The following is a 56,301-nucleotide window of genomic DNA, read 5'->3' as shown; positions in this document are numbered from 1 at the left end:
GTAACGGGTCTGACTGGTTTGACAGGAGTAACGGGTCTGACTGGTTTGACAGGAGTAACGGGTCTGACTGGTTTGACGGGAGTCACGGGCCTCACAGGAGTGACTGGCCCAACTGGCCCGACTGTCACAGCCAATAATTTTCTTGGACTTCACACCGTAATAGATGTTTTACCGGCTAATTCAGTCGTTCCATTTACCATTACGCGGACGAACGGAACGGCCATCACAGGTAATGCAAGTGGTGATATCACTCTGGCTCCAAATCAGACGTATTATGTGGATTACAAAACGAACGAGAGTGGGCCGACAGCTGTATCTGCCGCTTTGTTCCTTGACGGTGCCCTTTTACAGGAAACCCTCTCTGCTGGTACGAGTAATCAAGAGATTGTAACTTTAAACGGAAGCACCATTATTTCAACTACCTTAACAAGTACATTACAATTGAGGATTGGGCAGGCTGCTACTGTTGGTAATTCATCTGTAAGCGTCATTAAGCTGGCTTAACCGGTATTACATCGGCTACTCTAATTTCAGCAGTCGGCTTCAGCGTCTCCTGACAGTTTGGGAGGGAGGAAGCCGGCTTTTTTCTTCTTAATGCGATAAGTGGAATGACAGATACTGAGAAAAAACGCATAGCATAGTCCTGTATCGTGGAATCACCGGACTTTAGTAAAGAGGTGGGTTATGGATAAGCCGAGTATTTCGTTATGTATGATCGTCAGGAACGAGGAAAAATATCTTCCGAAATGCCTCAGCAGCGTTCAGCGTATTGTGGATGAAATTATTATTGTGGATACCGGATCCACGGATGATACGGTTGCGATTGCACAGGCCTTTGGAGCCAAAGTCATTCAGATGCAGTGGCAGGACAGCTTTGCGCACGCCCGCAACCGGAGCTTTGAGGAAGCGACAGGAGACTGGATTCTCTGGCTGGATGCCGATGAAGAGATGGATGTGAACGAAGCCGACAAACTCAAGGAGCTGCTGACCCGGGATGCCATCCATGAGCAGCGGATCGAGGGCATTCAATTTGTGTTCTGCATGCACCTTGAAGGAGGTGCTATGGAGTACAATTATCTGCATCGAATGGTTCGGAACCGTCCGCAATACCGTTTTGAAGGCAGGGTACATGAACAGATTATGCCTAGTATGCTGAAATTCAAGTCGGATTTGCAACTAGGACAGTTTGATATCCATGTTCACCATTACGGATATCTGGCTAAAAATATGCTCTCTCAGGATAAAGTACGCCGAAATATAACGCTGCTTCAACAAGCGATAGCGGAGCATCCGGATTTTCCGTATTATTATTATTACTGGGGTATTGAGTTGTGCAGACTAAATGATCTGCAGGGTGCGCTCCACCACTTTAATATATTTTTGAACATGGCGTATGATGATTCCCAAAAGGGGATATTGGCCAGTGCGCACAAATACAGGCTTATTACCCTGGCGGGCCTTGGGCGTTATCAAGACATGGTTCGGCACAGTATGGAAAGTATTGCCCGATTTCCTGGATTCACGGATTTGTATCATCTAAGGGCGATTGCCTTCAATGCTTTGGGGGAAACCGACAAAGCCATTGACTCATTGCGGCAAGCGCTGAACATCGGTCCGTCCGAGGAGGGATATCCAACCACGGCGGGATTCGGGACATATTTAACGTGCCAAGACCTCGGCTTATTGTATGCAGCTGCCGGAAATTCAAAAGGCGCGGACCTATATTACACGCTGGCGAGTCTACTGTCCGTTAATACGGCAATCACCTTCAAAGAACTGTCGGATGTTGTGAGCGTATAGCGGAATCATCAGGCCACTTGTAGTGAGGCAGTGGCCTTCTTCCGGTGTACTGCGCATGGCGATGAACCAGGACGATCATGGGATGGTTCCTTTTGGTGGCGTAGGATCTGGCGGATTGTGCTCTTCCCGTATATCGTTGACCCCTTTTTGTTCATCCAGAATGTCCGTGTTCTGCGCAGAAGTCTTCGACGTCTTGTCGGTTTCGGAAGGGTTACTCACATCACGTGAAAATTGAAACTCAGGTTTGGGCGCGCGGATCAGGCGGTCCATAATGGAGGGAATCAGCAGAGCCAGCGCACAAGCGAAAATAATACAGATCGTGTAGGCTTCATGCTGCCCGGGTGAGAAGGGTGGAAACACCACATTTCGGTACCATACGATAAAACCGTTCAGCACCAGTCCCGTGAATGCCAGCCAGTGTCCGAAACGCGTGGCCGCGCCTTTGGCCCTGTACATCCGCAGCCTGACAAAAAGGGATAATCCCCCAAACAGCAACAATATGACGACCAGCATAAGCAGCAGGAAGGTCGTAAAATACGATTCTTGCGGACCAAGCAGTACATATGTACCAAGGAACCGGAAGAAGACAAAAGCAACCAGCCAGAACAGAATTCCCATAACCACGAATTTGATCCATTGCATCATGAGGGCCATCTCCTTGATCGGGTGTAGTAGCTGTATTATGTTCCGGCTTATTTTGAACTATGCATACCTTGAAACAAGAATTATTTCATTCCGGCCTGTTAGGGACGTCAATCCCGGAATGCGAACTGATTGGGGTCTTCACCGAATCTTTGATTGAGGTTCAAGGCGTCGATTGCAAGCATATGTTCCTGGGACAGGTGGAAATTGAAGATGTCCGCATTCTCGACCAGGCGCTCCGGGCGGGACGATTTGGGAATCGTAATTACGCCTTTTTGCAAATTCCAGCGCAGGATGATCTGTGGCACCGTCTTGCCGTACACCGAGGCGATATCCGACAGCAGGGGAATGCAGCGGAAATTTCCCTGCATCAAGGGACTCCAGGCTTCCATCTGAATCTGATGCTGCTTGCAGAAGGCCAGTAGAGGCTCCTGGGTCAGGAGCGGGTGAAACTCGACCTGATTCACGGCAGGTTTTACGCTGCTATTGGCCATCAGCTCGGTCAGATGATGAATCTGAAAATTGCTGACACCAATGGCTCTCACCTTGCCTTGCTTTTGCAATTCGATAAAAGCTTCCCATATTTCCCGGTACTGCCCCTGAATGGGCCAATGTATTAAATAAAGGTCGATGTAGTCTGTCCCCAGACGCTGCAGGCTTGCTTCGCAGGCCGTAATCGTTCCGTCGTAGGTGGCATTTTTGTTCCACAGCTTGGTCGTTAGGAACAGCTCCCGTCTTGGCAGCCCATAACGCTTGACTGCTTCCCCCACCTGCATTTCATTTCCGTAAATCGCAGCAGTATCCACACTTCGATACCCGGCCGTCAGCGCATCCCGAATGACGCGGCTAATCTCGTCAGGGTTCTTGACCTTCCACAATCCCAGCCCCAGCCAGGGCATTTTCACTCCATTGTTCAGCATGCAGCGTTCCCGTATATCTCTAATCACAGCGCACCCTCCAGACGGTTGTCATTTCTGTTTGCCTGTCCGTTTTGCTACATCATATTCGCGCGGGGTTATCCATTATGCTTCTGCTTGCACTCCTAAATTTGGTGGCACATCATGGGCAGGTGGGCACATATACATATAAATAAAGATGCAAATAGGGGAGGATTACTTAGATGTCTGTATCCGATAGGGATCTGCGCACGAAAATACTGGAATTAACTGCCGAATACCATCAAGCGAAATGGCGTGAAAAAAAATTCCGTCCCGGCGTGGATTATATTCCCGTCAGCGGTAAGGTGTTTGACGCTACCGAGCTGTCGAACCTGGTCGATGCTTCCTTGGATTTTGTATTGACCACATACCGTTATGCTCAAGTTTTTGAAAAAGAGTTCGCCGCCTTTATGAATACACGTTATGCCATGCTGACCAATTCGGGATCAAGCGCCAATCTGCTGGCCTTCTCCGCATTGACCTCCCCGCGTCTCGGGGAACGGAGAATTGAGCCAGGCAGCGAGGTCATCTCCGTAGCGGCCGGATTTCCGACGACTATTAATCCGATCCTCCAGAACGGGGCGGTCCCGGTATTCCTGGATGTGGATATTCCAACCTACAACATCAATACAGCCCTGCTGGAAGAGGCGATTAGCCCGAAGACCAAGGCCATTTTCATTGCACATACGCTCGGTAATCCGTTTAATCTGGCCGAAGTGAAGCGGGTCGCGGATAAGCATAACCTTTGGTTAATTGAGGACACCTGTGACGCGGTGGGCTCGGTCTATAACGGTCAGCATGTCGGCTCTTACGGGGATCTGGCCACCGTCAGCTTCTACCCGGCGCATCATATTACGATGGGCGAAGGCGGTGCGGTGCTGACTTCCTCGCCAAGGCTGAAGAAGATCGTTGAGTCCTTCCGGGATTGGGGCCGGGATTGCTGGTGCAATGCAGGCGTAGACAATACCTGCGGCAGACGCTTCGATTGGCAGCTTGGCGATCTTCCCGCAGGTTATGATCATAAATATACGTACAGCCATATCGGATATAACCTGAAAGTGACGGATATGCAGGCAGCGGTCGGGGTGGCTCAGCTGCAGAAGCTCCCGGGCTTCATCGACAAGCGCAAAGAGAATTTTGCCTTCCTCACGCAAGCCTTGAAGCCGCTTGAGGAGTTCCTCATTTTGCCAAAAGCCACGCCTGACAGCGATCCGAGCTGGTTCGGTTTTCCCATTACACTGCGCGCAGGGGCGCCGGTTACCAGAAATGAGCTGGTACAGAAGCTGGAAGAGAGCCGCATCGGGACCCGGCTGCTGTTCGCGGGCAATATCCTGCGCCAGCCAGCTTACAAGGATATCCCACATCGTGTGGTTGGTGAGCTGACGAATACAGACAACATTATGAACAACACCTTCTGGATCGGGGTGTATCCGGGGTTAACGGAGGAGATGCTGCAGTATGCGGCAGATACGATTGGCAAGATCTTGAGAGCCGGGGGTAAAACGGTATGAAGATTGTGATTTTGGCAGGCGGTTATGGCACCCGTATCAGTGAGGAGACCCATCTGAAGCCGAAGCCGATGATTGAGATCGGAGATAAACCGCTGCTGTGGCATATTATGCGTATTTTTTCGCACTACGGACAGAACGAATTTATCATTTGTCTTGGTTATAAGGCCAATGTCATTAAGGAATATTTTGCTCATTATGATTTATACGGTTCGGATGTCACGATTGATTACGGCAAACCTGCGTCTGAACAGATTACGGTTCATAATCAGTATCTGGAGCCCTGGAAGGTCACCCTTGTTGATACGGGCCAGGATACGATGACCGGGGGCAGAATCAAGCGTATTCAAAAGTATGTGGACAATTCCACTTTTATGCTGACCTACGGGGACGGGGTGGGCGACGTTAACATCGACAAGCTGCTGGAATTTCACCGGTCCCATGGAAAATTCGCCACCGTATCTGCCACGCAGCCTAGCGGCCGGTTCGGGATGCTTGATTTAGGGGAGAGCTCGGAGGTATTAGGATTCAAAGAGAAGCCGCAAGGGGATGGCGGCTGGATTAATGCGGGCTTTTTTGTGCTTGAGCCTGCCGTGTTTGATTACATTGAAGGCGATGCGACGTTGTGGGAGAATGAGCCGCTGGAAAACCTGGCCAACTCCGGCCAGTTGATGGCTTACCAGCATAACGGCTTCTGGCATCCGATGGACACCCTCCGTGACAAGAATTATCTGGAGGGGCTGTGGAAAAGCGGGCGGGCTCCCTGGAAGAAAGGCTAAGCGTATGCTTCCGAAGTAGTTGACGCTTACAAAACTTTTAGGAGGATAACGCCATGGCAATATCGGGAGAGTTCTGGAAGGGCAAGAAGGTTCTGCTTACAGGTCATACGGGGTTTAAAGGCAGCTGGCTCACTCTGTGGCTGCACCATCTGGGGGCAGAGATCACGGGATATGCGCTGGAGCCGCAGACGGAGCCGAATTTATTCACTGAGGCCGGAGTCGAAGGGATTTGCCGCTCCGTGATCGGCGATGTGCGCAACCGCGGGCATCTGCTGGAGACGATGCTTGCGGCTGAGCCGGATATCGTCATCCATATGGCGGCCCAGCCTCTGGTTCAATATTCATATGAGCATCCAGTCGAGACGTTCGAAGTGAATGTCATGGGAACGGTGAACGTGCTGGATGCCGTTCGGCAGACCTCGGCGCTGAATGGGAAGCTACAGGCTTTCCTTAATGTAACGACAGACAAATGTTATGAAAACCGGGAATGGGTGTGGGGCTACCGCGAGAGCGACCGGCTTGGCGGCTACGATCCGTATTCGAACAGCAAGGCATGCTCCGAGATGGTAACGGCAGCCTACCGCAGCAGTTATTTCAACCCGGATACACACCCGGCTCCGCTGCCGGTGGTAGCCACGGCCAGAGCCGGCAATGTGATCGGGGGCGGGGATTGGTCGGAGAACCGTATCATTCCAGATTGTATCCGTGCCTTAAGCGGAGGCGGCCCCTTAATGGTACGGAATCCCGCAGCCATTCGCCCATGGCAGCATGTGCTTGAACCGTTAAGCGGGTATCTGCAGCTCATTGAAGCGATGGTTACACACGGGAACACCTACGTTGGCGGATGGAACTTCGGCCCGGACGAAGATAGCGAGCGCAATGTGGAGTGGCTGGTCAGAGGGGTTGGCAGGCTGTGGGGCAAGGATGATTTTTATCAGATTCAGAGTGGATCGGCGCCGCATGAAGCGCTCAATTTGAAGCTGGACAGCGCCAAGGCGAAACGAAATCTCCACTGGTCTCCACGCTGGGATATCCATACAGCTCTCCAATACACAGTAGCGTGGTACCAGGCCCATCAACAGCATGAATCGATGCGGCAGACCTGTGTGGATCAGATTGAAGCTTACATGGCTTCGGTTTAATGGAAAAGCATCTGGAAAGGGGGATAGGAAGGAATGAAATTATCCGATTACGTCATCGATTTCATCAGCCGTCATGGGGTCAGGCATATTTTTGAAATGACAGGCGGGGCGATTGTGCATCTGATCGATTCAACGATTGATGCCAAGGGGATCACTACGGTATCGATGCATCATGAGCAAGCCGCCGCCTTCGCGGCCGAAGGTTACGGCCGGGTCAACGGAAAGCTTGGGGTAGCCATGGCCACCAGCGGACCAGGGGCGCTGAATTTGCTGACCGGGATCGGCAGCTGTTATTTCGACTCCGTGCCGTGTTTGTTTATTACCGGGCAAGTGAATACGTATGAATACAAGTTCGAACGCCCTGTCCGACAAATCGGCTTCCAGGAGACGGATATAGTCAGCATTGCCCAGCCGATTACGAAGTTTGCAAAATTGGTGACTGATGATAAGAACATCCGCTACGAGCTGGAAAAGGCGGTGTACATCGCTCAGCATGGCCGGCCCGGTCCGGTGCTGCTGGATCTTCCGATGAATGTGCAGCGGGCCGAGATCGAACCGGATGAGCTGGATAGCTTTTTCGGCAGTGAAGAGCATCGCCAATATGAAGGGGATACGGGCCCTGGTGAAATTCCGGAAATAGCGGAGGTCCTTGACCTGCTTGCCGAGGCGAAGCGTCCCTTGATTCTCGCTGGCGGAGGGGTCCGGGCAGGGAATGCGGCCGCCGAGCTGCAGGAGTTCGCAGACAAGAGCAGTATTCCCATCGTCAGCTCCCTGCTCGGACTGGATGTGCTGCCGACCACGAATCCCTTAAGTGTAGGGTTAATCGGCTCTTACGGGAACCGTTACAGCAATCTGGCTGTGGCGAACTGTGACCTGCTGCTCGTGCTCGGCTCCAGGCTGGATACCCGTCAGACGGGAACGAGGCCGGATACCTTTGCACGTGAGGCCAAAAAGATTCACGTCGATATCGATGCCGACGAGCTGAATGCCAAGGTCAGCGTAGATGTGGCCATCCATGCCGACGTTAAACGATTTCTGCAGCAGATCAACGAGCGGGTACCGCAGGCCCCGAAGCGTAAATATGCGGCCTGGAAGCGGACGCTTGAGGATTACATGCTGCGTTATCCAAGCGGCGTGAAGCCGGCGAAGCCCGGCGTCATCGACCCGAATCTGTACATTCAACTCCTGTCTGCCTGCTGTGAGGAGAATGATTTGATTGTGCTTGACGTGGGCCAGCATCAGATGTGGGCAAGTCAGTCCTTTCAATTAAAGCCGGGGCAACGCTTGTTAAACGCCGGCGGCATGGGAGCCATGGGCTTTGCCGTTCCGGCGGCCATCGGAGCCGCGATGTGCCAGCCAACCAGCAGAGTTGTGGTTATTGCGGGTGATGGCGGCTTTCAAGTGAACATCCAGGAGCTGCAGACGATTGTGCAAAACCAGCTGCCGATCAAAATCTTCATTATGAATAATCATCACCTGGGCATGGTTCGGCAATTCCAGGATATGTATATGGACGGACGTCGCCAATCGACGGTAGAAGGCTACGGCTGCCCTGACTTGGTGGAGGTGTCGGAGGCTTACGGCATCCCGGCCCAGCGAATTTCCAAGTTTGAGGAGGCCCAGCACATCACCAGCGAGGCGCTGAAAACGCAGGGGGCCTACCTTGTGGAGGTCAATCTGGAGACCGATACAGAAGTGCATCCGAAACTGGCCGTGAACCACCCGGTTGAAGATATGTATCCGTTTCTGGAACGAACCGAGCTTGCAGGCCTTATGAAAATCAAACCCCTCCCGGACTCGCCATAATCCCCCGCTGGAGGCGAACCGGGTCGCCTCCATGGGTATAAAGAATGGCCCGATCTCGTACATGATGATCGGGCCATTCTTTATACATATTTAGAGTGATGAGTGGATAAGTAGATTTGGAGGTAATTATTAAAGTCCGTTTCATTTAACTCCCTTGTGCGTGTCCATTCAAATAAACGAATATTTGACAAAAATGAAAAGAAGTCAGGATTTTTTAACAATTCTATAATGAGGGTGTTTTTGGCTGCTACCGATTTTGACTTTGTATCATTCTCGTTTAATATGATTGTACGTACAAAACCTAAAAGTAAGTCTGTCAGTTCTAACCCAATCTCCTGTCCTTTTGGTAATAAACAACTTCCTATAATTTTAAATTGTTCCCCACGGTAGATGGATTGAACATTTAATTGTTCCTTTATTGTCTCGTGCAGCTTGATATCTCTATACTCTGTAGCCTCTTCGATGAAAATATTGGCGTCAATTGAGAGGTTTTTAGCGTATCCTCGAAGTAAACCGTAAATTAATCGTTCAGGAAATTTTGAGTATACAACCTGGGAAATGTCTTTTCTTGAGCTAGTGCTTGTGCTTAAAATTGAGTAATCATAATTTATTACATTAAATTTTAGCATACTGCCATGGCTTGATAGTAGCTGCATTACATCTGCGATATTAGTTTTTATCCGAAAATCACCAGTAAATCCTACCCAATGAAATTTTACTTCGTTATCTCTAAGCTTTTGACACCAAGTTTGAAATTTATCGGAATTATATAGGGGAGAGGGGATTGAGAGGCCACCCATAAGGTTGGGACGATTAGCCCTTTTTCCACTTTCATCAAAAAAGATGTTTAAGTCAAAATATTCATTCTTTTTCTCCTTTAATATTGACAAACGGCAACGCTTTTCTTTATAATTTATTGTAAACACATCTTTCTTTCCGAGTGATAGCGGGAGTGTTTTTTCAAAGGTTGGCCACTCTTTCCGTGGATAGCGTGGCGCTTTATTTTTTATTAATCAACTTCAATACAGTTTTCATTTCATTAGGCGCCAAATGGCGTCTTTTTCATTTCCATATAACTGTGACATCTTACGAGCTTTTTATTTTTTTAAGCTCTCAATAGCATTTATTACTTCTCTAAGAGTTCTTATTTCTTTCATAAAACTGTCATCAACTTCAAGCAGATTAACATTTGCTAGTTGACGGAGGGAATGTAGAGTTTGATCTAATACTTGATTAATTTGGTTCTTGAGATCTTGGGATATTATATCCGTAGTAGAGTTAAGCTCGTAGACACCTCTTTCGGTTGACACAACAGCCGTATTGTCCAGCATCGAACGGAGAGCACCAGCAAATTGACCTTGAGTAAAAGTGTAGCCAGATTTTTCGGCGTATTCTTTAAGCTCAGGAATTTCAAATCTTCCCTTCTTCTGTAGGAGATTCATAGCAAGTTCTTTTATTATTGGAGCGGCAGGAGCGGAAACTTTAATGGTAATCATCCTTTGTTTTTAATTAATTAAAATCAATCTTAATGCACAATTCAACATGATTATGTGCATTGCTGGTGATTTATTAATGGTTTGAATGTATTTTGAAATTATTTTAATCTGTCACTAACCCGTAGAAGCTTGAATCATTCGGAGAACAGTTGAGAACAAATGGAGGTGATTGGTCTTGAGTAAACATCATAAATCTTCGCAGAATAAAAACCATACTCAAATTGTTCGCTCTTTTTTGAGTGATACGGAAGGCACAACACATCTACCAAGAATAGTGATGGTACCTGGAGATAATGGTAAAGATAAGGAAGGCTTGGTTGTATTCTCGCGGAACGCGATTTATAAAAAGCCCTCATTTTTATAATTTTGGAAAAGGTGGCCTTCTAATAAAGAAGACCACCTTTTTTTGCGATCTGTACTTGAACTTAACAAAATATTCCCAAAAATATTACAAAGATCCTGAGGTGAGGACGTGGCTTTTCATTTTGTAGCCATACTAAGTGACTATGTTGAAGGTCAGAGAATAGGATGGCACTATGCCTCTGAGGATAAGCTCGATAAGGAAGTCATTGGCGCTTTTATGAAAAAAGTCGAAGCTTGTGGACACACAGCGCTTGGTATTCATAAACTGTCCACCGATTCCGTTAAGTGGTCTTCAGTGGTTGAAAAGGACTCTTTCTTTGAAGACATCTTTGTGACAGAAGATATGGAAGTCATTATAAGTCAGATCTCTGCCAGTAAAGAGTTAAGTGTACATGATGTGGTAAAATGCATACGCAGAGTATCTATTGAAAACAAGACGTAAATTGTTCCAAGAGCCTATAGTTGATGAATTCCTTGTATCAACGGGGATATCATTGCCAGCTTCTGTTGTTCGAGTAATTGGTTCAGAGGATGGGGTTGTTGCAACCCAGTGTATAGTTGACGTCCTGTTACGATACAAGGATTTTGACGCTAGAGATTTAGTTGCTAAGACTCATCAAGCGGGTGGTCCGTGGGATAGGGTTTACATAGAAGGGGTCAACTACTCATGACTCAAGTCACGAGCTTGTCTCTGCCTACGTCGTAGACAGTGCTTGCGCTTCGCACAAGCCTTTTAGACTTATTCCTAACCAGTAGTGCAAACGCACCTTATGGTGCTCCTACCTTAGCGTGTTGGAACATCAGGACGGCTGACTTCGCCCCTGCAACAAGAGGTATACTCATGTTGCACTGTACCCCATGTACTTGATTCCTTTGCGGTACAGGTATGGTGATTGTTAAAGCCATAGGGATAGATAGGGTTTGTTTCAACGAGTGCCTTGGTTACTTGGTGATGGACATCCAGCAACTAACGGTTTTCTCTTGAACTATCTTTTCACTTGAATTCAGTATAGCATGGATCAAGAGATCCATGGTTAAATTTCATGACGGAAGGGGGAAGCATGGAGATTTCGACTTGCGAGCTACAATAGTAGCCCTTATGCCGAGCGCAATTCCTCACACGGCTAAAGCCGCGTGTCTCCATGCGCATTTGATGAATTGTCTCATCTCCGATGAAGCCATTATCGCCAGCCACCATCTGGTTGTCTGACAGGTAATAACAACAGCATATTTGCATTCAACTTCTACGAATGCCAAAGAAAGTACTGTTTCACTGGCAATTAATTCGCCAATGGAGCAGTATTTTTTTATTGTATGCAAGCCACGGGTTTATTGAATTTGGCAAAAGGGAGAAAGTGAAATTCGAGTCTATGACCTATTTTGCCGAAGATAGACGAATAAACAAGCCCCTCCCCCGAACGGACATATAATGCTGTATAACGAAAGGGGAGGTGTTCGAGTGTCCGGTTACAACTACGGTACAGGCCCAAGCAACTGCGACAATGGAAATTGCCCGGAACAAGTGATTACGGCTCCTACGAAAACTCAGTATGAGCATATTTACAAGAAACAACCGGTTCAGGTCATCCATCCGATTGAGATCGTGCGAAAATACCATTGCTGCCCCGTGTATCATCATTCTTATGTGTATAGCGTAAGAGACGAGTTTGAGAATCCGCTGGCCCCTGATCAACCATTGATTAGCAGCTACCGGAACAAGAATCTCAAGAAAAAATCCGCTGCAGGCCGCAAGGCTGCCGCTAGCCGCAAGGCCAGCGTGAGCAGTGCCAGAGCAAAAATGAAGAGCAAAGCAGTCAGCAAGTCTTCTGGCAGCAAGCTTAGAAGCAAGCCTGGCAGCAAATTTGCAAGCAAGAGCATGAAAAAAAGATAACAACCTTTTAGGACTATGCCTTGAACGCTTCGCGTGTTCAAGGCATTTTTTTGCTGGTTCATTCGAAAATGAGAAGAAAACTCCACTCCTTACGTACAGGAGTACACTAAATAATACACTTGGATGAAGAATGAAAGAACTGGAATCTATCACTCTGCATTAATTATATAACGCCCTATAGGACGTGTCCACAAGGTCGTAATAAATTATTCCCTATTTTGTTACCATAAATGAATAAATAATCATGGCAAGAGGGGTACACAGGGGTGAAAATCAAGGAAGCACGCGAATTAAAAAGGTTTGTACAGGAACAGATTGCTACCCTTGTTGGTACTTCTGTCCGGCATTATCAACGCATCGAAGCAGGGCAAGACATACCTAATGTGATTCTGGCCCTGGAAATCTGCCGTGTTCTGGAGGTTGACCCCCGTGATGTAGAAGAGTGGCAGGATAGCAGCAAACGCCCACGCCGCCGCCGCCCTATTCAAAAGTAAGAACACTCCCGTTAAATGTGGAGTGTTATTTGTTTTTAGCGCTGCATCAAGAGTAGTTGACCTGGGGCCGGAATATGTATATATTTGTAACATACTGGGATCTATTCACTCCATCTTTGATTTACACATCGTGAATCTAAATGGAGGTGTTTTTGTTGGAAGAAGTTTTAGACAAGAAGGAAGCCCTTTTCATGCTGTCTGAAAGCCATTATTTAGACAAAGCATTCGAACTGTTCAAAATCAGCTATCGTGAGGAAGAATGGGATAAAGCGGATGGTATCGCAGATTACATATACGAGACATCCAACAAATTGTATCAACAGCATATCTTTCGCACTGCTGCCCACCAAGCCGTAGACACTCCTCCCAGACGCCCACTTGTGTTTTATTATGCATACAGTTATCTCGCCAAGGCACTGGTTTATCAAAAAAAGGGTTTATATGAGCGGGCCAAAGAGTATATCGCCAAGTATAGTGACATGAGCTGGTTTCGCGGCTTGGATGAAGAAGGTCTGGAAGAGGTTGAAAAATTTCATTTTTGGGCTAAGGCAAACATATTTGCCGTTGATCTGATTTCAGGGAACCACAGAATATTGTCAGATTATGTCCAATTTCTCATAGATAATCCGGAAGAAATTTTACCAGGTATGGTTACGATTATGGAGGCGGCCAATCAAAATGATTGGAATGTGGATTATATCCTCCATCAATTTTCCCAGGACATAGAGAGCTTTGCGACATTGGAGGAAAACAATAACCAACTATACTATTTCACTCTTATGTTTCATTTGGCCATCTATTATTTGAAGCATAACAAATACACAGTTGCATTAAATTACATTCTGGATTCTCTACAAACCTCAAGCAGTATAAAGAGAGACAGCGAATTCAAAGCATTGGCCGCATTGTTCGAAACTTTCCGTGGTTATGCATCAGACGAGCAGCAGAAAGAATACCAAACCATTTTGAAAGGAGTTCTGACAGGTGAAAATGGTAAAGGCTTTAATCTCAGCAGGTATGGTGTTCGCTTTTCTTAGTATATCTATACCTTTGTCTCCGGCAAGTCCCGCCACGTCTACAACAAATCACGGCGTCGGGGGCTGACAGGACCTCGAAAGTATAACTTTGAACGGACGCCCCTGACGGGAGCGTTCGTTTTTTTATGGATAAGTCATCCAACTTTCGGTGCGACCAAGCCTAGGTTGTGAAGTTTAGCAGGTGGAAATCCTGCTTGGAAAGGCAAAGCCAAGCCACCAATAGCGAGTCTTGGACGGCTGGAAGTAATTTCAGACGTTAAGCGTAGACAGTTAGGTAGTAGGCCTGAAAGTGATAGAGCCTCGAAAAGAGTAAAACGGAGAGGTCGACGTTTTCGAAAGTACGGAAGACAACACTCATTCATGCGTTAAGGGTGAGGGTGAATGAGCTCTCTCGGGGTCGAAGAGCCAGGCATGCTATACAATGACTTCACAGCAACTTGGGAGACCCTGCCCATTCTTCAGAGGAAGTATGACAAACAACCGATCACAAGGGAGAATGTCAAATGATGGGCAGGGAGTCGGATCACTGCGTACTACCGATGAAACCGAGTAATGTCGGCAGAGGGAAGACAGTGACATATCACCGATCTTGTTAAGGACAAAATCGGCAAACAGGCTCTGAAATAACGGGGTAAAACGGAGATCTACTGCGGGGGTTGACGCTGAATCAAAGCAGACCGCTCTTTGCTAGCTTTCTTGCAAGAAGGGGATTCGACCCCCTTTGAGTCTAGTAGCCAGAGTGAGATGGGTGTCTATAGGGTGGTGCCTAATGCCTTTCCATACAGCTTTGCACGATTATCCCTTTTGATCAGAATGCGGGAGTTGGAGGTTCGGAGGGCCTAGGAGAAGGAATAAAGAGAAACGAGAAAAGAAAAAAAGAGAAAGAAAAAAAGAGGTAACTTAAGTGGTATGTTCGGCTTGAAACGGGAACATATGTTTGGTATAATGAAAAAAAGAACTTATGTTCGTGGATTATGGATTATGGATTATGGATTATGGATTATGGATTATGGATTTGGGGGCGAGCAGACATGGAAGTCCAAACGGAAACGGAACTTCAATCCTTTAGCAGTCGTTATCACAACGAGCAGGCCTGCATGGAGGCATTGATCGCGATGAAGTGGCCGAACGGCTTCGTCTGCCCGCGTTGCGCTCACACCCGCTGCAGTCGTCTAACTTCCCGACGTGTCCCTTTGTTCGAGTGCACAAGGTGTGCGCATCAAACGTCGGCTTTGGTGGGCACGATTTTTGAACGAACGCATCTCCCCCTGACCAAGTGGTTTCAGGCGCTGGAGTTGTTTCTGCTGCCCGACGGCATCTCGGCGATGCGGCTGAGCCAGGTGATCCAGGTCACCTACAAGACCGCATGGCTCATGCTGCATCGCATCCGCCATGCCGTCGGAGAGTTTGACGCCCGGGAGCTGCTCTGCGGAGATGTGAAGGTGAACAGTGACCTGTATGGGTGTAATCCGTCCCGGCCTCAGTTTCCTCATCCGCATGCTTCGGTGGTCGTAGCCGGGTGCACGGTCACGGAGTCGGGCGAGCCGGAGCAGGTCAAAATCCGCCCGATCCCGCAGAGGAAGGGGGAGGGGCAAAGAGCAAATCGTCACGAACTCGCTGCGTTCATCAACGAACAGGTAGATGTCCGTGCATCGGAGGTACAATCGTTCCTTCAAGCCTATCGGCTGTATAGACCCTTGCGTAAAGTGGTGAGAGAGGCGTGGACATCGCTGAAGAGTACGTATGTAGCCTTGGGTCCGAAACATCTGCAGGCGTACCTCAACGAGTACACCGGCCGCCGCCGACTGCGCTTAATCGAAGGAGAAGAAACGATGTGGCAGAAGTTACTGTACATGGTCGTGACGATTCCGGCGATCCCTTACCGCCAACTGATTGCATGCCAACCGATGCAGCCTCTTGCGGCTGCGTCCTAATTGCAGTACTTGAACCTAATTGCAGTACTTAAACGAGGAAAGGTGAGCCTAAGGTTCGTCGCTTGATCGGTGTGGGCCAGTGTGGGCTAGTATGAACGAGGAAATCGGAAAAATTCGGGTTCAAGCGGCAACGAGGACCAGGGGCTTTTTATTTTTTCGGTGCCTTGCTCCGCTCCTTCCTTCTCCCTCCTTCTCTCTCGGTCGGTTTCACATCACCTAAACGCTCTGCTTTCTCCTAAGAACGTCTCATGACCTCGAACCGATCTGCTTCTCAAGACACAATCAAAAAAATAATAGACCCATTCGATGGTCCTGAATCGCGTAACAACAGGCATTTTTGTGCCTCATATGCTCCGTTATTTTCTTTAACGTGCCTAAAGTATATTTTTGGTTCCCGGTTTTCTGTTTTTCTTGACCTGATCCAACGGGATAATCGTGCAAGGCTCCTGAAAAGAGAGTATCCCATGTCTTGCCACGATCGGATGGCGGCCTGACTGTCCAGCACTAGAAAGGGATTCGAATTCCTCAGAACGCAGTAGTTACAAAGGTTGAAGTGGATTTGGGCTCTGCGAAAGTTGACCAAGTTATTCGAGGTTATACTCCAAAACATGGCTTCATACAAATAAAATTATGGAGATTACATGGAAATGAGAGGGAGTATGATGACGGAAAAGGAAGATACCGTTTGTTTTGTAACTTGCGTGAATGATGAGGAACAGTACAACTTATGCGTGAAGCACCTTCAATTTCTGTCTTTTCCGCCGGGCGTTCGTTGCGAAACCTACTTCAACAGGGGAGCGTCCAGCCTCGCGTCCGGTTATAATCAAGCCATTCGTGAATCACGCGCGAAGTACAAGGTCTATTTGCACCAGGATACGTTTATCATGAACACCAACTTTATTTCCGATCTGCTTTCTTTGTTTAAAAGCCATCCGCAGCTCGGTCTGGTCGGGCTCATTGGTGCGGGAACGATTCCAAATCACGGTGTTTGGTGGTATTCAGACCAGCTTGTGGGGAAAGTGATTGAACATCGCCACACATACCAATATGTGAAATTCACCGAGGCAGAGGCTCCTTTTCAAAGCGTGGCTGCAGTGGATGGCCTATTGCTGGCGACTCAATATGATATTCCATGGCGGGAGGATATTTTTGACGGCTGGCATTATTACGACCTGTCCCAATGCTTCGAATTCAGAAGAAGAGGGTATTCTGTGGGCATCCCGCATCAGGCTGAGCCGTGGGCCCTTCATAACTGTGGACTCATGAATACGGATGAAGATCCTGTCTACCACCATTACAGGATGAAATTTCTGCACGAATATGGCAGCGATCCTGGAATGTTGAGGTCCTTATGAGTTTCCCCTGAAAAATCAGCGGGGGAGTGTCCGAAAAAATGAGTCAGATTACTGAGAGCAGCTTGCTCTGCTTCGTTACTTATGTAAAGGAGGAATAATTTTGCATGAAGTAAGTAAGCTGTTTCTGGTATTCGCTCTTCATCGTTCCGGATCAAGTGCAGTTGCTGGTGTAGCTGGCTTGAAAGATCCCGGAATGGTCATCACATTTGACTTTTTGAAACCTTATTTTGAAATGCTCAATGATATTACCTACGTATTTGTGTGGTGTCCATTGAATGAGTGTATTCAATCGCTTGCTCATAGACACAATGCTGATTTCGCTGCTGCACAAACGGTTCTGGAGCCTTACTTTGCGAATCTGAATTACCATCGAGAACAACTGGAGAAAGGAAATAAAGACATCGTGGATATTTATTTCGCAGACCTTTTGGAAAATCCAGAGGATTTTGTGAAAAATATTTATCTGAGACTGAACTACAATAGTAACTACATTGACTTCGATGTCATTAAAGAATTTCTCAATCAGGACTTAAAACATGTGTGAATGAAATGTGAGTTTGTAAAGGAGGAACAACTTTGTATGAAATAAGTAAGCTTTTTCTAGTATTCGCCCTTCATCGTTCCGGATCAAGTGCAGTTGCTGGTGTGTTATATCATATGGGAATCCCTATGGGGGATAGATTATTAGGACCCAATCCTACAAATCCCAAAGGACATTTCGAAAATTTGGACTTTGTAGCGCTAAACGATAAAATTCTTGGATCTGTTGGAGCTGCGTGGGATCGTCCTCTGTCCCGGGACAGGATCATGGCTTCCAAACTCCCCGAGAATGAAGTTTATTCAATTCTGCTCAAACAATCCAAGCCTGTTTATGGCTTAAAAGATCCCAGAATGGTCATCACATTTGATTATTTGAAGCCTTTTTTAGAAGTACTTAATAATATTACCTATGTATTTGTGTGGCGGCCCTTGGATGAGAGTATTCGATCGCTTGCTCATAGAAGCAATTCTGATTACGCTACTGCACAAACGATTCTGGGACCATACAATGCGAATCTAAATGTTCATCGGGAACAGCTGGAGAAAGAAAATAAAGACATCGTGGATATTCGTTTCGCAGATCTGTTGGAAAATCCGGAGGATTTTGTGAAAAAGATTAATCTTAGACTAAACTATGATATTAATTACGATAAAATAAATGAATTTCTCGATAAGGATTTAAAGCATTTTTGAATGAAATGTGAGTAAGCGGCCTTAGTCCTGAGTTCCACAGGAATAAGGCCGCTTCGTTTTAAACGCGGTTATTCGGCGGTCCACTCGCGGCGGAGGGTGAAGAGATTTTGCAGCTCCTCGTTCGACAGCTCGGTAATCCAGCCCTCTGTGCTGGAGATGACCTGATCGCTGAGCTGCTGCTTGCTCTCCAGCATTTCGTCGATCCGTTCCTCCAGTGTGCCCAGGGCGATGAATTTGTGAACCTGTACATCTTTGGTCTGCCCCATCCGATACGCCCGATCTGTCGCCTGATTCTCAACGGCCGGGTTCCACCAGCGGTCAAAATGGAAAACATGGTTGGCTGCCGTCAGATTCAGGCCGACGCCGCCCGCCTTGATGGAGAGGATAAATACGTTTGGTTGCTCGGCGGCGGGCAGGTCCTGGGATTGAAACTGCGTGATCATGCGGTCGCGGGCGGTTTTGGAGGTTCCGCCATGCAGATAGAGCACAGGCTCCTGCAGCTCCTGGCCCAGCACATTCTGCAGCATAGCTCCCATCCCGATATATTGTGTGAAAATGAGGCACCGCTCGCCTTCTTCGCGCAGCTCCTTCACCATGGCGACAAGGCGCTCCAGCTTGGCAGAGCGGCTGATCAGGCGGGCGCACTCCGCAGGGCCGCTCCCTGTGCCGCCTCCAGAGCTGCCGTCTCCAGCCGGCACAGGCTCCTCCACCATTTCCTTGGTGAGCAGCACCGGATGGTCACAGAGCTGCTTGAGCTGCGTGAGCGCTGACAGAATCGCACCTTTGCGCTCCATGCCTTCCAGCTCCTTCATCCGTTCCATTAACTGATGAACGGTCTGCTCATACAGAGCGCTCTGCTCGGGCGTGAGATGAATGTAGGTTTTCATTTCATTTTTGTCAGGCAGAGCAAGCTGAATCGCCGGGTCCTTCTTCTTGCGGCGCAGCATGAACGGCTTGACCAGCCGCTGCAGGTCGTGCGTCCGCTGTTCGTCTTGATCTTTCTCAATCGGCTGAATGAAGCGGGTCGTAAAAGCCCGCAGACTGCCGAGATAGCCCGGATTGATGAAGTCGTAAATAGACCACAGCTCTGCCAGCCGGTTCTCGACCGGGGTGCCGGTCAAGGCGATCCGGTGGCGGGCGGACAGGCTGCGCACGGCGGCGGACTGTTTGGTCTGGGCGTTCTTGATGTTCTGGGCCTCGTCCAGGCAGATGGATTCCCACGTGAACGATTGCAGCAGCTCCTGATCGAGTGTGGCGGTGGCATAGGTGGTCAGGACGATGTCGGCCTGGCTGATTTGCTGCGCAAATGCTTCCCCGCCGGACCGTCTGCTTCCATAATGGAGCATCACCCTTAAGGAGGGGGCAAAACGCTCCAGCTCCTTCTGCCAGTTGCCAAGCACCGAGGTGGGGCAGATGAGCAGGGCAGGAAGGGCCGTCTCCAGCTCCGCTGTTTCCCGGAGATGCAGCAGATAGGTGATGAACTGGATCGTTTTGCCCAGGCCCATGTCATCTGCCAGACACGCCCCCAAACCGAGCTGACGCAGAAACGCAAGCCAGCCATATCCCTCAAGCTGGTAGGAACGCAGCTCGGCCTGCAAGCCCGCCGGCACGGACGGCTGCGGCCATTCAGCTCTGCGCTCAAGCTGGCCGAGAAGCTGCTGCAGGTACGTGTCAAGCTCCACTTCCAGCTTGATCGGCTCTTCTTCTTCAGCTTCCTGACCGTTCGCCGGTCCTTTCGCTTTCGGCCCGCGCCGCCACGGCTGCTCCTGGTTCTGCAGCAGGTGAAGATGCAGCACATCCTGAAAGGACAGGCCCTGCGAGCTGTCCACTCCCTCCATGATCCGCCGGATATGCTCCAGCAGGGCCGGATCAAGCGTAATCCATTGATCGCGAAAGCGGACCAGACGCTCATTGCGGGCGGCGATCTCGGCGAATTCCTCCTCAGTCAGATCCGCATCCCCGACCGCAATCCGCCAGTCGAAGCTGATGATCGCATCCATGCCGAACAGCGATTTGCCCCGGCTGGTGTCGGTGCTCTCCTCGGAGCGCAGCTTGGCCCGCAGCCGTGGCTTCTTGCGCGAAGCGGCTTCCCACCAGGCCGGCAGCAGTACCTGCCATCCGGCCTCCAGCAGGCGGCGGCTGTCGGACGTCAGGAACCGCCAGGCGGCCTCGTCCGCCAGCGGGCTGCCCAGCACGCCGCCGCTTCCGCCGGACAGCTGGTCCGCGCTCAGGTTGGCGCGCAGACCAGCGAGCCAGGCTGGCGAGCGGTCCCGCACATGAGCCGTCCAGTGGTCCGGCCAGTCCCCGGCCGCCTGCCCGTCATCGCGCAGCCGAATGGGCACCAGGCTGGCCGGATCAAGCTTGTCCTGCAGCACAAGCCGCAGCCGCCACTGCCATTCTTCGTCGTCCGGCTCCAGCAGCTGCAGCAGCGGACGAAACGGCGCGCTGTCCGCTTTCCAGCCGATGGATACGAGCCAGCCTGTTTCGTCCCAGGCGGTAGCAGCACCGTTGTCTGCGAAAAGCTGGGGATATTCCCGCCGCAGGTCGGCCGCTTCCGCTTCCGTGCCGTACCAGCGCTGGAAGACCGCCGCCGAGAAAGCCGCCGCCAGCCCTTCATCCGCCGCGCTCTCCTTGAGCGCGGTCCGCAGCCCGGAATCCGCCATCGTATCCTCCTTCTCCGGTGAAGAGGGCTTGGTACGCAGGCTCTGTTCCAGCGCATCGGTGTCCCAAATCCACTCCAGCCGCCCGGACCGGAAGGCGGCGAAGCTCGGGATGTATTTTCGCTCTTCGATACAGGCGGCGAGCGTTAGGGCAAGCGGGGCAATCCCCGATGCGTCCTGGCCCCATGCCCATTCGATATGCTCCGGCAGCTCGCGCCGCGCGAAGAAGGGAATCACCTGCTCGGCAGGCAGAATAATGATCTCGGCACCCTGTACTTGCCTGACTTCCAGCTCCGTGCCGTAACAGGACGGTTCATGCCATGCGAATAAACGGTGCTTCAGCTTCAGCCCGGGCACATAGCCGCCCGTCTCGGTTGTGCCGTAGATGAGCGCGTCTCCATGGGCGCTGAGCGTAATATGAACGGTATAAGCCGACGTGAATGTACTCATGAGAGCAGCTTTCCTTTCCGTAGCTCCTCCTGCAGGGCGCGCAGTCGTCCGTGACGGCGGGTAAAGGAGGCGAAGAACGCTTGCCAGCGGTCCTCAAGCTTCAATTTCTTGTACAGCTTGGCCAGCCTTTTCAGCAGCTTGACCGCAGCTTTGTAATCGTGCCTGTTCTTGAGCAGGACGTATCTTTCCACCGCCTGATGGTAGAAAGGCAGCAGCAGCTCGGGCGCATGCCGTTCTAGTGGCTGCAGTTCCGCAACGCGGAAGTCGAGCGGTTCCGCACCGGTGCTCAGCTGATAATCCATCCACTGCCGATACCTGCCCCGCTCCAGCAGAGCCTGTGCATAGATGTCCCCGGACAGCGGCAGCATGACGGTCAGCGTGTCCCACATCCTCGTCTCCAGCTCCGGCAGATGCTCCAGCGCCGTCCGCCAGTAAGCAAGATACTCGTCCAGGCTTCCCGTCCCCAGCAGGAGGCCAATAGCGGTGAGGCCGTCAACAAGCCGCGCCCATTCTCCCTTCCCGTGCAGCTCACTCAGCAGTAGCAGAAGCTGGGCGGGCGGGAGCTGCCGGGCCGTGCTGCGGTCCGCTGCCTGCAGATGCTGCCATGCTTCCTCATCGCGTGACAGGAATACATACATCCAGCTGCGGGCCAGCAGCTCCGGCACCCGGGCGGGAGCGCTCTCCTGAGCTCCTTCAGCCGTCTCCAGCAGCCGCAGTTCCTCCCGGAACATCTCTGGTCCGTCCGTGTGGGGAGCGAGCCACTGTTGCCAGAACCGGTAATAGATATCCGGGAAATAGTGGAGCCGTCCGCCGCTTTCGTTCCGCATCCGCTCCCGCAGATAATCGAGCGTGTCCGTTACCATGCTCCAGTGTCCTGGATGACCCTCAATAGCCAGCTCCTCCGACAAGCTTAGATGAATCGCGGCCTTTATTTCGTCAGCGGCAATTTGCGTGTGATACCCAAGGTACAAGTGGGCGCCACGAGCCGCGCCCGGGGCGAGCCCGATCAGCCTGTCCAGCACGAACAGATGGGCATGCAGCCCGAATAGCTGCTCCAGCACGGGGGCGAGCCTCGGCTTGAGAGCATAGATCGCTTCCAGCGCCTGGTGAGCATATTGGAAGGGCTGCGCACCGCTCCCGAAAGGGACGGTGCATTGACTGAACAGGTCATGCCACTGGGCTGTGCTCATGTCCGCGATGGCCGGTTCAGCGGCATATTCGTGGTCCGCTCGCAGCATGGAGCTGTTCGGCTCTGCGGTATGCTCACGGTCCACTAGCGGCATGGCGCTGGAGGGCCTGCTGACTTGCTCGCGGTCCGCTCCAGGCAGTGCGGGGAAGCGCCCAGCGCCGCTACCGGAAGCATGGTCTGCTTCCGCATACGCCTGAGTCTGCGCCCTGCTGGCCAGGCCAGCCGAATGGGCGTTCACGATGCTGAAGACCGGCCGCTCCTTCAGCGCCGCGTACTGTAGCAGGACCGCGATCATATGCCTGCAGCCGCCTTTCTCCCCGCAGGAGCACTCGCTGTCTTCAAGAGAGTGAAGGTTGAGGGTGACGCGGGCAGAAGCCCCGTTTTCCTGAACAATTGCTGCTACAGATCCGGAATCAGCTATCGTAAGTTCATCAACCCGCCCTTGCTTGTAATATTGAAATCCGCGCTTGATCGTCAGATCGCTGAAATGCTCCGCAACCTGCTGCACAAGCCCGGTCCACTGTGTATCATTCATTTTCATCCGTCCCGTCTCCATACTGCTAAATATGAACTCCTTCTATTATAACAGCTACACCAGCTAAAGATTGTCCCCTCTCATCCTATAAATTTCCCCCTGTGAGAGGAAGGATCGCAATGCTATATTTATGGAAAATATATCCTGAAAACCAGTGCATGACGACTGGCCGCTGGAATGAGGAATTGTCGTCCTTTTCCGCTAACGGACCAGAACGCTCTTATTTGCTTCAAAAGGCGGAATTTCATTGTCCTAACGGACTGGGAAGACCCTATTCACCCCAAAATGACCCAAAACATGCGTTTAAATGCTAAATAGAGGCTAATAGGTCCGTTAAAACTCCAAAATGCTTGATTTTGCCGAAATAGCGGCAATACAGTCCGTTAGGCTGAGATAGCGGCAATACAGTCTGTCAGAATGATCACGTACGCCGCCTGGTCTGGCAAGCTATGATTTCGATTTTGAACCAAACCAAAATTGCTTATGATCTTACGTTTTAGCAGATTTATGCCTATCTGTCCGCGATGAAGGAGGTGATGCCGAGAGAGTGGAGAGAGATCATAGATTTTACTATGAAGAGGAGGAATTTTCTATGATTCGAGAATGGTTGACCGTCTGTCGTCAAAATGGCAAGCTGCTGTCCCTTTTGCTGGTCCTGACCCTGATGACTGCGCTGCTGCCGGCCGCGGCCTTCGCTGCGGACAAGGGAGCATGGGCCCCTAATGTGAGCTATACGGTGAATGATACGGTCACCTATGGGGGAGCAACCTATCAATGCCGCCAGTCGCATACGTCCCTGACTGGCTGGGAGCCATCCAATGTACCTGCACTGTGGCTGCTGGTTGAGGATGGAGGAGGCGGGGAAACGGATGATACGACGGCGCCCTCCGTACCGGCCAACCTGAAGGCAACCGGGACGACCTCATCCAGTGTGTCCTTGTCCTGGAGCGCCTCCACGGATAATGTCGGGGTGACCGGGTATGTCGTCTATCAGGGCACTAACCAGGTGCTCACCGTATCCGGCACGACGGCTACGGTAACCGGACTTGCCGCCAGTACATCCTATGTGTTTAGTGTAGCAGCCAAGGATGCCGCTGGAAATACGTCTGCCAAGAGCACCCAGGTGACGGCGACGACGGCTCCTTCCGGCGGGGACGGAGGAAACGGCGACCTGCCGAAGCATACGCTTACCGGGTACTGGCAGAACTTCGTGAATGGGGCCACTAACTTGAGATTGCGTGATGTGCCTGATGAATATGATATCATCGTGCTGGCTTTTGCCGATATGGATACCTCCAGACCGGGGGCGGTTAAATTTAACGTGGACTCTTCGCTCTCCTCGGCATTGGGCGGGTACAGCAACGCCGATCTGATCAGCGACATTCGCGCCAAACAGGCGAAGGGCAAAAAGGTCATTATCTCCATCGGCGGGGAGAGAGGCAATATTGATCTTAGCGTGGCCTCACCGAACGTGTCCAATTTTGTGGAAAGCATGTCCGGTCTGATCTCCCAATTCGGCCTCGACGGCCTTGATGTCGATCTGGAGCATGGCATGAATGTGCCGAATTTAACGAACGCGATCCGCCAAATTCAGCAGAGGGCAGGCTCTGACTTCGTGCTGACCATGGCACCGCAAACGATTGATATGCAGAATGAAAATACGACCTACATGCAGCTCTATAAAAATTTGAAAGACATCACAACCGTCATCAATGTTCAATACTACAATTCAGGCTGTATGCTGGGACGTGACGGCAAATGTTATTCCCAGGGCAATGTGGACTTCCTGACCGCTCTGTCGGACTTGACGCTGCAGTGGGTGTCGCCTTCGCAACTGGGCTTGGGCGTTCCGGCTACTGCGAATGCGGCTGGCGGGGGTTACGTGGATGCTTCTGTTGTGAACAACGCCCTGGGCTGTCTTGCGACAGGCAGCGGCTGTGGCAGCTATAAACCGGTGGCTCGCTACCCGGATTTACGCGGGGCCATGACCTGGTCTGTGAACTGGGATGCGACCAGCGGCTATCGATTGGCCAAGACGGTGAAGCCGTATCTGGAGCGCATGCCCTAATCTCCGCTCCAGGAGAGCGCGGCATAAAAGAGCATGCGAGGCATAAAAGAACGTATACGACGTGCATTCGTGGAAGTCAGACCACGATTGAACAACAAACAAGCCCAAAAGACTTCCGTAAGTGTGTCTTTTGGGCTTGTTCATTTATCAATCTCCGTTATTGCTTCTCCAGGGCAGGCAGCACTTCAATCCAGCGGGTGGCCCAGCCTTGGATGTTTTCCAGCAAAGGGGCCAGCTCGCGGCCTTTCTGAGTCAGTGAATATTCGATGCGGACCGGCTTCTCGGGATACACAGTACGTTCAATAATCCCTTCCTCCTCCAGCTCCTTCAGACGCTCCGAAAGAACCTTGCCGCTCAGATTGGGCAGCGAATTCTCGATGGCGACAAACCGCTGCGGACCAGCCATGAGCTGATAGACGATTAATGTGGTCCAGCGCTTGCTCAGCAGTTCGACGGCTTTTTCGAACCGGGGGCATAATTGTGACGTTTCCATTCTCCTATCACCTCTTTGGGCTTTATTATACTAAGGCTTATTAAAATATACAATGTAACTTTTAGTAATGTTATTGACTTGACGAAATGTGATTTTATAAATATACTCTGTTACATAAAGTAATCAAATGAAACGAAGTTACATCTAAAATTTGGATGAATCATATTTTTCTTTTAATTACACGAACATATGTGCTATTATTTGTATGTGCTAGTTATATTCAACCTGCTGGGCGGGGTAATCTTATAGAAGCTAAGGATGGTGCAGCATGATTCATAACAAGGCAGTTTCCCTTTTGAAAGATAAAATAGCGACCGTACAATCCGATACATCGACCAATATTCTGGTCGGACCCATCAGGCTTCCGGTGAATCTTGACGGGCAAACCGTGGTGTTCCAGTGGTACTCCTGGTTGCCTGTGCAAAGCGAGGAGGACATGGCCGCCTGCCAGACGGCTTCGACCGAAACCTTGATCAAGCGGCTTTCCTCCCTTAATCTGGCGGAAGGACAGCAGTCCAGCGTGCTGGTCTATGGTGATTTTGAGCACGCCGGGGATGCGCTGATCCGCATGCACAGCATCTGCCATACAGGTGATATTTTCGGCAGCAAACGCTGTGATTGCGGGTATCAGCTTCACCAGTCCATGAGAATGATTGTGGAGAACGGGGCAGGAGCTCTCTTTTATCTGGCGAATCATGAGGGAAGAGGCATCGGGCTGTTCAGCAAAGCGATGGCTTATATTTTGCAGGAGAACGGCATGGATACAGTGGAAGCGAATCTGGAGCTCGGTTTTGCCGACGATTCTCGCAGCTACACAGATGCCATCAGCATTCTCAAGCATCTGAGACAGCAGCCGGTCACACTCATTACGAACAATCCGAAGAAGCTTGAGGCCTTGAAGGCTTCCGGCATGAATGTGGTCAAGCGTGTCCCGCTATGGGGCGATGTCTCTGAATTTAACGTCAAATATCTGCAGACGAAGGTGAAGCGTTCCGGTCACTTCGGTCAAAATGAGGAGATTTTGCATGCATGAAACCTACATGAGACTGGCTCTGGATAATGCGAAAGCAGCCCGGGGCCAAACCCGGCCCAACCCGATGGTTGGCTCGGTCATCGTCAAGGATGGGAGAATTGTGGGGATTGGGGCCCATCTGAAGCCGGGCGAGCCCCACGCGGAGATTCACGCGCTGCGCATGGCTGGCGAGCATGCGGAAGGGGCGACCATCTATGTTACGCTGGAGCCCTGCTCGCATCATGGACGGACAGGTCCGTGCGCCGAGGCCATCGTGCGCGCTGGCATCCGCCGTGTCGTCATTGCCGCGCTGGACCCGAATCCGCTCGTGGCGGGCCGAGGTGTGCAAATATTGAAGGATGCGGGCATTGAAGTCATCCAGGGCGTATTGGAAGAAGAAGCCGAGCGGTTAAACGAAGTGTTCAATGCTTATATTGTGAGCAAGCGGCCTTTTGTCACCATCAAATCCGCAGTCACGCTCGACGGCAAAATTGCAACCCGGACGGCCAGCAGCAAATGGATCACCTCCGGGGAGGCCAGAGAGGATGTTCACAGGCTGCGTCATGAGCATGCCGCCATTCTGGTGGGTGTGCAGACCATCCTGCATGACGACCCCCAGCTCACCACCCGTCTGCCTGATGGCAGAAATCCGCTGCGCGTCATTCTGGACAGCCGCCTGCGCACTCCTCTGGATGCCCGCGTGGTAACGGACGGCGAGGCGGAAACCTGGATTTTTACCGGCAGCGCGCCGGATGAGGACAAGCAGCGGCAGTTTGAACAAGCGGGGGTCAAAGTCATCCCGACGGAAGGCGAGCGGGTGAATCTGGAGCAGGTGCTGGACATTCTGGGCCAGCATGAAATTTCCTCGCTGCTCGTGGAAGGCGGAGGGCAAGTGAACGCCTCGTTTGTGCAGCAGGGGCTGGCTGACAAGCTTGTACTCTATGTGGCCCCCAAGCTGGTCGGAGGCAAGGATGCGCCTACCTTCCTTGAAGGTCTGGGCGCAGCGGTTATGGATGAAGCCGTCTCCCTGACCCGCTTGAGTGTGCAGCAGGTTGGTGTTGATCTGAAGATTGAAGCTTATTTTCCGAAAGCGGATAGAAGCTAATTGCTATAGATTAATCCGGACGAGATTGCAAAAGCCAGCAAGAGCTTTATGTTAAAAAAGGTTGTTTTACTCGCTTACATGAATCCATTCAGGCAAAATTGACACAAATAAGAAAAAGGAGCATTTTACACAAACCGTTCTAAAGGGATATTCTATTCAAGGCCCGTTCAGCCTCCAATAATTTAGGCTGTTGCAGGGAAAGCTATATGCACGCGGGTTTTGAATGAATGACTTCCTAGGAAAGTTACGGTGAGGACAAATGCTACCCTATTTGAAACGATTTTTAATCGGAAGGCCTCTGAAATCACATGAAGCCAGTGAGCAGAAGCTGAACAAGACAAAAGCGCTCGCGATTCTCTCATCGGATGCCCTTTCGTCCGTGGCCTACGGTCCTGAACAAATATTGCTGGTGCTGGTCACCCTCGGCACGGCCGCCTTCTGGTATTCAATCCCCATCGCCGTTGGTGTTTTAATTTTGTTGGCTGCGCTGATCCTGTCCTACCGGCAAATTATTTTTGCTTATCCTCACGGCGGCGGAGCCTATGTCGTCTCCAAAGAAAATTTGGGCAAGTATCCTGGCTTAATAGCAGGAGGCTCGCTGTTGGTGGATTATATTTTGACGGTGGCGGTCAGCGTATCTGCCGGTACGGATGCCATCACCTCCGCTTTTCCCGGCCTGCATTCCTATAATGTGTTGATTGCGGTCATATTTGTGCTGTTGATCACGCTGCTGAATTTGAGAGGGGTTACAGAATCGGCCTCGGTTCTGGCATACCCTGTTTATTTGTTTGTGCTGGCTCTTTTTATACTGATTGGTGTTGGTCTGTATCGGATTGCAACAGGTCAGGTTGCTCCTGAATTGCACACTTCCATCGGCACTCCGGTGGCGGGAATAAGCTTGTTCATTCTGCTGCGGGCCTTTTCTTCAGGAAGCTCGGCTCTTACCGGAGTTGAGGCTATCTCCAATGCGATTCCGAATTTTAGGGACCCGGCTCCGAACAATGCGGCAAAAACGCTAATGGCCATGGGGCTGCTGCTTGCTCTGCTTTTCTCAGGGATTGTGTGTTTGGCCTATTATTACGGAGTAAGCCCCGTGGGAGAGGTGACGGTCTTATCCCAAATCGCCGAGCAAACCTTCGGACGGAATTTTATGTATTTCTTTATCCAGGGAACCACGGCGCTTATTCTGATTCTGGCTGCCAATACGGGGTATTCGGCCTTCCCGCTGCTGGCGGTCAATCTGGCAAAAGACAAATTTATTCCCCGCATGTTTACGGTACGAGGGGACCGTCTGGGGTACTCCAACGGTATTATCATCCTGGGTCTGCTCTCCATTGTATTAATCATGGCCTTTAAAGGGCAAACCGAGCATCTGATCCCGCTTTATGCGGTGGGTGTATTTATACCCTTTACCCTGTCCCAGACCGGGATGATGTTGAAATGGCTGCGTGAGCGACCGCAGGGGTGGGGGCTCAAATTCATTATTAACACCATCGGAGCCTTGATCAGCTTTATTGTGGTGATCATGTTCTTTTTAACGAAATTTAGCCAGGTGTGGCCTGTGCTGGTGTTCCTGCCGCTCATCATTTTGCTTTTTTACCGGATCCGGAAGCATTATGACGCTGTGGCTGAACAGCTCAGAATCTCGACATGCAAGCCCGCTGTTCCTATCGACGGCAATGTCGTGATCCTGCCGGTCGCAGGTATTACCCATGTCGTCGAAAATTCGTTGAACTATGCGAAGTCACTGTCCCCGCATCAGATTATTGCCGTATATGTTCCATTCGAGCGGGGGGATGAAGTGGCCTTCGAGAAGAAGTGGGAAGCCTGGCACCCGGATGTCCGCCTGGTGACGCTGTATTCTCCTTACCGGAGCATCATTCATCCATTGACTAAATTTATCGATACCGTCCAGCGTAAGGCAAGCGAAGCGAACTATCAGGTTACGGTGGTGATTCCACAGTTTATTCCGAAAAAAGGCTGGCACAATATTTTGCATAACCAATCCAGCTTGCTGATTCGGGCCCACTTGCTTTACCGCAGAAATGTCATTATCACGACAGTGCCTTATCATTTGCAAAAGTAAATTCAACGATGGTCATGTTATATGTTATAACCTCAACTTTAGCAGCATGAAATCGGCAAATAGGCCCTGATATAACGGGGTAAAACGGAGATTCCCTGCTGGGGTTGACGCTGAATCAAAGCAGACCGCTTTTTGCTAGCTTTCTTGCAAGAAGGGGGTTCGCCCCCCTCAGAGTCTAGTAGCCAGAGTGAGATGGGTATCTATAGGGTGGTGTTCGTTGCCTAATGCCTAATGCCTAATGCCTTTCCATACAGCTTTGCACGATTATCCCTTTTGATCAGAATGCGGGGGTTGGGGCCTAGCCCAAGTGGGATGTTTGGCTTGAAACAGGAACGCATGTTTGGTGCAATGGGAAAAAGAACTTACGTACGTGGATTATGGATTCGCCGACTGCACCTAACCGAAGGGGAAGAAACGATGTGGCAGAAGTTGCTGTACATCGGTGTGGCGATTCCGGCGAGATCCCTTACCGCCAACTGATTGCGCGCCAACCGGATCAGCCTCTTGCAGCTGCGGCCTGATCGCAGGGCTTGAGCGAGGAAAGGTGAGGCTGATGTGCGTGGCTTGAACGGTGTGGCTTAGCATGAACGGGGAAATCGGAAAAATTCAGTTTCAAGCGGCAACGAGGACCAGGGGCTTTTTATTTTTTCGGTGTCTTGCTTCTCTCCTTCCTTCTCTCCCAGTCGCTTGGTCGGTTTCACATCACCTAAACACTCTGCTCCTCCTATGATCGTCTCATGACCTCGAACCGATCTGCTTCTCCATAATGCACAATCAAACAAATAATAGACCCATTCGATGGTCCTGAATAGCGTAACCACAGGCATTTTCGTGCCTGATTTGATCCGTTATTTACTTTAACGTGCCTAAAGCTATATTTTCGGTTCCCGGTTTTCTGTTTTTCTGTACCTGATCCAACGGGATAATCGTGCAAAGCTCCTGAAAAGCGAGTATCACATGTCTTGCCACGATCGGCTGGCGGCTTGACTGTCCAACTAGAAGGGGATTCGAATCGAATTCTTCAGAACCCAGTAACTACAAAGGTTTAAGTGGATTTGGGCTCTGGGCTCTGCGAAAGTTGAGTTATAGGTGCTGTAGGAGGGATTGTCTTGGATATTAGGCTCGTACGTAAAAACGCCACACGAACGTCACGAGGAATGCTTTCTAAGGCGTGGTATATGATCGATGGACGTTTGTGTTTGGTGAAAGGCAACTCTGTTTGTTGGCATGGTATCGGATGAAAATTTGGCTTCAGTTGGGTTTGTAGGAGGATGGTTGGTGGGTCTCCTTTTCTGATGAAGATAATTTTCGTAATAGTACCCAACAGTCTTAAAAGGATCTTCTAGAAAACAGGCACTGTTTTTCGGATAGTGTAACTTAAAGGAATTATTGTCGGACACAAATAAACGCCCTTCCTCCACTTTATGGAGGCAGAAGGGCGTTATTTTTGTCATCCTGTCATTTTCGCCCCATGCTCCTGTACATCAGGAACAGAAAATAAGGCGAGCCGATCAAAGAGATCATCAGTCCTGACGGGATTTCCTTGGGCGCCAGTATGATGCGGCCGCTCGTGTCGGCGAGTACCAGCAGTATCGCCCCGAGCAGGCCGGAGAGGATGAGCAAGCGCCGCGTGTGATGACCGATTAGAAGCCGGGCGGCATGCGGCGCCATTAGGCCGATAAAGCCGATTGTGCCGACGCTCGCAACGGCTCCGGCCGCAAGCAACACACCGGCTGCCAAAGCCAGAAGCCGGGTGCGTCGCACCTGCAGGCCGAGGCCGGTCGAGCTTTCGTCGCTGAAGGCCAGCACATCGAATTTGCGGCCGAATGCCCAGGACATGGGCAGCAATACCGCGAGAAAGCAGGCGATGACGAGCAGATCGTGCCAGCTGCGCGCATAGGTGCTGCCGTTAATCCAGATCAACGCCTTGTTCCCGGCAAAGCTTCCCTTCACCAGCAGCGCCTGAATACCGGCGGAAGCGACGGCGGATACGGCGATGCCGAGCAAAATCAGAACAGACGGCTGCAGCGACTTGCGCCAGGCGAGCAGGAAGACGAGCGCCGCGGCGATCACGGCTCCCGCCATGGCCGCAAGGGGCAGAAAGCCGAGCGGAACCTGAGGCCAGACGACGATCAGGAGCAGCGCACCCAGCCCTGCGCCCGGAGCGGCGCTGATGACCCAGGAGTCGGCGAGCGGATTGCGGATGGCGCTTTGAATCAGCACACCGCTGACCGCAAGCGCACAGCCGGCCGCTGCAGCAACGAGCGTTCGTGGCATGCGCAGGTTCAGCAGAATCGAATAGGGCGAGGCGTTGTCCGTTCCAACAAGGCTGCTCCACAACTCAGTCAGCGGGATGCGGGAGCTGCCTAGTGTGAAGCTCACAAGAATGAGCGCTACCAGCAGCGCCAGCAGTGCCAGAGCAAGCGGAGCGAAGCGCAGACGGGCGGCCGAACCGCTGGCGGTCACGGATGCCTGCGTCGCTCCGGTAGAGATTCCCTTCATCTTGCGCAGCACCAGCCAGATCAGCCATGGCGCCCCGACCGCCGCCATGACCGCGCCGACTGGCAGTTCCCCGACGTCGCTGCGAATCATGCGGGCGATGATGTCTGCGGCAACAAGCAGCACCGCCCCCCATAATGCGCTGGCCGGAATCACGAGGCGATGTGAGCGAAGCCCGGCCATGCGCACCAGATGGGGAGCCAGCAGGCCGATGAAGCCGATGGGCCCGGCCACGCTGACGACCACGGCCGCAAGCTGTACGGACAGCGCGACTCCGGCGAAACGAATCCATCCTCCCCGCTGTCCAAGGGACTGTGCCGTCGATTCGTCGAACTCAAGCACATCGAATTGTCTGCCCAGCACAAAGGCAGCCAGCAGTCCCGCCATGACCCAAGGCCAGGCATATGCAACGCCGCTCCAGTCCATCTGCTCCAGCGATCCCGAGCCCCATAGAAACAGTGAGCGCGTCTGAATCGGATTCAAAATATGCAGCGCCGCCGTAAACGACCCGAGCACCATCGATACGATGATGCCGGAGAGAGCCAGGCGGACCGGCGCCGCGGCGCGGCCGCCGCCCAGCAAATAAGCGGCGAGAGCGGCCAGCGCCCCGCCCGCTGCGGCAAACAAAAAAGGAGAGTGGTGGAGCTGCAGTGGAAATGCAACCGTACCCAGCACCACCATAAAATAAGCGCCCGCGTTAATGCCCAGCGTATCAGAGGCAGCCAGCGGATTGCGCGTAACGGTCTGCAGCAAGGCCCCCGCCGCTGCAAATGCCGCGCCTGCCAGCAGGCCGATAGCGGCGCGTGGCAGACGCAGCTCCCGGATTGAATGATGATAAAGATTGTCCTGCGGTCTCAGCAGCGCTTCGATGATAGCCGAGGCGGGAATCGGCGCGTCGCCCACATACAAGCTGAGCAGCAGCAAGGCAAGGAGAGCGGCAACGCCCCCTCCGAATATGGCGGCCAGTCTCATGGCAGCAATGATTTGACGACTTCGTCGACGAGTACCTTGGCCGATACCGGTCCGCCGAACAGCCAGGTGCTGCCATCCAGCGCATAGTGCCGGTTATCCTTGACAAAAGCAAGATCATTCCATACCGCATTAGATGCCAATTGCCGGTTGAACACGTCATCCGTCTGCTGCGCGACAGATAGCAGGGTGGCATTCTGTACCGCGATGAGCGCCTCGATGCTTGTATCGGTATATCCGTATTGCTCGAATTTTTCCGGTTTCCAGACGTTCTGCAGGCCGATGTGATTCAAGGTCTGGATGGCCATCGACGTTTCTGTCATGGTCCACAAAGCGGCAGCATTCTGATCGCTGCGGCCCTGGACCAGAATGTAAGGCAAATCCGCTTTGCCTGCGGCGGCAAGCTTGGCTTTGGCTTCCTCGTAATGCCGGTCCAGCCCGGCCACATACTGCGCTGCTTCCTCTGTTTTGCCCACTGCGGCCGCAATCTCATGGAAAATATCCATCATCCTCGTATATTGGTCGCCGTCTGCCGGATATTGAGTGAACATCATGGTCGGAGCAATAGCATTAAGCTGCTCATAGATCCCTTCCTGATAGGCGGTACCGGCGATGATCAGGTCCGGCTTCAGCGCGACGATTGCTTCGAGGTCCGGCTCGTCTTTGATGCCGAGCTCCACGACTTCATCCGTTACCGCAGCCTCGGAAGTCACCCAGTTCTTGTATTCTTCGTTCTCCGCATTGCCGACCGGCTGCATGTCAAGCGCAACCAGCGACTCGGTGAACAGCCAGTCGAGCGATACGACACGGGTTGCCGGCTTGTCCAGCGTCAGCGTGCCCTTGTCGTGCTGTATCGTGATCGGTCCCGCACCGGCGCCTACGGCACCCGTCTCTGCCTGCGGCTTATCTGCTGTGGACGGGCTCTCTGCGCTGCCGCCAGGACTTGCGTTATTTGTCCCTGCATTTCCACAAGCCGCCAGCAAAATCATCAGCAGCGTCAGTACCAGACCTGAAATTCCTTTGCGTTGTTTCATTCGGATGTCTTCCTCTCGCCAATAATTGATAATCATTATCAATGAGAATGTTAGCAACGTTCCAGGAGCCCGTCAATGGACATAGATGACAGATAATGATTACATTTGTGATGACAGCAGCTCAGCCGCCTGCTCCAGCTGCAAATCCATCGACAGCGGGTCGTAACCATAAAATACATTGTAATCAGGTGTATAAATGCGCTGCCGGCAAGCCTGCTCCAGCTGCCGCCATGGGCCGGTTTCCAGCACGGACGGTGTTTGCGCATACCAGTTCGAACGGTAGTGGAACAAAAAAATATGATCGGCGGCGTACTCCGTCAGCGCTTCCGGAGCTACCGGTATATTGAGCAGCCCTTTGTCGATAATGTCCCGCTTGACCGCCGGGGGCGGCTTCAACTGCAGCGCCTCGTAAATGATATTGCCGCCCATGCTTGTCAAATTTCCATACACGTATAATTTTTCGGAGACGATTTTAACAATTAGCGCCGTCTCTCCCCGGCCAAGGAGCGGAGCCAGCATGTCTCTGGCCGCAGCCGCTTTCCGGTCAAATTCGGCCAGCCAGTCGGCAGCCTGCTCCTCGCGGGTGACGGCAGCGGCCAGACTGAGCAATTCGCTGCGCCATGATGCGCATTCGCTCGGAAGCAGCAGTGCCGGAACCCGATCGCTGAGCGGTTCTGCGCCTTCTTCATCGGAGTACGCAATCGCCAGGTCGATGCCGAGCTCATCAAGCTTCTGTATCACACTCTCGCTGTACCATTGCGTCTCCTGAAACGAGGACAAATCGATCCGTTTCTCGTAATGCCGGAGCATCCATGGTTTCATCCATTCTCCGATGACGCCGAGCTTCGGTACGATGCCAAATGCGAGCAGGCATGATGTTGTGTGCGGATTGAGCGCCGCATAGCTTTTCGGCTGCTTTCTGTATTCTGTCGGATAGACATCGGTCAGCTGCTTGAATTTGCGGCTGAAATAATGCCCGCTCCCGAAACCTGTCGTTACTGCGATATCATGAACGCTGTGCTGTGTAAGCTGCAGCAGTTCGCGTCCCTTCCGAACCCGTGCTCTGTTCAAATAATCAATGAAGCTGCGGCCCGTTCCTTTCATGAATATTCTGGAAAAGTGTTCAGGGCTGATGCCGATCAGCGCCGCCAACTGATCTCGCGTGATATGCTCCTGATAATGCTCCCTGATATATCGGATGGAATGCTTGATCCACCGCTCCGTCTCGCCGGCTTCCTTCGCAGAGGACGAAGGGAAGACACTGTCGAGCAGCTGCGTAAATAGCGACTGCACTTTCAACGGATCACGCGGTCTGCCGGGCTGCGCTGCGGCATGCAGTTCCTTGCACAGCTGCAGCGCCCGTGTGGGATAAGCAAGCCGAATCTTTCCCTCCGGCAGCGGGCAGGCTGCCCGTTCGTATGCGCTGCCGTTGCCCGCAAAGTTCTCTGCAGGAACGAGCGTATCGAACACGATGCGGTCGATCAGCAATTTCCGGGGCTCTTCGTTGATGATATACATTCCCGTGCCTGCCGGGCAAAATACAGCAATACCCGGAGCGAGCAAGATCTTTTTGCCGGCCATATGCAGCTCGCCCTTTCCTTCGCGTACAAGCAAAAGCATATCATGGTCCGTCAAATTCCACTCTTTGTCGGTATGATCATAATAAGCCAGTTGCTGCGTCTCCCTTGGGATAAAAGCAGCCACATTGAGGGGGCTTGCGCGGTTTGCGGATGGCAAGGCTATGGACATATCCGGCTGTTGCCGCCATCGTCCGGAGCGCAGCTCCTGTCTGAGAAGTGCCGCTTCTTCATCCGTCAGTGAGCCTACATGCTTCACCAGACGGTGTTTTCTTCGGCCGTCCTCGTCTTTGTAGGCGGCTACGATCCGGTAATAGCGATAAGTCTTGCCGTTGCGCGTTACGGTATGCTTCTTCAGGAACATGATCGAAACCCGACCTCCTTGTCAATTCGTCCGAAGAGAGAGTTGGGGACTATTTTGGGGACGACTTTGCTTCTCTAAAGATTGTACTCGCCCGGCTCGAAAGAGGGAAGTCCCGCTCCCCCTGCATTTCCTGTCTGCCAGAAGCAGTATGCGGCCCTTAGGTGTGTTATGATGTATGTACAATTATGGAATGCAGGTGATTAAAATGAAATTGTTGACCTTGAACACCCATGCCTGGCATGAAGAGCACCAGATGGACAAGATCGGGCAGTTGGCCCGCTTTATCAATGAGCATCAATTTGATGTCATTGCACTGCAGGAAGTGAATCAATCCATGCACGAAGCTGCGGTCGCAGCGGAAGGTCTGGCCCGTTATACGATGGCGGAGCAGGGGGCGGTTATAAAGCAGGACAACTATGCCTATGTTCTTCTGCAGCAGCTGGAAGAGACCTATCACTGGACCTGGGTGCCGACTCACATGACCGCTGGGAAATACGATGAAGGAATGGCGCTGCTGTCGAGAACGCCAATCCTGGAAACGGTGAGCGATTATGTGTCCGCAGGCCGCGACAATGCCAATTTTCGCACACGGAAGATCGCCGGCATTCTGACGGAAGCGGGCGGGGAGAAGACCTGGTTTGTCAGCGGACATTTCGGCTGGTGGCATGACAGCGAGGAGCCCTTCCGGCAGCAGTGGGACCGGGCGGAAGCCGTTCTGCAGAGCTGCAGATCCAACCCTGTATTTATGATGGGGGACCTGAATAATGCGGCCAGTGTTCGTGGCGAAGGGTACGACTATATCATGCAGCACGGCTGGTATGATCTGTACGAAGCAGCGGAGCTGCGCGATGAGGGCTACACGGTGCTCAAAGCGATTGCCGGCTGGGCGAACAATACGGACAGCCTGCGCATCGACTATATTCTCTCCAGCGTGCAGGTGCGGGCGAAGTCTTCCACGGTTGTGCTGAACGGGAAGACAGGCCCTGTCGTATCGGATCATTTTGGCGTGGCCGCGGAGCTGTAATCCGCCAGGGGAAGCCGCAGCATGAAGGTGCTGCCTTCATTGGAGCTGGTCAGCAGCTCCAAATTCCCGCCCATGCCGGCGGCCAGAAGCTTGCTGAAGGTCAGCCCGAGGCCAAGGCCCCGGATGCTCTGCTTCTTGTCCTCCCCCCGGTAGAAGCGCTGAAATACGAGCTCCCGCTCCTCCGGCGGGATACCGATTCCGTTATCAGTAACTGTTATTTCCGCAAAACCGTCTTTACGGATCTGCAGCGAGGCCCGGATCCGGATGCTGCGCCTTTCATGTCCGGCCTGTGCGCTGTTGTTCAGCAGATTCGTAATAATCTGCTGAATGCGGAGCGCATCACCTGTTACCCTGACAGGATGATCGGGAACGGCGAGTTCAGGCCGCGCTGCATCCTCGGGCTGGAATAGAGACCACTGGTGTGCGATTTCCCCGAGCAACGGTCCGGCATCAAGCACTTCGCGCTTGATATGGATGACTCCGGCAGCTAACGCGTTATAATCCAGCAGATCGGCAATCATCCGCTGCAGCCTGTCCGTCTCCTGCAGGGCAATGTCGAGAAACTCTTCAGCCTCTCTCTCCGTCACGACGCCCTCACGCACCGCATACACCAGTCCCTTGACGGAGGTGACCGGTGTTTTCAGCTCATGTGTCAGCCCGGCCAGCATAAACTCCCTGGAGTGCTCAAGCTGCTTCAGCCGTTTAGCCATGTCTCCGAAGGAGGCAATTAGCTCGTTCAACTCTCTTTCTTTTACCCCCGCAGCCAACTGAACGTCATAGTCCCCGTGGCTGATTCGTTCGGCAGCCTGTGCCACATTACGGATCGGCATGGACAATTTGCGCGAAAGCAGGTAGATGGTCAGCCAGCCCAATAAAGCGAAGGATACCAAAGCGGCAGCCAGCAGGCTGATCTCATTGGAAGAAAAGGACAGGGAATTATCGCGCTGCAGCAGCGTCACTTGGCCAAGGGTGGAGCCGTTATACACGATCGGGGCGGTAACGGGCTTGAGTGCCGGGCCGTTTTGCCTGCCCTTTTCGGGATTGAGCCGCTCGCGGGCCTGTTTTTCCGAAAGCTTGGGATTGGAGAACACGGGTTTCCCCTCCTGATCCGTCACAATGACACAGATATCGGCTCCGTATTTGATGAACTGCTTTCGGTCTTCGATCAAGGAATCCAGGTTATCGACAGGCTCGCCTGTTCTTTCCTTGCTGGCCAAGCGGTCGGCGATTTCCTCAGCGAACAGTCTGGCGGTCTGCAGCTGATTGCTAATGGTCTCCTCCCGCAGTGAGAAGATCGAGATCACCGCAATCAGCAGCAGTCCGATCAACAGCACAATAAAATAACGGATGGTCCAATATGTTAAAATCGATGTCCGTTTGCGGTCCAAAATTGATACCCCGTTCCCCTCAGTGTTTTAATTTCCCCTTCATCCGGCGGCCATTGCGCCAAAGCCATGCGCAGCCGCCGGATGGACAGATCCACAGCCCGGTCGCTGCCCTCGTAATCCGCTCCCCATATTTGTTCAATGAGCTGCTCGCGGGTAAAAATCAGGTTCGGGTGCTGGGCGAGAAACATCAGCATGGACATTTCACGTGGAGGAAGCTCCACCAGAGCTCCGTTCAACAGCACACGCCGGGTCAGAAAGTCGATGGACAGGCTGCCGAAATGGTGTCTCCTGCGCTCATCCTGCCATTGGGAGGGACGGCGCAGCACGGCCTGCACTCGCGCGACAACCTCCTCCGGGATAAAAGGCTTGGACATGTAGTCATCGGCGCCGCCGTTAAGCCCGGCGAGCTTATCATCGATACTGTCGCGTGCAGTCAGCATGATGACAGGGCAGTTGCTCTGCTCGCGTATTCGCTCCAATATAGTCCAGCCGTCCACCTGTGGCAGCATGATATCCAGCAGCACAAGCGAAGGCGTCTCCTGCTCGAACAGCTCAAGCGCCTTCCTGCCTTCGGCGGCCTGAATGACCTGAAAGCCGGCTTTCACCAGGTAGGCCGTGAGCACCCGGGAAATGGCCGGTTCATCTTCTATGATCAAGATCGTTTTCAAGTTATAAGCTCCTTTATCGTGAATCTTGTATACATAGGCCGGGTTCAATCTCTTCTATTAAGATGATCCGGCTGTTAGGCTCTATTATAATGAGCCCTCATACGGCGGGTAAAGCTGGAGGTAGTTGTTGTCAGGGGCTTCGACATTTTGCCGACATATTGAAGTGCTAGGATACATGTATACAAACATAATCATTAAGGAGTGGAATAATGAAGAAAAAAGGATACTGGATTATCGGAGGAGTCGCGGTGGTCCTCATCGGCGGAGGTATTTTTGCTAATTCATTTATGAACAGTTATCTTGGCAACAATGTGGAAATAGAATCGGTTACTTCCTCCGGTACGGCAGCAGATGCCACAGCACAGGCAGGGTCGGCAGCAGGCGCGGATGAGCTTAACGGAGCATGGACGGTATCGGATGAATCCAAGGTGTACTGGTCTATTACCACATCGCGGGAAACGGTGAATTTCGTGAATGAAGCGGTGGAGGGCAACTGGACGGTAGACCTGAGCAATCCGGCGGCGATGAGAGGGCAAGGCACGGTGGCCATGGCGAATCTGGACTCCGGCAACGCGCAGCGGGACGAGCATCTGCAGCAGGGAGATTTCTTTGATGTAGCCACACACCCGGAAGCCAAGTTTGAAGCCACCTCCTTCTCCGCTCTGCCGGAGGAATGGACCGAAGGGGAGAAGGTGCCGGTTGAGCTGACCGGGACAATGACCGTGAAAGGCATTGAAAAAGAGGTGTCCTTTGCTTCCGAGGCGGTCTATAGCGGCGGTCAACTGCTGCTGTCCGGCACAACGACGGTGACCTTCCAGGACTTCGGACTGACGAACCCGCACTCGGTTGTGCTGGACACGGAAAATGACATAAAAGTTCAGCTTGAGCTGGTGCTGACGAAAGCATAACGATTGCCATGCGGTATCAGGCTGTCGGGAAGTCCCGGCAGTCTGTTTATTCGCTTAATTTGCTGGACACTGATGGACATCCCTGTTATTATTTGATTGATAATTATTCTCAATTAGAATAACACAGGACAGGAGAGAGCATTATGTACATACATCAAGTTCGTAAATGGGCATTTGTTGTTTTTACATGTCTTATGATTGGGGTTCTGGCGGCTTGCGGAAAAACTTCCACTCCTTCAGCGGCTAATTCGGGGGAGTCGGCTGGCAGCACGAATAGCACAGAAGCTGTGCAGTCAGAGACCATTAAATACCAGGCCTCGAATGGTGTAATCGAGATTCCGCGCAATCCTGCGCGGGTTGTGGAAGTGGCAGACAGCTATGTCGGGGATTTGCTGGTGCTCGGCATCAAACCTGTGGGGGTGAATCAGCAGGCGCTGGAGAATCCTTATTTTGAGGGGAAGCTGGATGGTGTCGAAAATTTGGGGGATGGCCAGTCTTTTGAGCAGATACTGGAGCTTAAGCCTGACCTGATTATTGCCCCCGGGTGGGCAGATGCCAGCCTCATTGAGAGTTATTCGAAGATTGCCCCTACCGTGGCTATCAAGTTTGGCGAGCTTCCATTAAGAGAGCAGCTGCGTGAATTCGGCAAGATGACAGGCAAGGAGGCCGAAGCGGAGACATGGATTGCTGCATGGGATCAGAAAATCGCCGCGGTGAAGCCTCAGGTACAGGCTGCGGTCGGGGACAAGACCGTATCTATCCTGCAACCGTATGCTAAAGGAATCTATGCATTTGGCCATAACTTTGGCAGAGGCGGCGATATCCTCTATGGCGAACTGGAGCTGAAAGCGCCGCCGATCATTCAGAAGGAGGCCATTGATAGCGGCCAAGGATGGGCGAACCTGTCTCTGGAGAAGCTGCCGGAGTACGCTGGAGACTATATTTTCACGAACGCCTGGAGCGGTGATGACGCCGATCCTTCTGCTGTATATGAGAGCAGCTTGTGGAAAAACCTCCCCGCTGTCAAGAATAACCTGGTCTTCATGACGAACCGCAAGGGGGATTTATTCAACGATCCGATATCTCTGGAAGCACAGCTTGAATTTATTCTGGATTGTTTGCTGGAACGGAAATAACCCGTCTCACGGCGATTGCTTCCGCTAACCATTGGGAGCAATCGCTTTTTTTTGCTGCCGATTCGGCGATATAATGTAACGTATGGTATGAAACTTTCTCGGAAAGTGGATCTAGCTTATGTCATACTGTTTGATTCTCGGGCCCGAGGGGATTTCAAAGAGGATTCTGATTTGGATCTCATGTTTGTAGGTAAGAATCTGGGGGCATCAGAGTTTCGTGGCGTCGTATCCGATACTTTATTTGAGGTGCTTCTTGATGATAACAGTGTACAATATATAGCAGCTATAACATCGTTATTGGATGAGTGGGAAGAAGCTCTACATAAGAAGATCGAGCGCCTTGAACTTCAATCTAATCATCCGTCCTTGACAGCCAAGCCGCCAGCCGATCGTGGCAAGACATGTGATACTCTCTTTTCAGGAGCCTTGCACGATTATCCCGTTGGATCAGGTCAAGAAAAACAGAAAACCGGGAACCGAAAATACACTTTAGGCACGTTAAAGCAAATAACAGATCAAACGAGGCGCGAACATGCCTGTTGTTACGCTATTCAGGACCATTGAATGGGTCTATTATTTTTTGGATCATGCCTTATGGAGAAGCAGGTCGGCTCGAGGCCATGAGACGATCTTAGGAGAAAGCAGAGCGTTTAGGTGATGTGAAACCGACTGAGCGACCGAGAGAGAAGGAGGGAGCGGAGCAAGGCACCGAAAAAATAAAAAGACCCTGGTCCTCGTTGCCACTTGAACTCGAATTTATCCGATTTCCTCGTTCATACTAGCCGGCACTAGCCCACACCGATCAAGCCACGCACCTCAGGCTCACCTTTCCTCGTTTAAGTACTGCAATTAGGTTCAAGTACTGCAATTAGGCCGCAGCCGCAAGAGGCTGAACCAGTTGGCGCGCAATCAGTTGGCGGTAAGGGATCGCCGGAATCGTCACGACCATGTACAGTAACTTCTGCCACATCGTTGCTCCCCCTTCGGACAGGCGCAGTCGGCGGCGGCCGGTGTACTCGTTGAGGTATGCCTGGAGATGTTTCGTTCCTAAGGCTACATACGTACTCTTCAGCGATTCCCACGCCTCTCTCACCACTTTCCGCAAGGGTCTATACAGCCGATAGGCTTGAAGGAACGATTGTACCTCCGATACACGGACATCTACCTGTTCGTTGATGAACGCAGCGAGTTCGTGACGATTTGCTCTCTGCCCCTCCCCCTTCCTCTGCGGGATCAGGCGAATTTTGACCTGCTCCGGCTCGCCCGACTCCGTGACGGTGCACCCGGCTACGACCACCGAAGCATGCGGATGAGGAAACTGAGGTCGGGACGGATTACACCCATACAGGTCACTGTTCACCTTCACGTCTCTGCAGAGCAGCTCCCGGGCATCGAACTCCCCGATGGCATGGCGTAGTTTGTGTAGCACAGTCCAAGCTGTCTTGTAGGTGACCTGGATCACCTGGCTCAGCCGCATCGCCGAGATGCCGTCGGGGAGCAGAAACAACTCCAGCGCTTGGAACCACTTGGTCAGGGGGAGATGCGTTCGTTCAAAAATCGTGCCCACCAAAGCCGACGTTTGATGCGCACAGCTTGTGCACTCGAACAAAGGGACACGTCGGGAAGTTAGACGACTGCAGCGGGTATGGGCGCAGCGTGGACAGACGAAACCATTCGGCCACTTCATCGCGATCAATGCCTCCATGCAGGCCTGCTCGCTGTGATAACGACTGCTAAAGGATTGAAGTTCCGTTTCCACTTGGACTTCCATGTCTGCTCGCCTCCGAATCCATAATTCACGAACATAAGTTCTTTTTTTTCATTATACCAAACATGTGTTCCTATTTCAAGCCGAACATCCCACTTGAGCTGCCTCTTTTTCTTATCTCTTTTGTCTCTTTTGTCTCTTTATTCCTTACCCTAGGCCCCCAACCCCCGCATTCTGACTAAAAGGGATAATCGTGCAAAGCTGCATGGAAAGGCACCAGACACCAGGCATCAGGTGCCAGGCATCAGACACCAGGCACCACACACCGCGCCCTATAGACACCCATCTCACTCTGGCTACTAGACTCTGAGGGGGCGAATCCCCTTCTTGCAAGAAGCTAGCAAAAAGCTGTCTTCTTTGATTCAGCGTCAACCCCAGCCAGAGATCTCCGTTTTACCCCGTTATATCAGGGCCTGTTTGCCGATTTCTTGCTGCGAAAGGTAACAATATGAAAAAATGATGTCTGTTTTAAAAGAACATACTCGTTCAATCTTTAAAGCTAAAGAAACAGGGGTTATGGACGTTGTCCCTAGTTTGCAAAGCTTATCTAACGACCTCTTGAATGCTATAGGTTATGTTGAAGATGAGTCTCGCAACATGTAACAGTAGCAGCCCAGGCCAATTTTTACATGCTGCAGGAAGATAAAATTTCTTTGCCCCTTTGAATTGAATTATGGTAGCATAAGAACACTTATTAAAGCGCTATCATATGAACTTGTGATATAGAATACCAGGAATTTCCTTAATGTTGGGGAGTGAGAGCATGGAGCAGATGTGCCGGATTTTGATCGTGGATGATGAAACGCTTGTCCGTCAGGGGATCAAGCATTATTTAAACTGGGAGCAGTATGGATTCGAGATCATCGGGGAGGCCTCCAATGGCCGCGAGGCCTTGGAGTTGATTGAAACGGTGCAGCCGCACATTGTCATTACTGATATTGTCATGCCCTTGATGGACGGCGAAGAGTTCACCAGAGTGGTAAAAAGCCGTTATCCGCATATTGAAATCATTGTGCTCAGCAGCTATGGTGAGTTCGAGTATGTCCGCTCAACCTTCCAAAGCGGGGTGGCCGATTATATACTGAAACCGAAGCTGGAGACAGAGGAGCTGTTGCGGGTGCTGCAAAAGACCGCCCGCCGCATTCCGTCCCTCCAATACAGCGGCGGCAGCGGCGAGCATACCGTCACGGTGGAGTCCGTGATCGGGAAGCTGCTTGCGTCCTATGACTTTGAATTTGACCCGGCTATTCCACAGCGTCATTTTCCCTATAGCGGTTTTTGCCTGCTTGGTACGGACAGGGGCCGCTTGTCTCCCAAAGGCGGGGCCGGGTTATCTGATCCCGGGCAGCAGTTTGCCGACTCGCTGCGCGCGTCCCTGGAGCATATTGTGATCATGCCAGTACCGGCGGACAGCCATTTGTCGGTTTTATTGATCAATGTGGGGCAGGCAGACTATGCACATCTGCTGGCGAAAGCAGAAAGTCTGGCACAGCCGTCGGCCACCGGCCAACCAGGCGCCGGATGGGTGGTCAGCCGTTGGTTCAGCGAGTTCAGCGAATTGGGAAGCCTATTCAGGGACAGGCTGATGAAGCTGCTGGACAGCAGATTTTATGTTCCGGAAGCACCGCTCTTAACGGAGAATTTCTTGCCGCAGCAGGCTTCACACACCGCTCTGTTTGACCTGAAGCGTTTTGCCGAAGAAATGAAACGGGAGCATTTTGAAGCGGCCTTCCAGTCCCTGCGGGATCATGTTGCCGGGATGGCGCAGGATTACAGCAGCCCTGCTTCCGAATTCAGATCCTTTCTGGGGAACATCATTTTCAATATTACGATTCTGCTCGGCGGCTCCGGATATGATGTCAAGGAGCTGGACAAAGCGAAGTTTGCCTACTTTCAGGCCATCGAAGAGGCTCGTCATGTGCATGAAGCCACCGCCAGGCTGGAGGATTTCCTGCGGGAAGCGGACATATTGATTTCCTTGAAGCGGCAGCAGACGGGTGATGGCAGTATGAAAATGCTCCTCGATTACATCAATGACCATTACAGCGAGCCGCTCAGTCTGACCGCGCTGGCCAAGCATTTTCATTTCAACCCGTCCTATTTGTCGACCTATTTTGCCGCGCACAACCAGGAAGGGTTCAGCGAATATCTGAATAAGGTCCGTATCGATCAGGCAGCAGAGCTGCTGCGTTCCAGCACAGCTCCGATTTCGGAAATCAGCAGCATCGTCGGGTACTCGGATCACAGCTATTTTACGAAGGTATTCAAGAAGCTGACAGGCACCTCGCCCAGCCAATATCGAAGAAAGCATTAACAGGGAAAAGGGAAGAACGTATGAAAAAATATTTGGACCGCATGAAGCAGGGCGGGTTGTTCTTTAATATATTCATCGTCATGATCATCAGCATTACGGCGGTATGCGTGTTCACCTCGCTGGTGACGCTCCGTATGTCGGAGCGTCTGTTTGTCGAAACCTTCAGCATTACGAATTCGAAGGTGCTGAACCAGATTAAAACCAGCTTTGAGTCATTCAACGATTCTATCGTTAACGCCTCCAGCTATGCGTCCCAAAGTCTGACGGTGAAGAGCTTCCTGACCGCCGGCAGCGCCAATTCTGTCACGACGGCCAAGACTTATTTCAATATGGGCCAGCAGATGAAGCAGATCAAATCCAGTGTGGACGCTTATGATGTGGGCATTACCATTGCAGGCGTGAACGGCAGAAGCTATTCTGCCGGCCAGATGAACTGGTCTGTGGCGGGGGAAGACCTGGCAGACCATCACATTACGGTCAATACCATTGCCGAGCCGAAGCGGCTCATGTATCAGTATGACCGTGAACGTGCGGTCGGAGCGGCGCAGAACGAGCATTTTATCATCGCCTCCAAAGCCCTTGTCGAACGTACCAGCGGAACACTGTACGGCACTTTGTATGTCTCCATCCGTGAACAGGAATTCAAACAGTTCTATTCCAATTTTACTAGCACAGGCAATGATGTTGTCATTCTGGACAATGCTGGCCGCATCGTTTCCAGCAACCGCGCAGAATGGATTGGACAGAGCTCGCCTGAGCTGCTCAGCGATGCGGTGGATATCGCCACTCAGCAACTTTCCTACAAAAATGCGGAAGTAATGGGCAAGGACCATATTCTGCTCGCCAATTACATCCCTGCCTACGATTTCTATCTCGTCAATCTGATTGACCGCAAGTATGCCGTAGGCCAGATTATCAACGTCAAGTCGGTCGTGCTGATCTGTCTGGCGATTATTTCGCTTTCCCTGCTGATCGTATTCCTGATTTCCAGAAGGCTGACGGATTCTCTGTCCCGCCTCGTCAAGCAGATGTCGAATATTACGGAGAAAAATTTCGATAATTACATCGACATTGGCGGCAGCTACGAGACACGCGAGCTGGGCAAGGCTTTTAACTACATGCTCTACGAGCTGAACGATTATATCGCCAGGCTGCTGCATACCCAGAAGGAACAGCGGAATGCCGAGCTGGCGGCGCTGCAGCGGCAGATTAATCCGCATTTTCTGTACAATACATTGGCCTCCATCAAATTTCTGGTGCAGCAAGGCAGCAAGGAGAAGGCTGCCGAGACCATCAATGCGCTCATCTCCCTGCTGCAGAATACGATCAGCAACGTCAATGAGACGGTCACCATCGAGCAGGAGCTGGCCAATATGCAAAATTACGTGTTTATTAACCATGTCCGCTATGGAGACCGGATCAAGGTCAATACATTCGCGTCACCCGACTGCATGCACTATCATGTGCCAAAGCTGATCATCCAGCCTTTTATTGAGAATGCGTTCTTCCATGCCTTTAATCAGAAAAATGAAGGCATGATCTACATTCTGGTGTCCCGCACAGAGGATATGCTCATTTGCGAGGTTGCGGATAACGGCGACGGCATGGACGGCTTGTCCGGCCAGGATACCTTGCCCAATCCGAAGAGCAAGCGCCAGCTTTTTACCGGCATCGGCATTCAGAATGTGCATAACCGCATTACCCTGTTGTACGGTGAGGATTACGGGGTAAGCATCACAAGCGCCAAAGGTGAGGGCACGAGGGTGAGAATTACGCTGCCCCTGATTGAACGAGCATAAAGCAACAAGTAACGTAATAAAACTGTAACGCAGACAGCCATTTACATGGGAGGTTATGGATTTGAAGCTGGCGTTAATCGGTGCAGGACAAAGGGGTATGATCTATTCAAGGCATGCATGCCAAAGTGCGGAAATTGTGGCGGTTGTTGAACCGGATGACAGCAGAAGGAAGGCGGCAGCGGATGAGTTTCGGATTCCGCCGGATAAACAATTCGCAGCTGTGGATGAATTTTATGGTTTGGGGAGAATGTGCGATGCCATCATCATCTCTTCCATGGATAGGGACCACTATGCGCAAACGATGGAAGCGCTGGAGCTTGGCTATGATATTTTGCTGGAAAAGCCCATTTCACCAAGTCCTGAAGAATGCTTGAGAATCAACGAAAAAGCCAATAAAAAAGGCTGCAAGGTGATTGTATGCCATGTGCTCAGGTATACGAATTTCTTTGCAGAGATGAAGAGAATCATTGACAGCCAGGAGCTCGGTAAAATCATCACCATTCAGCATAACGAAAATATCGGCAATTTCCATATGGCCCATTCCTTTGTAAGAGGCAATTGGAGGAGGAGCGATCTGAGCAGTCCGATCATCATGCAGAAGTCCTGTCATGACATGGATATTCTATCCTGGCTTGTGGACAGCGATGCCAAACGAATCTCTTCGTACGGCAGCCTCACTTATTTTAAAGAGGAGAATGCGCCGGCAGGCAGCGCTGAGCGCTGCCTGGACTGCAAGGTCGCTGCGGAATGCCGGTTCGATGCAAGAAAAGCCTATTTGCCTGTGCGGGGGCAATGGCCGGCTACCGTCGTTGCAGCAGATCAGACGGAAGAAGCATTGCTGCAGGCACTGCAGACGAGTCCTTACGGACACTGTGTGTACCGGATGGACAATGATGTGTGTGATCATCAGGTGACCCTTATCGAGTTTAAGAACGGGGTTACGGCCACGTTTAACCTGAGCGGATTTACCAATACAATGTGCCGCACGATCAAAATCATGTGCGAGCATGGAGAAATTCGGGGGGACGATGCCCAGAATGTCATTGAGGTCACCCGGTTTAACTCCAATATGGTTGAGGCCAACCAGCAAACGGTCATTCGGCCAGCTTCCCTGAGCGGCGGCCATCTTGGCGGCGATACAGGTCTGATGAACGATTTTTTGGATAATTTGAACAAACCCGATTTCAGCAGCAGATCCTCCATTGACAGGTCTGTCGAAAGTCACATGATGGCCTATGCGGCGGAAGAGGCAAGAGTAACCGGTACCGTAATTGATCTGGATCAGCTCAAAGCGCAGCTGCAGCAAAGCGAAGATCGCCAATAAAAATGCCAGAAACAAAAAAAAGTACAATTTGAAAGCGTTATCCAACGGAAGAACATAATAATAAAACAAATCTAGGTAAAGATATTTATAGCAGTCCCAAAAGCGTGAATGATAAGATATTCATGCTGAAGGGAAACGCTTTCAGTAAAGGGTTTCAAGGAACCCGAATTCTAAAAAGAAACAGGGGTTGAACACATGAAAAAAATGATTTTGCTCTTGTTGGCATGCGTGCTCGTATTGTCCGCTTGTTCAAGCGGCGGGGGTGCCAAAGAAGGGGGAGCGGCTTCGGATCCCAATAAAAAAGAGATCACGATCTGGGCCTGGGACCCTAACTTTAATATTGCAGCCCTGAATATTGCCAAGGAGTTGTATGTGGCCAAGCATCCGGATGTGACCATCAACATCGTGGAATACGCACAGGCTGATATCGTGCAAAAGCTGAACACAGGCTTGAACTCCGGTACGACAAAAGGTCTGCCGAACATCGTGCTGATCGAGGATTACCGGGCGCAGAACTTCCTGCAGGCTTACCCGGATTCCTTCCATGACATGACGAACACGATTGATCCTGCAGCCTTCGCTGATTACAAAATCGGACCGACCAGCGCGAACGGCAAGCAGTACGGCGTTCCGTTCGATTCCGGCGTTACCGGATTGTATGTCAGAACAGACTACCTGGAGCAAGCAGGTTACAAGGTTGAAGACTTGACGAACATTACGTGGGATCGTTACATCGAGATCGGTAAGGATGTCAAAGCTAAAACCGGCAAGGACTTCCTGTCACAGGACCCGAATGACCTTGGGCTGATCCGCATGATGCTGCAGTCCGCAGGCTCATGGTATCTGAAAGAAGACGGAAAGACGCCTGATCTGGCAGGCAACCCGGCGATGAAAGAAGCATTGGAGACTTACAAAAAGCTTATGGATGCCAACATTGTGACCATGACCTCCGACTGGAGTCAATTCCTGGCCGCCTTTAACAGCGGTAATGTGGCAACTGTTCCGACAGGCAACTGGATTACACCTTCCATCAAGGCGGAAGCTTCCCAATCCGGCAAATGGGCTGTTGTACCGTTTCCGAAAATGGCCGGCAACAATTCTGTGAACGCCTCTAATCTCGGCGGCAGCTCGTGGTATGTCATGAACATGGACGGTCAGGATACGGCAGCAGACTTCCTGAAGCAAACCTTCGGTTCAGATACCCAGCTGTATCAGCAAATGATTACCAAAATCGGCGCCATTGGCTCGCTGAAAGCAGCAGCCAGCGGACCGGCTTACGAAGAAGGACAGGAATTCTTCAACGGACAAAAAATCTATGCTGACTTCGCAAAATGGTCGGAACAAATTCCGACAGTGAACTATGGTCTGCATACGTATGCCATCGAGGATATTCTGGCTGTTGAAGTTCAGAATTACATGAATGGCAAGGATGTTGACTCCGTCATCAATGATGCCCAGACACAGGCGGAAGCACAGTTGAAATAAAGCAGCACATGCTGTGTCCAGAGCCATAGACAGATAGCAGGCGCGCGACCCCTTGACGAATGCTGGGCAAGGAATCGCGTGCCTGTTTAAATAAGGAGTGAGTTATATGAGAGAAGCCAAGCCCGGCTTGTCCGGAAGGGTAAAAGCGGGTCTGACCGGCTGGTTGTTCATCGCCGCCGCGGTCATTATGATCTTTGCTTTTTATTTTTATCCCATGCTGCGGGCCCTGATTCTGTCCTTCCAGACCGGAACGGGAACGAACCTTACCTTTACCGGAATTGACAACTATGCGCGGCTGTTTACAGATTCCATGTTTCTGACCGCTGTCAAGAATACGTTTATTTATCTCATTTTCCAGGTCCCGCTGATGGTGATTCTGGCGTTGTTCATTTCTGTGCTGTTGAATGATAAAAACCTGAAATTCAAGGGTTTTTTCCGCACAGCGATCTTTCTGCCCTGCATTACGTCGCTTGTGGCTTATTCCGTCGTATTCAAATACCTGTTCGCCGGGGACGGTCTGGTCAATTCCTTACTGCTGAATCTGCACATGATCAGTGTACCGATTCAGTGGATTACTGATCCGTTCTGGGCCAAGGTGACGATCATTATCGCGATTACGTGGCGCTGGACCGGCTACAACATGATTTTCTACCTGTCAGGTCTGCAAAATATCGATTCATCGATTTACGAGGCGGCGCGGATTGACGGAGCATCGGCGGTACGGCAGTTTTTCAGCATCACCGTTCCGTTGCTGAAGCCGATTATTCTGTTTACGTCTATTACATCGACGATTGGGACACTGCAGCTCTTCGACGAGGTTGTGAATATTACGAAAGGCGGTCCGGGTAATGCCACGACGACCATCTCGCATTACATTTATAACCTGTCCTTCAAATATTCGGCCGACTTCGGTTATGCGGCAACAGTTTCTTATTCGATCGTGATTATGATCATTATCTTGTCATTCCTTCAGTTTAAAGCGGCAGGTGAGCGAAATGGGTAAAACCAAGACGATTTTCACATATATATTTCTGAGTGTGGCGGCATTTGTGTCCATCTTTCCTTTTCTGTGGATGCTGGTCAGCTCCACGAATGCTTCGGTAGATGTTACGAAGGGCCGATTGCTTCCCGGCTCCTTCCTCGGCGAGAATTTCAGCAAGCTGATGGAGCAGGTTGACATCATGACAGCGCTCGGCAACTCGGCCAAAGTCGCAATCACGACCACTGTACTGGCCCTGCTCATTTCTTCCCTGGCCGGGTATGGCTTTGAAGTGTACAGAAGCCGGGCGAAGGATGTCGTATTCAACATCCTGCTGCTGTCTATGATGATTCCTTTTGCGGCGCTCATGGTTCCGCTCTACCGCATGTTCGGGTCGATTACGAATTTCGTTCCTGCGATTGGTATCGATACGTTGGCGGCAGTGGTGGTTCCAACGTTTGCAACGGCGTTTCTGATCTTCTTCTTCCGGCAAAGCTCGAAAATGTTTCCCAAGGATCTGCTGGAAGCGGGCCGGATAGACGGCTTGTCCGAGCTGGGTCTGTTCTTCCGGGTGTATGTGCCGACGATGAAGACGACCTATGCCGCCGCCGCGATTATTACGTTCATGTCGAGCTGGAACAACTACCTGTGGCCGCTGATCGTGCTGCAGACTCCCGAGAATCAGACGATTCCGCTGCTCATTTCCAATCTGGGCTCAAGCTATTCGCCGGATTACGGGGTCATTATGACCGCGATCGTCATCTCAACTCTGCCTACAGCAATTGTATTCTTTGTGATGCAGAAGCATTTTGTAGCAGGTATGGTGGGTTCCGTTAAATAAACTTTTTGCGTGGGAGTGGATTTTTTTGGTGGGAGCAAAGACTTCAAAAGTCAATGAATGGAGCCAGGAGTGGCTGTCGGATGTGAGCGTGTTCGCGGTCAACCGGCTGCCTGCTTATTCGGACCACAAATACTATAAAACAGTGCAGGAAGCGGAAGCGCAGGGACCCATGGCTATGCGCCACAGCCTGAACGGCACGTGGAAGTTCAACTATGCCGCGAACCCGGCCAGCCGTCCGCAGTCGTTCTATCTGGAGGATTTCAACGTGAGCGGCTGGGGTGACATTACCGTACCTGGCCATATCCAGACCCAGGGTTATGGGCAAATGCAGTACGTGAACACGATGTATCCGTGGGACGGGCATCATGAGCTGCGGCCGCCGCAGCTTCCGGAGGGAGACAATCCGGTGGGCAGCTATGTGACCAGCTTCCGTTTGCCGGATTCCATGAAGGAACGGCCTGTATTCATCTCCTTTCAGGGTGTGGAAACGGCGTTGTATGTGTGGCTGAACGGACATTTTGTCGGTTATGGGGAAGACAGCTTTACCCCTTCCGATTTCGAGCTGACTCCTTTCCTGCAGGAAGGGGAGAACCGGCTGGCGGTGGAGGTATACCAGAGAAGCACGGGAGCATGGCTGGAGGATCAGGATTTCTGGCGTTTTTCCGGTATTTTCAGAGATGTGTATCTGTACACCATTCCGGAAATTCATGTCCGTGATGTCAAAGTGCAGGCCGGGTTGGATGATTCCTATACGAACGGTATGCTGGAGCTTAATCTGAGGCTGGAACAAGATGTGCCTGCTCGGGTGCGGGTAGACGTCAAGGATGTGGACCAGCAAATTGTTGCATCGCTGGATGGCTCCTTCACGGAAGGGAAGCTATCCCTCTCCAGCAACATTGAGCAAGTCAGTCCGTGGAGCGCGGAGCAGCCATATCTGTATACCTTGTACATCCATATCTATAACGAGGCCGGGGAACTGGTTGAAGTCATTCCGCAGAAGGCGGGCTTCCGCCGCTTCGAAATGATCAATAAGGTGATGTGCCTGAACGGCAAACGCATCGTTTTCAAAGGTGTAAACCGCCATGAATTCAACTGCCGCACCGGGCGGGCGATTACGAAGGAAGATATGCTGTGGGACATCCGTGCCTTGAAGCAGAACAACATGAATGCCGTCCGCACCTCCCATTATCCGAACCAAACCTTGTGGTATGAGCTGTGTGACGAGTACGGCATTTACGTCATTGATGAAATGAACCTGGAGACGCATGGGTCGTGGCAGAAGCTGGGGGCGGTCGAGCCGTCCTGGAATATTCCGGGCAATCTGCCGGAGTGGCAGGATATTGTCATGGACCGGGCAGTATCGATGCTGGAGCGGGATAAAAATCACCCTTCCATTCTGATCTGGTCCTGCGGCAACGAATCCTATGCGGGCGAAGTGATTCTGAATGTCGCCAACTATTTCAGAGCGGCGGATTCAAGCAGACTGGTCCATTATGAAGGTGTTTTCCACAACCGGGATTACAATGACACAAGTGATATGGAAAGCCGCATGTATGCCAAAGTGGCCGATATTGAACAATACCTGAACGACAACCCGCAGAAGCCATATATCAGCTGCGAGTATATGCACGCGATGGGCAACTCGGTGGGTGGCATGCACAAGTACACGGAGCTTGAGCATAAATACGATATGTATCAGGGCGGCTTCATCTGGGATTATATTGATCAGGCTGTCATGAAAAAGAACCGTTACGGCCAGGAGTATCTTGCCTTTGGCGGCGATTTCGACGACCGGGCGACGGATTATAACTTCTGCACGGACGGTATTGTCTACGCGGACCGGGAGCTGTCGCCGAAGATGCAGGAGGTCAAATTCCTGTATCAGAACATCAAGCTGTTCCCTGACCGCAGTGGAGTGACCGTGAAAAACGAAAACCTGTTCGCGGGAACTCAAGACTATGATCTCGTATATAGCCTGCTCCATGAAGGGCGGGAAATCTACCGCGGCATTCTGCAGCCTGAGGTGGCTGCGGGAAGCGAGGCATTCATCGCGTATGACCTGCCGGACGTGGCCGCTGCACCGGGCGAATATGCGATTCATGCTTCGCTCGTACTGCGCGAGCCTGCGCTGTGGGCACCTGCCGGCCATGAAGTGGCCTTCGGCCAGCATATTTTCCAGGTGGAGGATGCGGTTTCTCCGCAGCTGCCTGCGGGTGAGCTGAAAGTCGTCCAGGGAGACGTGAACATCGGCGTGCATGGCAACAACTTCTCGGTGATGTTCTCGAAGGGAGCCGGCAGCCTGACTTCGCTGCGTTACTCCGGCCGGGAGATGATCGCCATGCCACCGGCGCCGCTGTTCTGGCGGGCTACGACGGACAATGACAAAGGTATGGCATTGGGCTACGAAGCGGGAGCCTGGTTTGCGGCAAGTCTGGCGCGCAAATGTACGAGTGTTGCCATTACGGAAGATCTAGGCTGCGTAACGGTTACCTTCCACTACAGCCTTAGTGTGCATGCAAGTGTGGGAGTGGCTACGGCTTATACGGTGTATGCGGATGGAAGTGTGCGGGTGAAGAACATGTATGAGGGTACATCCGGGCTGCCGGATCTGCCGATTTTCGCCCTGTCGTTCAAGGTTCCGGCGGATTATCGCCATCTGGACTGGTATGCACTGGGGCCGGAGGAGAACTATGCTGACCGTGCTTTCGGCGCAAGGCTGACGACCTTCAGCAATGAGGCGGCAGACAACGTGTCCGGTTATGTGGTTCCGCAGGCGTCCGGCAACCGTACCGGGGTCCGGCGTGTGGACATCACGGACGACCTGCAGCAGGGCATCCGCATTACAGCGCCAGCATCAGCGCCGGTTGAGGCCAATATCTCGCCGTATACCGCGTTCGAACTGGAAAGCGCCTATCATCTGTATGAGCTGCCTGAGGTTCACTATACCGTAATTACGGTGGCGGGCAAGCAAATGGGCGTGGGCGGAGACGACAGCTGGGGAGCTCCAGTTCATGAGGAGTACCGCATCAAGGCGGATCAGTCCCTAGCGTTCGAATTTACGATTCAGCCGCTGTGAAACAGCCAAGCTTCGATGAATGTACGCGTCGATAGACGTTCTTCTTAGATGACACATCCTGGGTTCGACCGGTTCTCCTATGGGGGACCGACCGAACCCAGGATGTTTTTTTAACTCAACTTTAGCAGCATGAAATCGGCAAACAGGCCCTGATATAACAGGGTAAAACGGAGATCTACTGCTGGAGTTGACGCTGAATCAAAGCAGACAGCTTTTTGCTAGCTTTCTTGCAAGAAGAGGTTTCGACCCCTCAGAGTCTAGTAGCCAGAGTGAGATGGGTGTCTATAGGGTGGTGTCTGGCGTGTGATGTCCGGCGTGTGGTGTCCGTTGCCCGGTGCCTAATGCCTAATGCCTAATGCCTTTCCATACAGCTTTGCACGATTATCCCTTTTGATCAGAATGCGGGGGTTGGGGCCTAGGGGAAGGAATAAAGAGAAACGAGAGAAAAGAGATAAGAAAAAGAGGCAGCCCAGATGGGATGCTCGGCCTGAAATAGGAACGCATGTTTGGTATAATGAGAAAAAGAACTTACGTTCGTGGATTATGGATTATGGATTATGGATTATGGATTCGCCGACTGCGCCTAACTGAAGGGAAAGCAACGATGTGGCAGAAGTTGCTGTACATCGGTGTGACGATTCCGGCGATCCCTTACCGCCAACTGATTGCGCGCCAGCCGGATTAGCCTCTTGCGGCTGCGTCCTGATCGCAGGGCTTGAACGAGGAAAGGTGAGCATAAGCTGCGTCGCTTGAACGCTGTGGGCTAGTGTCGGCTAGTATGAACGAGGAAATCGGAAAAATTCAGGTTCAAGCGGCAACGAGGACCCGGGTCTTTTTATTTTTTCGGTGCCTTGCTTCGCTCCCTCCCCCCTTCTCTCACGGTCGGTTTCACATCACCTAAACGCTCTGCTTTCTCCTAAGATCGTCTCATGACCTCGAATCGATCTGCTTCTCCATAAGGCACGATCCAACAAATAATAGACTTATTCAATGGTCTTGAATAGCGTAGCAACAGGCATGTTCGCACCTCAATTGATCCGTTATTTACTTTAGCGGTTACTACTTAGGTCTATTGCATAGGCCTATTACAGAATGGGTTGTCCGCGAAGTGCGTGGGAAAGAGAAGGAAGAA

General features: G+C 51.6%; 43 protein-coding genes and 1 pseudogene. 31 read left to right on the top strand and 13 right to left on the bottom strand.

The window, feature by feature from the left end; all coding sequences use genetic code 11:
• Positions 1–504, top strand: a pseudogene (locus ACE5LO_RS22935) (collagen-like repeat preface domain-containing protein); the annotation flags it as partial.
• Between the two features lie 180 nt (positions 505–684).
• Positions 685–1,800, top strand: a complete 1,116-nt coding sequence (locus ACE5LO_RS22930) for a glycosyltransferase (protein WP_375522285.1) — start codon at positions 685–687, stop codon at positions 1,798–1,800.
• 75 nt (positions 1,801–1,875) lie between these two features.
• Here ACE5LO_RS22930 and ACE5LO_RS22925 read toward each other — a convergent pair whose 3' ends face one another.
• Together ACE5LO_RS22925 and ACE5LO_RS22920 are read right to left on the bottom strand one after the other, a co-directional pair.
• Positions 1,876–2,445: a hypothetical protein gene (locus ACE5LO_RS22925; protein ID WP_375522284.1), complete on the bottom strand. Its 570-nt coding sequence runs from the start codon at positions 2,443–2,445 to the stop codon at positions 1,876–1,878.
• Between the two features lie 107 nt (positions 2,446–2,552).
• Positions 2,553–3,362, bottom strand: a complete 810-nt coding sequence (locus ACE5LO_RS22920) for an aldo/keto reductase (protein WP_375522288.1) — start codon at positions 3,360–3,362, stop codon at positions 2,553–2,555.
• A 200-nt stretch (positions 3,363–3,562) separates the two neighbouring features.
• Between ACE5LO_RS22920 and rfbH the strand changes: the two genes are divergently transcribed.
• The 4 genes from rfbH to ACE5LO_RS22900 are packed head-to-tail and all read left to right on the top strand — an operon-like array spanning position 3,563 to position 8,615.
• Positions 3,563–4,891 carry a lipopolysaccharide biosynthesis protein RfbH gene (gene rfbH, locus ACE5LO_RS22915; RefSeq protein WP_375522283.1) on the top strand — a complete coding sequence of 443 codons (1,329 nt, stop codon included), beginning with the start codon at positions 3,563–3,565 and terminating at the stop codon, positions 4,889–4,891.
• Positions 4,888–5,667 carry a glucose-1-phosphate cytidylyltransferase gene (rfbF, locus tag ACE5LO_RS22910; protein ID WP_375522282.1) on the top strand — a complete coding sequence of 260 codons (780 nt, stop codon included), beginning with the start codon at positions 4,888–4,890 and terminating at the stop codon, positions 5,665–5,667. Before rfbH ends, rfbF begins: the two co-directional genes overlap by 4 nt.
• 53 nt (positions 5,668–5,720) lie before the next feature.
• Positions 5,721–6,809, top strand: a complete 1,089-nt coding sequence (rfbG, locus tag ACE5LO_RS22905) for a CDP-glucose 4,6-dehydratase (RefSeq protein ID WP_375522281.1) — start codon at positions 5,721–5,723, stop codon at positions 6,807–6,809.
• Positions 6,810–6,842: 33 nt separating this feature from the next.
• The gene (locus ACE5LO_RS22900) at positions 6,843–8,615 is read left to right on the top strand and encodes a thiamine pyrophosphate-binding protein (protein WP_375522280.1); all 1,773 of its coding nucleotides are present in this window, start codon (positions 6,843–6,845) and stop codon (positions 8,613–8,615) included.
• A gap of 80 nt (positions 8,616–8,695) precedes the next feature.
• Here the strand turns inward: ACE5LO_RS22900 and ACE5LO_RS22895 are convergent, their stop codons facing one another.
• Together ACE5LO_RS22895 and ACE5LO_RS22890 are read right to left on the bottom strand one after the other, a co-directional pair.
• Positions 8,696–9,541: a hypothetical protein gene (locus ACE5LO_RS22895; RefSeq protein WP_375522279.1), complete on the bottom strand. Its 846-nt coding sequence runs from the start codon at positions 9,539–9,541 to the stop codon at positions 8,696–8,698.
• Positions 9,542–9,712: 171 nt separating this feature from the next.
• Positions 9,713–10,111 (bottom strand): hypothetical protein, encoded by a 399-nt coding sequence (locus ACE5LO_RS22890; RefSeq protein ID WP_375522278.1) that lies wholly within the window; start codon positions 10,109–10,111, stop codon positions 9,713–9,715.
• Positions 10,112–10,286: 175 nt separating this feature from the next.
• Between ACE5LO_RS22890 and ACE5LO_RS22885 the strand changes: the two genes are divergently transcribed.
• The 9 genes from ACE5LO_RS22885 (at position 10,287) to ACE5LO_RS22845 (ending at position 18,418) form a co-directional block, all read left to right on the top strand.
• Positions 10,287–10,475 (top strand): hypothetical protein, encoded by a 189-nt coding sequence (locus ACE5LO_RS22885; RefSeq protein WP_375522277.1) that lies wholly within the window; start codon positions 10,287–10,289, stop codon positions 10,473–10,475.
• Between the two features lie 108 nt (positions 10,476–10,583).
• Positions 10,584–10,916, top strand: a complete 333-nt coding sequence (locus ACE5LO_RS22880; RefSeq protein WP_375522276.1) for a hypothetical protein — start codon at positions 10,584–10,586, stop codon at positions 10,914–10,916.
• Between the two features lie 1,017 nt (positions 10,917–11,933).
• Complete coding sequence (locus ACE5LO_RS22875; protein ID WP_375522275.1) at positions 11,934–12,365, top strand: hypothetical protein; 432 nt, start codon at positions 11,934–11,936, stop codon at positions 12,363–12,365.
• Positions 12,366–12,631: 266 nt separating this feature from the next.
• Entirely contained in the window at positions 12,632–12,859 is a 228-nt protein-coding gene (locus ACE5LO_RS22870) for a helix-turn-helix transcriptional regulator (protein ID WP_375522274.1), read from the top strand.
• A gap of 155 nt (positions 12,860–13,014) precedes the next feature.
• Positions 13,015–13,896 carry a DNA-binding protein gene (locus ACE5LO_RS22865; protein ID WP_375522273.1) on the top strand — a complete coding sequence of 294 codons (882 nt, stop codon included), beginning with the start codon at positions 13,015–13,017 and terminating at the stop codon, positions 13,894–13,896.
• Between the two features lie 1,031 nt (positions 13,897–14,927).
• A complete protein-coding gene (locus ACE5LO_RS22860) occupies positions 14,928–15,830 on the top strand; it encodes a transposase (protein ID WP_375522272.1) in 903 nt (300 codons plus the stop codon).
• Between the two features lie 641 nt (positions 15,831–16,471).
• The gene (locus tag ACE5LO_RS22855; protein WP_375522271.1) at positions 16,472–17,185 is read left to right on the top strand and encodes a glycosyltransferase family protein; all 714 of its coding nucleotides are present in this window, start codon (positions 16,472–16,474) and stop codon (positions 17,183–17,185) included.
• Positions 17,186–17,285: 100 nt separating this feature from the next.
• Complete coding sequence (locus ACE5LO_RS22850; RefSeq protein ID WP_375522270.1) at positions 17,286–17,729, top strand: hypothetical protein; 444 nt, start codon at positions 17,286–17,288, stop codon at positions 17,727–17,729.
• Positions 17,730–17,761: 32 nt separating this feature from the next.
• Positions 17,762–18,418 carry a sulfotransferase family protein gene (locus ACE5LO_RS22845; RefSeq protein ID WP_375522269.1) on the top strand — a complete coding sequence of 219 codons (657 nt, stop codon included), beginning with the start codon at positions 17,762–17,764 and terminating at the stop codon, positions 18,416–18,418.
• Positions 18,419–18,486: 68 nt separating this feature from the next.
• Here the strand turns inward: ACE5LO_RS22845 and ACE5LO_RS22840 are convergent, their stop codons facing one another.
• Both ACE5LO_RS22840 and ACE5LO_RS22835 read right to left on the bottom strand, forming a co-directional pair.
• Complete coding sequence (locus ACE5LO_RS22840) at positions 18,487–21,528, bottom strand: DEAD/DEAH box helicase (protein WP_375522268.1); 3,042 nt, start codon at positions 21,526–21,528, stop codon at positions 18,487–18,489.
• Positions 21,525–23,258, bottom strand: coding sequence for an SWIM zinc finger family protein (locus tag ACE5LO_RS22835; RefSeq protein WP_375522267.1), 1,734 nt, complete (start codon positions 23,256–23,258; stop codon positions 21,525–21,527). Before ACE5LO_RS22835 ends, ACE5LO_RS22840 begins: the two co-directional genes overlap by 4 nt.
• A gap of 586 nt (positions 23,259–23,844) precedes the next feature.
• Here ACE5LO_RS22835 and ACE5LO_RS22830 point away from each other — a divergent pair.
• On the top strand, positions 23,845–25,320 hold the full coding sequence (locus ACE5LO_RS22830) for a chitinase (protein ID WP_375522266.1): 1,476 nt from the start codon (positions 23,845–23,847) through the stop codon (positions 25,318–25,320).
• Positions 25,321–25,477: 157 nt separating this feature from the next.
• Here the strand turns inward: ACE5LO_RS22830 and ACE5LO_RS22825 are convergent, their stop codons facing one another.
• Positions 25,478–25,813: a winged helix-turn-helix transcriptional regulator gene (locus ACE5LO_RS22825; RefSeq protein WP_375522265.1), complete on the bottom strand. Its 336-nt coding sequence runs from the start codon at positions 25,811–25,813 to the stop codon at positions 25,478–25,480.
• 268 nt (positions 25,814–26,081) lie between these two features.
• Between ACE5LO_RS22825 and ACE5LO_RS22820 the strand changes: the two genes are divergently transcribed.
• From ACE5LO_RS22820 to kimA, 3 genes are all read left to right on the top strand, one after another.
• Entirely contained in the window at positions 26,082–26,846 is a 765-nt protein-coding gene (locus tag ACE5LO_RS22820) for a GTP cyclohydrolase II (RefSeq protein ID WP_375522264.1), read from the top strand.
• A complete protein-coding gene (gene ribD, locus ACE5LO_RS22815; RefSeq protein ID WP_375522263.1) occupies positions 26,839–27,930 on the top strand; it encodes a bifunctional diaminohydroxyphosphoribosylaminopyrimidine deaminase/5-amino-6-(5-phosphoribosylamino)uracil reductase RibD in 1,092 nt (363 codons plus the stop codon). Before ACE5LO_RS22820 ends, ribD begins: the two co-directional genes overlap by 8 nt.
• A gap of 259 nt (positions 27,931–28,189) precedes the next feature.
• A complete protein-coding gene (gene kimA, locus ACE5LO_RS22810) occupies positions 28,190–30,016 on the top strand; it encodes a potassium transporter KimA (RefSeq protein WP_375522262.1) in 1,827 nt (608 codons plus the stop codon).
• Positions 30,017–31,474: 1,458 nt separating this feature from the next.
• Here the strand turns inward: kimA and ACE5LO_RS22805 are convergent.
• The 3 genes from ACE5LO_RS22805 to ACE5LO_RS22795 all read right to left on the bottom strand — a co-directional run bounded on the left by ACE5LO_RS22805 (position 31,475) and on the right by ACE5LO_RS22795 (position 36,459).
• The gene (locus ACE5LO_RS22805) at positions 31,475–33,487 is read right to left on the bottom strand and encodes an iron ABC transporter permease (RefSeq protein WP_375522261.1); all 2,013 of its coding nucleotides are present in this window, start codon (positions 33,485–33,487) and stop codon (positions 31,475–31,477) included.
• On the bottom strand, positions 33,484–34,518 hold the full coding sequence (locus ACE5LO_RS22800; protein ID WP_375522260.1) for an ABC transporter substrate-binding protein: 1,035 nt from the start codon (positions 34,516–34,518) through the stop codon (positions 33,484–33,486). Before ACE5LO_RS22800 ends, ACE5LO_RS22805 begins: the two co-directional genes overlap by 4 nt.
• Positions 34,519–34,617: 99 nt before the next feature.
• Positions 34,618–36,459, bottom strand: coding sequence for a helix-turn-helix domain-containing protein (locus ACE5LO_RS22795; protein WP_375522259.1), 1,842 nt, complete (start codon positions 36,457–36,459; stop codon positions 34,618–34,620).
• 205 nt (positions 36,460–36,664) lie between these two features.
• Here ACE5LO_RS22795 and ACE5LO_RS22790 point away from each other — a divergent pair, with 205 nt between their 5' ends.
• Positions 36,665–37,483, top strand: coding sequence for an endonuclease/exonuclease/phosphatase family protein (locus ACE5LO_RS22790; protein ID WP_375522287.1), 819 nt, complete (start codon positions 36,665–36,667; stop codon positions 37,481–37,483).
• Here the strand turns inward: ACE5LO_RS22790 and ACE5LO_RS22785 are convergent.
• Complete coding sequence (locus ACE5LO_RS22785; protein WP_375522258.1) at positions 37,456–38,871, bottom strand: ATP-binding protein; 1,416 nt, start codon at positions 38,869–38,871, stop codon at positions 37,456–37,458. The two genes, ACE5LO_RS22790 and ACE5LO_RS22785, sit on opposite strands and share 28 nt — an antisense overlap.
• A complete protein-coding gene (locus tag ACE5LO_RS22780; RefSeq protein ID WP_375522257.1) occupies positions 38,844–39,539 on the bottom strand; it encodes a response regulator transcription factor in 696 nt (231 codons plus the stop codon). The genes ACE5LO_RS22785 and ACE5LO_RS22780 overlap by 28 nt, the downstream gene beginning before the upstream one ends.
• A 209-nt stretch (positions 39,540–39,748) precedes the next feature.
• Between ACE5LO_RS22780 and ACE5LO_RS22775 the strand changes: the two genes are divergently transcribed.
• The 3 genes from ACE5LO_RS22775 (at position 39,749) to ACE5LO_RS22765 (ending at position 42,147) form a co-directional block, all read left to right on the top strand.
• Positions 39,749–40,447: a YceI family protein gene (locus ACE5LO_RS22775; protein ID WP_375522256.1), complete on the top strand. Its 699-nt coding sequence runs from the start codon at positions 39,749–39,751 to the stop codon at positions 40,445–40,447.
• A gap of 143 nt (positions 40,448–40,590) precedes the next feature.
• Entirely contained in the window at positions 40,591–41,583 is a 993-nt protein-coding gene (locus ACE5LO_RS22770) for an iron-hydroxamate ABC transporter substrate-binding protein (RefSeq protein WP_375522255.1), read from the top strand.
• A gap of 171 nt (positions 41,584–41,754) precedes the next feature.
• A complete protein-coding gene (locus ACE5LO_RS22765; RefSeq protein ID WP_375522254.1) occupies positions 41,755–42,147 on the top strand; it encodes a hypothetical protein in 393 nt (130 codons plus the stop codon).
• 304 nt (positions 42,148–42,451) lie between these two features.
• Here ACE5LO_RS22765 and ACE5LO_RS22760 read toward each other — a convergent pair whose 3' ends face one another.
• Positions 42,452–43,354, bottom strand: a complete 903-nt coding sequence (locus ACE5LO_RS22760) for a transposase (RefSeq protein ID WP_375522253.1) — start codon at positions 43,352–43,354, stop codon at positions 42,452–42,454.
• Between the two features lie 760 nt (positions 43,355–44,114).
• Between ACE5LO_RS22760 and ACE5LO_RS22755 the strand changes: the two genes are divergently transcribed.
• The 8 genes from ACE5LO_RS22755 (at position 44,115) to ACE5LO_RS22720 (ending at position 55,854) form a co-directional block, all read left to right on the top strand.
• On the top strand, positions 44,115–45,665 hold the full coding sequence (locus ACE5LO_RS22755) for a response regulator (RefSeq protein WP_375522252.1): 1,551 nt from the start codon (positions 44,115–44,117) through the stop codon (positions 45,663–45,665).
• 20 nt (positions 45,666–45,685) lie between these two features.
• Positions 45,686–47,464, top strand: a complete 1,779-nt coding sequence (locus ACE5LO_RS22750) for a sensor histidine kinase (RefSeq protein ID WP_375522251.1) — start codon at positions 45,686–45,688, stop codon at positions 47,462–47,464.
• Between the two features lie 61 nt (positions 47,465–47,525).
• Complete coding sequence (locus tag ACE5LO_RS22745) at positions 47,526–48,788, top strand: Gfo/Idh/MocA family protein (protein ID WP_375522250.1); 1,263 nt, start codon at positions 47,526–47,528, stop codon at positions 48,786–48,788.
• A gap of 195 nt (positions 48,789–48,983) precedes the next feature.
• The gene (locus ACE5LO_RS22740) at positions 48,984–50,273 is read left to right on the top strand and encodes an ABC transporter substrate-binding protein (protein ID WP_375522249.1); all 1,290 of its coding nucleotides are present in this window, start codon (positions 48,984–48,986) and stop codon (positions 50,271–50,273) included.
• Between the two features lie 106 nt (positions 50,274–50,379).
• Positions 50,380–51,276, top strand: coding sequence for a carbohydrate ABC transporter permease (locus ACE5LO_RS22735; protein WP_375522248.1), 897 nt, complete (start codon positions 50,380–50,382; stop codon positions 51,274–51,276).
• The gene (locus ACE5LO_RS22730; protein WP_375522247.1) at positions 51,269–52,093 is read left to right on the top strand and encodes a carbohydrate ABC transporter permease; all 825 of its coding nucleotides are present in this window, start codon (positions 51,269–51,271) and stop codon (positions 52,091–52,093) included. Before ACE5LO_RS22735 ends, ACE5LO_RS22730 begins: the two co-directional genes overlap by 8 nt.
• A 28-nt stretch (positions 52,094–52,121) precedes the next feature.
• Complete coding sequence (gene lacZ, locus ACE5LO_RS22725; protein WP_375522286.1) at positions 52,122–55,169, top strand: beta-galactosidase, LacZ type; 3,048 nt, start codon at positions 52,122–52,124, stop codon at positions 55,167–55,169.
• Positions 55,170–55,719: 550 nt separating this feature from the next.
• Positions 55,720–55,854, top strand: coding sequence for a hypothetical protein (locus tag ACE5LO_RS22720; protein WP_375522246.1), 135 nt, complete (start codon positions 55,720–55,722; stop codon positions 55,852–55,854).
• Positions 55,855–56,301: the final 447 nt, after the last annotated feature.

This window comes from Paenibacillus medicaginis, from assembly GCF_042138635.1.
GTDB classification, from domain to species: Bacteria; Bacillota; Bacilli; order Paenibacillales; family Paenibacillaceae; genus Paenibacillus; species Paenibacillus medicaginis.
Note: the sequence above shows the minus strand (reverse complement) of the source record. Positions and strands in the feature narration are given on the sequence as shown.

Bases quoted from the DNA above. Each gene is read 5' to 3' on its own strand.
- ACE5LO_RS22930 (WP_375522285.1), top strand. From the start codon at position 685: ATGGATAAGCCGAGTATTTCGTTATGTATGATCGTCAGGAACGAGGAA.
- ACE5LO_RS22925 (WP_375522284.1), bottom strand. From the start codon at position 2,445: ATGATGCAATGGATCAAATTCGTGGTTATGGGAATTCTGTTCTGGCTG.
- ACE5LO_RS22920 (WP_375522288.1), bottom strand. From the start codon at position 3,362: ATGCTGAACAATGGAGTGAAAATGCCCTGGCTGGGGCTGGGATTGTGG.
- rfbH (WP_375522283.1), top strand. From the start codon at position 3,563: ATGTCTGTATCCGATAGGGATCTGCGCACGAAAATACTGGAATTAACT.
- rfbF (WP_375522282.1), top strand. From the start codon at position 4,888: ATGAAGATTGTGATTTTGGCAGGCGGTTATGGCACCCGTATCAGTGAG.
- rfbG (WP_375522281.1), top strand. From the start codon at position 5,721: ATGGCAATATCGGGAGAGTTCTGGAAGGGCAAGAAGGTTCTGCTTACA.
- ACE5LO_RS22900 (WP_375522280.1), top strand. From the start codon at position 6,843: ATGAAATTATCCGATTACGTCATCGATTTCATCAGCCGTCATGGGGTC.
- ACE5LO_RS22890 (WP_375522278.1), bottom strand. From the start codon at position 10,111: ATGATTACCATTAAAGTTTCCGCTCCTGCCGCTCCAATAATAAAAGAA.
- ACE5LO_RS22860 (WP_375522272.1), top strand. From the start codon at position 14,928: ATGGAAGTCCAAACGGAAACGGAACTTCAATCCTTTAGCAGTCGTTAT.
- ACE5LO_RS22855 (WP_375522271.1), top strand. From the start codon at position 16,472: ATGGAAATGAGAGGGAGTATGATGACGGAAAAGGAAGATACCGTTTGT.
- ACE5LO_RS22840 (WP_375522268.1), bottom strand. From the start codon at position 21,528: ATGAGTACATTCACGTCGGCTTATACCGTTCATATTACGCTCAGCGCC.
- ACE5LO_RS22835 (WP_375522267.1), bottom strand. From the start codon at position 23,258: ATGAAAATGAATGATACACAGTGGACCGGGCTTGTGCAGCAGGTTGCG.
- ACE5LO_RS22830 (WP_375522266.1), top strand. From the start codon at position 23,845: ATGATTCGAGAATGGTTGACCGTCTGTCGTCAAAATGGCAAGCTGCTG.
- ACE5LO_RS22825 (WP_375522265.1), bottom strand. From the start codon at position 25,813: ATGGAAACGTCACAATTATGCCCCCGGTTCGAAAAAGCCGTCGAACTG.
- ACE5LO_RS22820 (WP_375522264.1), top strand. From the start codon at position 26,082: ATGATTCATAACAAGGCAGTTTCCCTTTTGAAAGATAAAATAGCGACC.
- ribD (WP_375522263.1), top strand. From the start codon at position 26,839: ATGCATGAAACCTACATGAGACTGGCTCTGGATAATGCGAAAGCAGCC.
- kimA (WP_375522262.1), top strand. From the start codon at position 28,190: ATGCTACCCTATTTGAAACGATTTTTAATCGGAAGGCCTCTGAAATCA.
- ACE5LO_RS22805 (WP_375522261.1), bottom strand. From the start codon at position 33,487: ATGAGACTGGCCGCCATATTCGGAGGGGGCGTTGCCGCTCTCCTTGCC.
- ACE5LO_RS22800 (WP_375522260.1), bottom strand. From the start codon at position 34,518: ATGAAACAACGCAAAGGAATTTCAGGTCTGGTACTGACGCTGCTGATG.
- ACE5LO_RS22795 (WP_375522259.1), bottom strand. From the start codon at position 36,459: ATGTTCCTGAAGAAGCATACCGTAACGCGCAACGGCAAGACTTATCGC.
- ACE5LO_RS22790 (WP_375522287.1), top strand. From the start codon at position 36,665: ATGAAATTGTTGACCTTGAACACCCATGCCTGGCATGAAGAGCACCAG.
- ACE5LO_RS22775 (WP_375522256.1), top strand. From the start codon at position 39,749: ATGAAGAAAAAAGGATACTGGATTATCGGAGGAGTCGCGGTGGTCCTC.
- ACE5LO_RS22770 (WP_375522255.1), top strand. From the start codon at position 40,591: ATGTACATACATCAAGTTCGTAAATGGGCATTTGTTGTTTTTACATGT.
- ACE5LO_RS22760 (WP_375522253.1), bottom strand. From the start codon at position 43,354: ATGGAAGTCCAAGTGGAAACGGAACTTCAATCCTTTAGCAGTCGTTAT.
- ACE5LO_RS22755 (WP_375522252.1), top strand. From the start codon at position 44,115: ATGGAGCAGATGTGCCGGATTTTGATCGTGGATGATGAAACGCTTGTC.
- ACE5LO_RS22750 (WP_375522251.1), top strand. From the start codon at position 45,686: ATGAAAAAATATTTGGACCGCATGAAGCAGGGCGGGTTGTTCTTTAAT.
- ACE5LO_RS22740 (WP_375522249.1), top strand. From the start codon at position 48,984: ATGAAAAAAATGATTTTGCTCTTGTTGGCATGCGTGCTCGTATTGTCC.
- ACE5LO_RS22735 (WP_375522248.1), top strand. From the start codon at position 50,380: ATGAGAGAAGCCAAGCCCGGCTTGTCCGGAAGGGTAAAAGCGGGTCTG.
- ACE5LO_RS22730 (WP_375522247.1), top strand. From the start codon at position 51,269: ATGGGTAAAACCAAGACGATTTTCACATATATATTTCTGAGTGTGGCG.
- ACE5LO_RS22720 (WP_375522246.1), top strand. From the start codon at position 55,720: ATGGATTATGGATTATGGATTCGCCGACTGCGCCTAACTGAAGGGAAA.